Origin of the sequence: Phenylobacterium sp., assembly GCF_037189685.1 — a bacterium.
In the GTDB taxonomy this organism is placed as follows: domain Bacteria; phylum Pseudomonadota; class Alphaproteobacteria; order Caulobacterales; family Caulobacteraceae; genus Phenylobacterium.
Genome location: NZ_JBBCIT010000007.1, coordinates 55,076 through 108,483, shown reverse-complemented (window position 1 = coordinate 108,483; position 53,408 = coordinate 55,076). Strand labels below are relative to the sequence as shown.

Below are 53,408 nucleotides of genomic sequence, written 5' to 3'. Positions count from 1 at the left end.
CTTCGGGCTGGGCGTGCAGGAGGCGGGCGACGCGCCCCGCTGGCATCACGACGGGGGAACCGAGCCCACGGGCGAGGACATGGGCCAGCCGGGCGTGCTCAACCTGGAGACCGGCGCGCCCGAGGCGACGAAGGCCGGGCTGGCGAAACTGGGCTGGGTGTTGAAGCCCGCCCCGGGCGTCTACGGCGGCTACCAGGCCATCCAGCGCTGGCCCGGCCGCTGGGCGGCCGCCACCGAGATGCGCAAGGACGGGGTGGCCCTCGCCTATTGATGCGACATCCGGTCGCAGCAAGGCGTCTGCGGGACGCCGCTTTACCGTTCCTCAAAGCCGGACGCCGTGCGATGGCGCTGGACAACGCCCGCCGCTTCGTCGGGCGCGGAGGAAAGCTCGAGCATAGCCGCGTCAGGCGGCTGGCGAGGAAACGGGACGGGCATGGCGCAGAACGGCGCAGGGACGATGGCGACGGCGGGCGCGCGCGCGCCTGCGCCGCGCCGCCCCCGCCTCTTCCGATCGGCCCAGCCACGCCGCTCGCCGCTCCTCGCGCCAGCCCTGGTGGTGGCCTATGTCGTCCTGGCCGTCGTGGCGTTCGCGTTCACCGAAAGCGAGGGCAGCGGCGGGCTGGCCGTGCTGTGGCTCTGCAACGGCCTGTTGTGCGCGGCCATCCTGCTGCTGCCGCAACGCCAGGCGATCGCCATGTGCGCGGCCGCCTGGATCGCCGACTTCGGCTTCGGCCTCGTGCTCGGCGCCAATTCTGCGGCCGCCTGCGCGGTGATCGCGACGGCCGACGTGTTCGAGGCCCTGCTGGCCGCCTTCCTCGTCCGGCGAGTCGGCGGGGCGGCGCTGGACATCACGCGCGTCAAGCGGCTGCGGGCGATCGTCCTGCTGGGCTTCCTGCCGGCGACGCTGATCGCGGGCACGCTGGCGACCGCCGTCCTCTCCGCCGCCCTGGGCGCCGCGCCGCTGCCGCTGTGGTTCGCCTATGCCGGCGGCGACCTCCTGGGCATGTCGGTCGCCGTGCCCGCCGTGCTCCTGATCGCCCGGCATACGCGCTATCCCGGGCCAGCCCGGACCCGTCTGGTCGAGCGCGCCGCATGGTTCGCCGGTCTGGCGCTGGTCACGGTGGCGGTCTTCTCACCCGTCGCCACCCACCCCTTCCTGTTCCTCATCTTCGCCGTCGTCCTGATGGCGACGTTCCGCCTGTCGCCGCCCCATGTGGCCGGCGCCCTGGTCATGGTCTCGTTCCTGGCGGCGTTCCTGACCATCGGGGGCGGCGGGCCGATCGCGGCGGCCTATGGCGACGTCGGGACCCGCGTGCTGGTCCTCCAGATCTACCTGGCGACCCTGGCGCTCTCCAGCCTGGCGGCCGTGGCGCTGCTCAGCGAACGCGACCGGACCGGCGCACGGCTCAACCGGGTGCTGAGGGTGGTGCGGGCGGCCCGCCGGCGCGCCGACGCGGCCGCCGAGGCGAAGTCGCGGTTCCTGGCCACCATGAGCCACGAGATGCGCACGCCGCTCAACGGCGTCATCGGCCATGCGCAGCTCCTGGCCGGCCGCGGCGACCTGACGGCCGACGCCCGCACGCACGTGGCGGCGATCCAGACCAGCGGCGAGGCCCTGGCCGGCCTCGTCGACGACGTGCTCGACTTCTCGCAGATGGAGCGCGAGGGCCTGGAACTGGTCGAAGCGCCGCTGAACGTCCGCGACCTGATGCTGGACGCCGTCGACCTGACGCGACCGCTGGCGGCCGGAAAGCCGCTGACGCTGGACGTGGACGTGGAGGCGGGGTGCGGCGCAGGGCATGTGGGCGACGCACGCCGGCTGGGCCAGATCGTCCGCCACCTGGTCGGCAACGCGGTGAAGTTCACTCCTGACGGCGCGGTGGTCGTCGCCGGCGAGATCGTCAGCCACGACGACGACTATGACGTGATCCGCATCACGGTGCGCGACACGGGCATCGGCATCGACCCCGCTCTCGCCGCCAGTCTGTTCGACCCGTTCTGGCAGGCCGACAGCGGCGCGACCCGCCGCTTCGGCGGCGCCGGCCTGGGCCTGTCGATCAGCCAGGCGCTGGCGGACCTGATGGGCGGCCGGATCGGCGTACGCAGCCAGCTCGGCAAGGGTTCGGAGTTCTGGTTGGAGATCCCCTTGCCGCGAAGCGCCGCCGACGCATCCGGACCCGCCGTGGCGGCCGGGTCCCCCGCTGCGCCCGAGCCCTGGATGCCACCGGAGACCGGGACCGAACGGGCCGGCGGCGCCCCTGCGGGGTCGCTGCGCGTCCTGATCGTCGACGACCATCCGGTGAACCGACAGGTGGCCAGCGCCTTCCTCACAGCCTTCGGCTGCGACGTCGCCGAATGCGAGGACGGCGCCGCGGCGGTGGCCGTGGCCGGCCGCGAGGACTTCGACCTGATCTTCATGGACGTCCACATGCCGGTGATGGACGGGCTGGAGGCCAGCCGCCGCATCCGCGCGCTGGACGGCGCGCGCGCCGACGCGCCCATCGTCGCCATGACCGCCGCGATCAGCGACGACGATATCGCCGCCTGCCTCGAGGCCGGGATGAACGAACATATCGGCAAGCCCATCCGCGGCGACCGCCTGGCCGAGGTGCTGTCGGCCTACGCCGCCTGAGCCGCGCGTTTGACGGCGTCCGCAACCCGCGCATGATCGGCCGCGGAGGACCCGCGCCATGACACGCGAAGAGATGACCGCCATCGTGCTCGCCTTTCCCGGCGCCGAGGAGGGGACCAGCTATGGCCGTCCCTCGTTCAAGGTGAACGGCAAGTTCTTCACCCGCCTGCGCCACGAGGACGACTCCCTCGTCCTGATGGATATTCCGTTCGACGAACGCGAAATGCTGATCGAGGCCGAGCCGGAGACGTTCCATTTCACGGCGCACTACAAGGACTATCCCAGCGTGCTCGCGCGCATGGCGACGCTGGACCCGGGGTCGTTCCGCGCCTTCCTGGAGCGTCGCTTCCGCAAGATCGCGAAGAGGGCCGCGGTGAAGGCCTGGGAAGCCGAACGGCAGGGCGGCTGACCCGCCGGACAGCGACCTAGAACTCGTCCTCGATCGCCGCGCGGAAATTCTCGAACACCTCGGCCATGCGCTGTTCGGACGGCGGATCGACCGGGTCGTTCTCCTCCGACGCGATCGTGCTCGCGGTCAGCCGACCCACCACCGCGCCGCCCCGGACGAGCACCAGTTCCCCGCCATCGGCCAGGCCTTCGAGCAGGGCCGCGATCTTGGGGGGCAGGTCGTCGAGGTCCAGGCGGGCCATGCCCCATCCTAGACCCGTTCGGCGGGCGCGGGTAAACGGCCGCATGGCCTATCGCTCGCTGCGCGAATTCATCTCGAAGCTGGAAGCCGCCGGCGAGCTGGTCCGGGTCACCGAACCCGTCTCGACCCATCTGGAGATGACCGAGATCCAACGGCGGCTGCTGCGCGACGGCGGCCCGGCCGTGCTGTTCGAGAACGTCGTCATGGCCGACGGCGAGCGATCGTCCATGCCCTGCCTGGTCAACCTGTTCGGCACGGTGAAGCGGGTGGCCATGGGCGTCACCCTGGAGAACCGCGAGCGCACCTCCGCCGCCGAACTGCGCGAAGTGGGCGAGCTCCTGGCCTTCCTGCGCCAGCCCGAGCCGCCCCGGGGGCTGAAGGACGCGGTCGACATGCTGCCCCTGGCGAAGACGGTGCTGGGCATGCGGCCGCAGGTGCGCAAGCGCGGGCCGGTGCAGGAGGTGGTGCTGACGGGCGACCGGATCGACCTGACGAAGCTGCCGATCCAGGGCTGCTGGCCCGGCGAGCCCGCGCCCCTGATCACCTGGCCGCTGGTGGTCACAAAGGGGCCGTCGGACTCGCGCGAGGACGACTACAACCTGGGCATCTACCGGATGCAGGTGCTGGGCCGCGACCGCACCATCATGCGCTGGCTGGCCCACCGCGGCGGCGCCCAGCACCACCGGCGCTGGAAGGGCGAGGGCCGGCGCGAGCCGCTGCCCGCCTGCGCCGTCATCGGCGCCGACCCCGGTACGATCCTGGCGGCCGTGACGCCCGTCCCCGACACATTGTCCGAGTACCAGTTCGCCGGCCTGCTGCGCGGCGCCAAGCTGGACCTCGTGCCGGCCAGGACCGTGCCCCTGATGGTTCCGGCCCAGGCCGAGATCGTGCTGGAAGGCCACGTCCTGCTGGACGAGTACGCCGACGAAGGCCCCTATGGCGACCACACCGGCTACTACAACTCGGTCGAGCGCTTCCCGGTCTTCCAGGTCAGCGCCGTCACCATGCGCAGGGACCCGATCTACCTCACCACCTTCACCGGCCGGCCGCCGGACGAGCCCTCGGTGCTGGGCGAGGCGCTGAACGAGGTGTTCATCCCGCTGATCCGCCAGCAGTTCCCGGAGATCGTCGACTTCTGGTTGCCGCCCGAGGGCTGCAGCTACCGGATCGCCGTGGTCTCGATGAAGAAGGCCTACCCGGGCCACGCCAAGCGCGTGATGATGGGCGTCTGGAGCTACCTGCGGCAGTTCATGTACACGAAGTGGGTGATCGTCGTGGACGACGACATCGACGCCCGCGACTGGAAGGACGTCATGTGGGCCGTATCGACCCGCATGGACCCCGCCCGCGACATCACCGTCGTGGAGAACACGCCGATCGACTACCTGGACTTCGCCTCGCCCGAGAGCGGCCTGGGCTCGAAGATCGGCCTCGACGCCACCGACAAGTGGCCGCCCGAGACCCATCGCGAGTGGGGCCGGAAGCTGGGCATGGACCCGGACGTCGTGGAGACGGTGACCGCGAAATGGGCCAGCCTGGGCCTGCCCGGAAGCGGCCGGCCGGTCGAATAGGAGAGCCTGATGGACCCGACGACCTCGGCGCACGCCGCCGCCCTGTGGGCCGGCCTCCACATCGTCCTGCTCCTGGTGCTGTCGGTGCTGGTGACGCGCCAGCGGCGCAAGCACCGGGTGGAGATCGGCGACGGCGGCGTCCCGGCGTTGCAGCAGGCCATCCGCGCGTTCGGGAACGCGACCGAGTATGTGCCGGCGGCGCTGGCAGGCCTGGGCCTGCTGGCGCTGGTGGGCGCGCCGCCGCTCCTGATCCACCCCATCGGCCTGATCCTGTTCGCCGGACGGGTGGCGCACGCCGTGGGCCTGTCCCGTTCGACCGGGGCGTCCCTGCCCCGCGCGGGCGGTGTCCTGGCCACATGGATCAGCCTCGTCGCGATCGCCGCCGCGCTCCTGTTCTACGCCATCCCCTGACTCTTCCACGCCCGAGTCAGGCTGGCGGGGGACAGGCAGGAGGGGGCCAAGCAGGAGGGAGTCAGGCTGGCGGGTTGTGGCGCGGCCCGGGGTCGGCCATATCCCGCCGATGGACGAAAACCTTCTGAACGACGTCGTGGCCGCCGCCCTCAAGGGCGGCGCGGACGCGGCCGAAGCCGTGGGCGCGGAACGGCGCAGCCTGTCGATCACCGTGCGCGACGGGGACCTCGAAGAGGTCGAGCGCGAGGAATCGCGCGATCTCGGCCTGCGCGTGTTCGTGGGCCGGCGGCAGGCCACGGTGTCGGGATCGGACATCTCGCCGGGCGCCCGGGCCCGGCTGGTGGAGCGGGCGATCGCGATGGCGAAGCTGGCCCCCGAGGATCCCTATGCGGGCCTGGCGGAGCCCGAGAAGCTCGCCCGCGGCCCCTTGCCCGACCTCGACCTCTACGACCCGACCGAGCCGACCGCCGAGGCGCTGGAAGCGCGCGCCCGCGCGGCCGAGGCGGCGGCGCGGGCCGCGCCCGGAGTCACCAATACCGACGGCGCCACGGGCGGCTGGTCGTCCAGCCGGTGGGTCATGGTCACCAGCGCCGGCTTCGAAGGCGTCCACCGCGCCTCGGGCTTCTCGATCGGGGCCTCGGCCATCGCCGGCGACGAGAGCGGCATGGAGACCGGCTACGACGGCCGTTCGACCCGATGGGAGGCCGACCTGCCGGCGCCCGAGCGGCTCGGCGCCGAAGCCGGCCGCCGGGCGGCGGGACGCCTGGGCGCCCGGAAGATCGCCTCCACCACCGCGCCGGTGATCTTCGAGAACCGGCTGGCCAGTTCGCTGATCAGTCCCCTGATCGGAGCCATCTCGGGCCCCGCCATCGCCCGCGGCGCCTCGTTCCTGAAGGACAGGCTGGGCGAACGGATCTTCGCGCCGGGCGTCGTCATCGAGGACGACCCGCACCGCCTCCGGGGCCTGGGCTCCAGCCCCTTCGACGACGAGGGCGTGGCCAATACGAAACGCCGCCTGATCGACGACGGAATGCTGACCACCTGGCTGCTCAACTGTCCCAGCGCGCGCCAGCTCGGCCTCGAGACCACGGGCCACGCCTCGCGCGGACTGGCGGGCCCGCCCGGCGTCTCGACCTCGAACCTCACCTTCCTGCCCGGCGACAGGAGCCCGTCCGAACTGATGCAGGACGCGGGCGCCGGCCTGCTGGTCACCTCCATGTTCGGGCCGTCCCTGAACGCCCACACGGGCGACTGGTCGGTGGGCTGCTCGGGCTTCTGGTTCGAGGGCGGGGAGATCGCCTATCCGGTCAACGAGATCACCGTGGCGGGCAACCTGATCGAGATCTTCGGCCGCATCGCGCCAGGCTCGGACCTCGAATTCCGCGGCGCCGCCAACGCGCCCTCGCTGCTGGTCGACGCGATGGCCATCGCGGGCCGATGACGCATCCCGGCACGGACGCCGACCTGGCGCTCATCCTCGACGCCGCGCATGAAGCCGGAGCGCTGGCCCGCGACATCCGCCGCCGCGGGCTGGACGTGGACTACAAGCCCGAGGACCGCTCCCCGGTGACCAACGCCGACCTGGCGGCCGATCGCCTGCTGACCGAGCGCCTGCGCGCGGCGCGCCCCGCCTACGGCTGGCTCTCCGAGGAGACGGCCGACGACCGCGACCGCCTGGACCGCCGCCGCATCTTCGTGGTCGACCCCATCGACGGGACGCGCGCCTTCCTGAACGGCCGGCCCTGGTGGTCGGTGGCGATCGCCGTGGTGGAGGACGGGCTGCCCACGGCCGCCGTGGTCTTCGCTCCCGAGACCGGCGAGACCTATGCGGCTGCGGCCGGAGGCGGCGCGACCCGCAACGGCGAGGCGATCCGCCCCAGCCCGGCGCTCGACCTTGCCGATTGCCGCATGGCCGGGGATTCGATGGTCTTCTCCCACTGGTCCTGGCCCACGCCCTGGCCCGCCATGCGCGTGGAGCAGCGCAGCTCGACCGCCTATCGCATGTGCCTGGTGGCGGCGGGCGACTTCGACGCCGCCGTGGCGCCCCTGCGCAAGTCGGACTGGGACGTGGCGGCGGGCGACCTGATCGCGCGCGAGGCCGGCTGCTTCGTGGGAGACCACACGGGCGCGGGGTTCCGCTACAATCGCGCACGGCCGTCGCAGGCGAGCCTGATCTGCGCCACGCCCGCGCTGGCCCCATTGATCCTGGATCGCGTCCGGCATATTGGCGCGTCGAATTGATGGACGGCGCAACAAAATCCCCGAAAGGCGGCCATGCCTGACAAACAACTCCTCCACCTCGTGATCGGCGGCGAACTGAAATCGCTGGACGGCGCGCCCGAGTTCCGCGACCTGACCAAGGTCGATCTCGTCGGCGCCTTCCCGACCTACCAGGCCGCCCGCCAGGCCTGGCTGGCCAAGGCCCAGCAGACGGTCGACAACGCCCTCATGCGCTACTTCATCATCCACGCGCACAAGCTGCTCGACCCGCACGCCGACGACGATCACGAGCCCTGAGGACGCGCGCCCGGCGACCGGCCGGGAGTCCGCGCGAGGCCGGCGGCGTCAAACGGCCGTTTGCACGGGCGCGGCGCGCTTGGCACAATCGGGCTTTCGCACGATCCATTTTCGAAAGTCCGTGATTTGACCCTGTCTCCCCCGGCGGCCTCCATCGCCGCCAACGCGACCGCCGCCGACCCGCTCGGCTCCGTCGACGCCCTGATCGAGGGCCTGGGCTCGGTGGGCTACATCGCGTCCCGCCGCATCGCCACCGCGCTGTTCATGGCCGTGAAACTGCAGAAGCCGATCCTGGTGGAGGGCTCGGCCGGCGTCGGAAAGACCGAGCTGGCGCTCTCCACCGCCACGCTGCTGGGCCTGCCGCTGATCCGGATGCAATGCTACGAGGGGCTGGACGAGTCCAAGGCGCTGTACGAGTGGAAGTACGGCAAGCAGCTCCTCTACACCCAGATCCTGAAGGATCGCATGGGCGAGCAGCTCGCCGACGCGCCCGACATGGAGGCGGCCATGGACCGCCTGCACGGGATGGGCGACCTGTTCTTCTCCGAGCCGTTCCTGGAGCCGCGCCCGCTGATGAAGGCGCTGCGCGAGGACGACGGCTGCGTCCTGCTGATCGACGAGGTCGACAAGTCGGACGAGGCGTTCGAGGCGTTCCTGCTCGAGGTGCTGTCGGCCTACCAGGTCTCGGTGCCGGAGCTGGGCGTTCTGAAGGCGAAGACGCCGCCCCTGGTGTTCCTGACCTCGAACAACGTCCGCGACCTGGGCGATGCGCTGAAGCGCCGCTGCCTGCACCTGCACATCCCGCTGCCCGAGGCGGCGCTGGAAGAGCGGATCGTCGCCAGCCGCGTGCCCGGCATCGAGGCGAAGCTGACCCGCGAACTGGTCGGCTTCGTCCAGTCGCTGCGGACGATGGACCTGCGCAAGTCGCCGTCGATCTCGGAGACTGTGGACTGGGCCCGCGCGCTCGTCCTGCTCCACGCCGACAGCCTCCAGCCCGACCTGGTGCGCGAGACGCTGAACGTCATCCTGAAGTTCGAGCAGGACATCGCGGCCATCGAGCCGCAGGTGGTCGAGCTGCTGCACCGGCGGTGAGCGCGGCGTGATGCAGCATACGCTGGAACAGTTCTTCCGGGCGCTGCGGGCTTCGGACGTGCGGGTGTCGCCGGCCGAGGCGATCGACGCCAGCCGGGCGGCGGCGGTCGTGGGCTACGCGGACCGGACCCTGTTCCGCGACGCGCTCTGCGCCACCCTGGCCAAGTCGTCCGACGAGGTGGCGCGGTTCGACGCGATCTTCGACACCTTCTTCGCGCGCGACCCCGCCCGGCCGCCGGCGTCCCCGAGGGAGGACGCAGGCGAAGAGGAGAACACCGGGCCGTCCGAAGCCGACATGGCCGCGGCGGAAGGCTCGCCGCTGGCCCAGGCCGTGCTCCAGGGCGACGCCGCCGCCGTCCAGCAGTCGATGGAGGCCGCCGCCGCCCGGGCCGGCGTCGCCGACATCCGCCTCTCCACCCAGCGCTCGCGCCTGACGCGCCGGCTGCTGGAGGAGATGGGCCTGGAGGAGATCGAGCGGATCATCGCCAACGCCCGGCGGATGCCCGACGGCGACGGCGAGGGCCTGGCCGACCGGCTGGAGGCCGCCCGGCGCGGCCTGTTCGAGCAGGCCCAGGCCTATGTCGCCCGCCAGCACGACCTCTACGCCGCCGGCTCGGCCCGCGAACTGCGCGAGGAGCGCCTGGCGCGGAAGCAGCTCAACGCCGATGGCGGGGTCGATCCCGTCGACTACGAACTGATGGCCGCCCTGGTGAAGAAGATGGCCAAGCGGCTGGCCGCCAAGTATTCGCGGCGCCGCCACGTGGCGCACAAGGGCCACCTCGACGTGCGCAAGACCCTGCGCCGCAGCCTGGCCTACGGCGGCGTGCCCTTCGACATCCAGTTCAAGGTCAAGAAGGTCGACAAGCCCTCGATCGTGGCGATCTGCGACGTCTCGAAGTCGGTGGCCGCGGCCGCCCAGTTCCTGCTGACCTTCCTCTATTCGCTGAACGAGGTGGTGGACCGGCTGGAGGCCTTCGCCTTCTCGGGCCGGCTGATCAGCGTGAACGACATCCTGGACGAGCACGGCGTCGAGCAGGCGATCTTCAAGGTGCTGCAGGAGATCGGCTTCCAGCAGACCGACTACGGCCGTGCGTTGCAGGACTTCTCGGAACAGCACCTCGACAAGCTGGACCGGCGCACCACCGTCATCATCCTGGGCGACGGCCGCTCGAACTTCGCCGACCCGCGGCTCGACCTGATGAAGGAGATCCACGACCGCTCGCGCGCGGTGATCTGGCTCAACCCCGAGCCCGAGAGCTATTGGGCCCAGGGCGACAGCGTCATGCACCGCTATGCCCGCTTCTGCCACGTGGCCAAGCAGTGCGGCACCATCGAGCAGCTCGAACGCATCATCGAGGACGTGCTACGCAGCTACGTGCCGCACTGAAGTCCCGCGGACGCTTCGGGGCTATGGCCCGAACGCGGCGATGCGCGCGTCGAGGCGGTCACGGACGGCGGGCCATTCAGGCTCGAGGATCGAGAAGATCACCGTGTCGCGGATACGGCCGGTCCAGGTCTGGCGATCCTGCCGCAGGATGCCCTCCTGGACCGCGCCCAGCTTGAGCACCGCGGCGCGGCTGCGGGCGTTCAGGGCGTCGACGCGGTAGACCACGCGGCGGGCCCCGGCCGCGAAGGCGTGGCCCATCATCAGCCGCTTGGCCGAGGGGTTGACCGGGCCGCCCCGCCGGTCGGGCCGGTAGTAGGTGCCGCCCACCTCCGCCACCGCGTTGGCGGGGTCGATGGCGTAGAAGGTGGTGATCCCCGCGACATCGCCGCCGACGATGACCGCGTAGGGCTGGGTGTGGCCGGCGGCGGCGTCGGCCATCAGCTTGTCCCAGCTGGGCGCGAAGTGCTCGCCGGCCCACGAGAAGGGATAGAGCTCGGTCCAGATCGTCGTGTCGGCGTTGACCGCCGCCTCCAGGCCCTCGCGGTGCGTCTCGACCATCGGCTCGAGGCGCACATGGGCGTTTTCGAGCGGGGCGGAATTGAGCTTCATCGACCTCGACCCTCCGGCAGGACCCCGCCTGTAGGCGGCATCCGGTCCGGTTGAAACGTCCGGTTCTGGGGGACTGAGCATACCAATTCCCGTCGCGCGACGTTTTTTCCGCCAAGGTGAAAAAAGTTGGCGCCGGCCCCTTGCGGCGGCGCTTGGCCGACATACCTGAAGGCGTGCCCATTCCTGGGCGTTTCCTCCCTAATGACTTCCCGGCCGGGTCCCTGCGACCCGGCCTTTTTTTCATGTGTCGCGGGTTTCGGGCGCCAGGGGTTTCGGGCGCCAGGGGTTTCAGGCCCCGCCGGCGAAGAGCTGCGCGGCGCGGATCAGGTAACCCACCCCGATCGCGGTCACGATCCAGCGGGTCCAGCGCTTGAAGTTCACGTCGTTCATCCGGTCCAGGATCAGGCCGCCGACGAACGTGCCCGCCATCGACAGCGGGAGGGCCAGCGCGAAGAGCCAGGGCGGCGGCATCCCCCCGATCGTGGCGCCCGTCAGCAGGGGCGAGCCGTAGACCACCACCTTGGACAGATGGGCGAACACCTGGGTCGCAGCCTTGGTGGCCACGATGGCGTGACGGTTGAGCTCAGTGCGGACGAAAAAGATGTCGAGCAGCGGACCGGCGACGCCCGCGGTCAGGTTGAGGCCCGTGACCGAGAGGCCCGACAGGAAGGCCTGGGGCGGCCGCGCCGCGTCCAGCCGGATCCAACCCTGCGGAAGCCAGGTCAGGAAGGGCACCAGTCCCATCAGCAGGAAGAGCACCGGCTTCGAGGGAACGACCGACAGGGCCGCCACGACCAGGCCGGCGACCAGCGACGCCAGGGCGTACCAGCCGACGATGCTCCAGCGGACATGCCGGCGATGCAGGAAGGCCCGCCAGCCGTTGGCCACGAACTGGAGCAGGCCGTGGGTGACGAAGGCCGCCTGGACCGGCAGCACCAGGGCCAGCGCCCCCATCAGGACGAGGCCGCCCGCCATCCCGATGACGCCCGAGAGCAGGGCGGTCAGGAACGCCATGACGAGCAGGAATGCAGCCATGAGCCATGTCATGGAAATCCTCCGGAGTTGCGGCCAGCCCCGTGAAGCGGGCACAGGCCGCCTCCGGTCGCTGACCGGCTGCGCGTCGCGCGCGGGACCGGTCGGGCGCTGCAAGCCGCATCGGGCGAGCGCCGTCTGAAGCGCCCCCATACCCGGCTTCGGCCGGGCGGTCGGGCGAGATGGCGAATGTCCTATCCATCAGGATCGCCGCTCGCCTACTCCGAAAGGCGGGCCGCAGCCAAGGTTGATCCGGATGATCAACCTTTCCGCACAAACGAAAGGGCCTCCGCCGCGGCGGAGGCCCCTGAAGTTCATTCCAATGTCTGTTCTGTCTGGTTCTAGTTCCGGAACACCGACGCCAGCGACGGGTCGGCCGGCATCTCGCGGTACTGCTGCAGCTCGTTGCGGCCGACGACCATATGGTGGACTTCGTCCGGGCCGTCCGCGATCCGCAGGGTGCGGGTGTTGGCGTACATGCGGGCCAGCGGGGTGTGCTGCGACACGCCCAGCGCGCCGTGCATCTGGATCGCCTGGTCGATGATGTCGCAGACCCGCTCGGGGACCATCGCCTTCACCATGTGGATCCAGATCCGGGCCTCGCGGTTGCCCAGGACGTCCATGGCCTTGGCGGCCTTGAGCACCATCAGGCGCATGGCTTCGATCTCGATCCGCGCGCGGCTGACCTTCTCGATGTTGCCGCCGAGCTGGATGATCGGCTTGCCGAACGCCACGCGGGTCAGGCCGCGGGTGACCATCAGGTCCAGCGCCTTTTCGGCCGAGCCGATGGCGCGCATGCAGTGGAGGATGCGGCCCGGGCCCAGGCGAAGCTGGCTGATCTCGAAGCCGCGGCCCTCGCCCAGCAGCATGTTCGAGGCCGGCACGCGGGCGTTGTTGAAGCGGATGTGCATGTGGCCGTGCGGCGCGTCGGGATCGCCGAACACCTGCTGGCCCTGGACGATCTCGACGCCCTCGGTCGGCAGCGGCACCAGGATCTGCGACTGCTGGAGGTGGGGCGGGGCGTTCTCCTCGCCGGTCTTGACCATGCAGATCATCACCTTGCAGCGCGGGCTGCCGGCGCCCGAGATGTAGTGCTTCTCGCCGTTGATGATGTACTCGTCGCCGACGCGGACGGCGCGGGTGTCGATGTTCTTGGCGTCCGAGCTGGCGGTGTTCAGCTCGGTCATGCAGTAGGCCGAGCGGATCTTGCCTTCCAGAAGCGGCTCCAGCCACTGCTTCTTCTGCTCGGGGGTGCCGACGCGCTCCAGCACTTCCATGTTGCCGGTGTCGGGGGCGGCGCAGTTCATGATCTCGGAGGCCAGGCGCACCTTGCCCAGTTCGACGGCGATGTAGGCGTAGTCGAGGTTCGACAGGCCCTCGCCGGTCTCGGCGTTCGGCAGGAAGAAGTTCCACAGGCCCGCGGCCTTGGCCTTGTCCTTGGCGGCTTCCAGAACCTCGAGCTGGCCGGGCGCGTACTGCCACGGGTCGGGGCGGCCTTCGCCCAGGCGGTGCCATTCTTCCGAGGCCGGCTCGGCCACCTCTTTGATGAAGGCCTTCACGGCGTTGTAGAGCGGCAGCGCCTTGTCTGACATCCGCAGGTCGTTCAGCTCGTCCTGCGGGCTGAGGCCGAAGCTCGAACGGGCCTCGGTGGCCCGGTCTGCGGTCGTGGTCATGCTGGTGGCTCCCTGCAAATGGCTCTTGCGGGGAGTTTTGGCGCACTTTCCGGCAATTTCAAACAACTGTTTTATGAACTGCGGCTCCGGTCCGGCGAAGCTGTCGCACGCCGGACCGGATGCAACGGGTCAGGCCGCCGCGAGCGCGGCGTGGCGCGCCCGGCGCAGGACCAGATACTGGAGGTGGGCCACGACCGCCGCCGCCGCCGCCTGGCCCACGATCAGCGCGACGCCGAGGGTCGTCGGCTGCACCCAGCCCAGGACGATCACCCCCACGCTCTCGGCGGCCCACAGCAGGTTGAAGGCCACGAGGCCCCAGACGGCCTTTCCCGGCAGGACGGGGCGGGCGGCCATGACGCCCAGCAAGGCCGCATAGCCCAGCAGGAACAGGCCGACCGGCTGCATGAAGGCCGGAGAAAGGCCCAGCGGACCGGCCAGGGCCGGCGCCGCGAAGGCCAAGCCCGCCCCGCCCGCGCCGCAGGCGGCGGCGTCGGCGGCGATCACGGCGCGGAGGAAGGTGGAACGGACGGCGGTCATGAGGCGGCTCCCTGAAGAGGTCGATCCGGATGGGTCGATGGCTTCAGGGTCGCGCGACCCGCGCGGCGGGTCGATTACCTCGGGGGTAGGGTCAATAGTGCATCCGGCACTGGGCGATCTCGAGGTGCTGGTCGGCGCCCTTGCTCGCCACGCGATAGACGAGGCGATCCTCCTGAGTGATCCGGCGCGACCACCAGCCCCTGAAATCCCCCTTCAGCAGCTCGGGCTTGCCGATGCCCCGAAACGGCGTGCGCGTACATTCGCGGATCAGGCTGTTCAGCCGCACCAGGGTGCTGGGGTCGGTCGCCTGCCAGTGGAGATAGTCCTCCCAGGCCCGGTCGGCGAAGATGATCCTCACGGATCGAGGAGCTCGCGCGCCTCGCCGCCGCCCGCGTCGAGCTGCCGGATGGCTTCCAGGAGGCGTGAGGCGTTGGTCCGGGAGGACAGGAGGTGGAGCGTCTCCTCCATAGCCGTCCAGTCGGCCAGGGAAACCATCACCACCGCTTCGCCACGCTTCCGCGCGACGACGACAGGCGTCCGGTCCGCCACGACGCGGTCCATGACATCCTTCAGGTTCGCTCGGGTGTCGGAGTAGTTGAGAACGTCCATGTCAGGCCTCCAGCAGCCAATATGGACATGTACGGATAATTGTACAATGGGGAAATGACCGCTCACGCCGGCGCGTGGCAGACGGCCTCGATGTTGTGGCCGTCGGGATACAGCACGAAGGCGCCGTAGTAGTCGGGGTGGTAGTGGGGCCGCACGCCCGGCGCGCCGTTGTCGCGCCCGCCGGCCGCCAGCGCCGCCACGTGAAAGGCCTCGACCATCGCGCGATCCGGCGTCGCGAAAGCGACATGAGCGTATCCCCCGCAGTCGCCGGCGCCGATCCAGAAGAAGGGCCGTCCCGCGCCGTAGCCGGCGAAGGTTTCCCCGTCGCCGAAGAGGCGGGTCAGGCCCAGAGGCCCGAGGGCGGCGTCATAGAAGGCCTCGGCCCGGCCATAGTCCGCGACCCTGAGGGTCACATGGTCGAGGCCGGCCGCGGTCATCCCCGCCCCTACTTGACCGGCGCGTGCTCGGCGTGGGGACAGACCGAGGCGATCAGGGCGGCGTTGTCCGCGCCCTCGGCCTTCTTGGGCGTGTCCGAGCGCCAGGTGTCCTTGACGTCCAGGGCCTGGTTCGGCCGGTAGTTGGCCAGGGAGATGATGTTCTTCTTCGCGCAGTCCAGGGCGATGACGCTGCCCACGCTGTCGGCCTTGCCGGGCGCGGAGGGACCCAGGGTTCCCTTGGAAAGCGCCTGCATGATCACGAGGCGGCCGGTCTGGCGATCCTTGTAGGTGTAGTCGCTGTCGTAGGAGATGTCGGCCCCGTTCTCCATCGTATGGAACTTGGTCCAGGTCTCGGCGGCGGCCGATCCGGCCAGAACGGACCCGGCCAGGACGGACAGGGTGGTGGCAAGCGCGATCGCGCGGCGCATGGGCAGGCTCTCTAGTGGGCGTTTCCTCAAGTCGTGCGCGAGCCTAGCGGCGGTTTCAGGGCGCCTCCAGCCATTTCGGCGACGGCGCATCGCCTTCGGCGAGGAACCACGAAAAACACGAAAGGACACGAAAGGGCGGGCCACCTTCGAGCGGAGGCTCTGTCATGGAGCCGCAGAAAACGCGGAAGGGCGCAGAATCGCAGCATCATTTTCCGCGCTTTTCCGCGTCTTCCGCGGTGCTTCAAAGCAGGAAGGCGCCGCTTCGCGGCCTTTCAGGACCGGCCCCCTTTTCGTGTCCTTTCGTGTCTTTCGGTGGTTCGAAAGGACGCGCTTCGCGCCAGCCCTGGGGTGTCAGGCGGCCCTGGTCTTGGCCTTGGCGAAGGCGCGTTCGGCTTCGCCGATGTAGTCGCGGGTGATGGGGACGGCGTCCACGCGCTTGGCGAGCTGGATCTGGAAGATGAACTGCCGCCGCGCCCGGAAGCTCTGCTCGGCGATACCCAGGTAGAATTCCCACATCCGGCAGAAGCGCTCGTCGTACAGCTCGACGATCTCGGGCCGCACCTTGCGGAAGCGCTCGCGCCAGTGGCGGATCGTCTCGGCGTAGTGCAGGCGCAGGATCTCGACATCGGTGACGATCAGCCCGGCCCGCTCGATGGCCGGCAGCACCTCGGAGAGCGCCGGCGAATAGCCGCCGGGGAAGATATACTTGTCGATCCAGGCGTTGGTGACACCCGTCTCCGGCCGGCCGATGGAGTGGACCAGGCCCACGCCGTCGTCCTTCATCAGCCGCGCCACGCCGTCGAAATATTCCTGGTAGTTCGGCCGCCCGACGGCCTCGAACATGGCCACCGACAGGACGCGGTCGTAGGTCCCCTTCAGGTCGCGGTAGTCCGTCAGCGAGAAGCGCGCCTTGTGCGCCAGGCCCTTCGCCTCGGCGCGGGCCTGGGCGATCTTGAGCTGCTCGATGGAGAGCGTGATGGCGTCCACCTCGGCGCCGGCCTCCTCGACCAGTTGCAGGGCCATGCCGCCCCAGCCGCAGCCGATCTCCACCACGCTCATCCCGGGCTCGACGCACAGCTTGGCGGCGATGTGGCGCTTCTTGGCGACCTGGGCCTCCTCCAGCGTCATGTCGGGCCGCTCGAAATAGGCGCAAGAGTACTGCATGTCCTCGTCCAGGAAGCGCCGGTAGAGGTCGTAGGAGAGGTCGTAGTGGTGCGCCACGTTGCGGTGGGCCGCGGCGCGGTCGTTGGCCTCGCGCAGCGTGCGCTTCAGCCAGCGCCGCGCCCGGGCGACGACGCCCCGCTTCCTGGGCTTGTTCTTGGCGTTCGCGCCGATGAGGTCGATGAAGTCGTCGATGTCCCCCGTTTCCAGCACGAGGCCGCCGTCCATATAGGCCTCGCCGACGCCAAGGCCCGGATTGGCCGCGATCCGCGCCGCCCAGCCGGTGGTGGTCACCCGCGCCACGAGCGGCGGACCGGAACCATCGCCGAGCCGGAGTTCGCCGCCGCCAGGCAGCTTGATCGTCAGGTCGCCCTCGCGGACGAGGTTCCGGAGAACGTCTTGCAGCCCCACGCCTACCCTCCTTTGTCAGGCGCCAGAGACTAGGTTGATGCGCGCATTTGCCAACCCGGCCTTGACTCCAAAACGCGCTGTTCCTAACTCGCGTGCCGACGTTGGCACTCATGAAGCCGGACTGCTAACAGCGTTCCTCACGGCGCCACGTCACCGCAAATTCGACCGTCTCGAACGGAAAAGAGAGAGAACCAAAATGGCGTTTCGTCCCCTGGGAGATCGCGTCCTCGTCAAGCGCGTCGAGGAAGAAGAGAAGACCAAGGGCGGGATCATCATCCCCGACACCGCGAAGGAAAAGCCGCAGGAAGGCGAAGTGATCGCCGTCGGCCCCGGCAACCGTGACGACGACGGCGACTACATCGCCCTCGACGTGAAGGCCGGCGACCGCATCCTGTTCGGCAAGTGGTCCGGCACCGAGGTCAAGCTCGACGGCCAGGACCTGCTGATCATGAAGGAAAGCGACATCCTGGGCGTCGTCTCCTAAGCGACCCGGATCCCGCGTCCCCCCGAAATTCTAGGAAAGAGAACCAGCCATGGCTGCCAAAGACGTCTACTTCTCCTCCGACGCGCGCGACCGCATGCTGCGCGGCGTCAACACCCTCGCCAACGCGGTGAAGGTGACCCTGGGCCCCAAGGGCCGCAACGTGGTCATTGAAAAGTCCTTCGGCGCCCCGCGCTCGACCAAGGACGGCGTGTCGGTCGCCAAGGAAATCGAACGGGCCGACAAGTTCGAGAACCTCGGCGCCCAGCTCATCCGCGAAGTCGCCTCCAAGACCAACGACAAGGCCGGTGACGGCACCACCACCGCCACGGTCCTGGCCCAGGCCATCGTGGTCGAAGGCCTGAAGTCGGTCGCGGCCGGCATGAACCCGATGGACCTGAAGCGCGGCGTCGACAAGGCGGTCGCCAAGGTCATCGAGGAGATCAAGACCAACGCCAAGAAGGTCTCGGACAACAGCGAGATCGCCCAGGTCGGCACCATCTCGGCCAACGGCGACGTGGAAGTCGGCGAGATGATCGCCAAGGCGATGGAAAAGGTCGGCAACGAGGGTGTCATCACCGTCGAGGAGGCCAAGACCGCCGAGACCGAACTCGACGTCGTCGAGGGGATGCAGTTCGACCGCGGCTACCTGTCGCCGTACTTCATCACCAACCCCGACAAGATGCAGGCCGAGCTGGAAGAGCCGCTGATCCTGCTCTTCGAGAAGAAGCTCTCCACCCTGCAGCCGCTGCTGCCGGTGCTGGAAGCCGTGGTCCAGTCGGGCCGTCCGCTGCTGATCATCGCGGAAGACGTGGAAGGCGAGGCGCTGGCGACCCTGGTGGTCAACAAGCTGCGCGGCGGCCTGCGCGTCGCGGCGGTGAAGGCCCCGGGCTTCGGCGACCGCCGCAAGGCCATGCTCGAGGACATCGCGATCCTGACCGGCGGCCAGCTGATCTCGGAAGACCTGGGCATCAAGCTCGAGAACGTCGCCCTCGACATGCTGGGCAAGGCCAAGAAGGTCACGATCGACAAGGACAACACCACGATCGTCGACGGCACGGGCGACAAGGCCGACATCGAAGGCCGCATCTCCCAGATCAAGAAGCAGATCGAGGACACCACCTCGGACTACGACCGTGAGAAGCTCCAGGAGCGCCTCGCGAAGCTGGCCGGCGGCGTCGCGGTGATCCGCGTCGGCGGCGCCACCGAAGTCGAGGTGAAGGAAAAGAAGGACCGCGTCGACGACGCCCTGAACGCCACCCGCGCCGCGGTGGAAGAAGGCATCGTCCCCGGCGGCGGCGTCGCCCTGCTGAAGGCCTCGAAGGTGCTCGACGGCTTCAAGGGCGACAACGACGACCAGGAAGCCGGCGTGGCCATCGTCCGCCGCGCCCTGCAGGCCCCGATCCGTCAGATCGCCGAGAACGCCGGCGTGGAAGGCTCGATCGTGGTGGGCAAGGTGCTCGAGAACGGCGCCGCCACCTTCGGCTTCAACGCCCAGACCGAAGAGTACGTCGACCTGGTGAAGGCCGGCGTCATCGACCCGGCGAAGGTCGTCCGCACCGCGCTGCAGGACGCCGCCTCGGTGGCCGGCCTGCTGATCACCACGGAAGCCGCGATCGTCGAAGCCCCCAAGAAGGGTGGCGCCGGCGGGCCTCCGGGCGGCATGCCCGGCGGCATGGGCGACATGGACTTCTAAGTCCGACGCCCGACGCAGCATCAAAGGACGAGGGCGGGGCCGCAAGGCTCCGCCCTTTTTCTTGCCGGCTCCGCCGCTCCGGCAGCCGCCTGGCCCCGTTGGATCCCCGGCGACACATACCGCCGCCGCTCAGGCCCCGATGGCGTCGGCGATCGCCAGGACGCGGGCCGTTTTCGGATGCAGCCGCTCGACCATCTGGCCCTCGACGCGCAACACGGCATGGCGGCCGGAGCCGGACGGCGTCCGGCTGTCGCCTCCCCATCGGATCTGAGCTTCCGAGAGCTAGCGCTCGTCGGCCACCGCAGTCCTCAGCCCGCCTTGCGCCTGCGGACGCGAGCGCGCCAGGCCGCCGCGGTGCCGATCACGATGCAGAGGATGATCGCCATGAAGTTGGCGTTGTTGATCATGGCGTGCAGCAGGTCCGGCTTGCGGTCCATCACCAGATAGTAGGAGCGCAGCGCGAACTGGGCCGCGTAGATCAGCATGGCGGCGCCCAGCCACATGCGGCCGAACATCAGCGTCATGGCCAGGAAACCCACGGCGGTCGCGCCGTCGAGGACGAGGCCGAAGATGTAGCTGGAGCCGGACGGAAGGAGGTTGCCCCCGATCAGGGTCAACGCCGAGTTGAGCAGGATGATGCCCGCGCCGAGGCGTTCGGGCCGCCCGCCCTTCCACAGGCCGAACGCACAGCCGGCCACCACAAGGGCCAGCAACATCTGAACGAGAGGTGAGGTCGGCATGATTAAGCGCCCCTATTGCGAAATAGAGGCGCCTAACCAGTTAATCTATTGCAATGATCGGCCGTTTACCGGCCGATCAGGCCGTCTCCGGGCTCAGCCGACGTCCCGCATGGCGGGCGCTTCGGTGGCCGCGGAGATCGCGGGCTTGTCTTCCAGGCCCATCTTCGTGCGGATGCCGAGGCGAAGCTTCGCATCGTTCAGCTCGGTGTGCACGGCGACCATGGCCGTACGCGCTTCGCTGAGGGCCTTCATGGCCTCCATCATCTTCACCTGCACGTCGTCGGCGAACACCAGCGAGGTGCTGACGTCCTTCCGAGCCTTGAGCATTTCGCCCATCAGTTCCGCCGCCTCGACCAGAGCGCCGTCAACGGCGGCTTCGGTTTCGAACAGCTTCTTGGCCACACGCTTGGCCACGAACACCTTATCCATTGTGGATACACCCCTTGAGTTACCCGACACCCGTTAAGGTAAAGATACGGTTATCGCACACGCAACAGATTCATGAGTTGTTAACCATATTTTCTTCCGCCAGCAGTTGTATCGTGGCGCCGAAAGCACAGTTTTTTCTGTGTGCCGCTCGCGTGGAATGATCCTTCAGAAGCGAAGCGTTAGGACTATGCGCCTTAAACCGGCGCCATGGGTGATGCAGGGCAAATCGCCGAGGACGAGGCGCCGACCGGCTCCGCGCCGACGGCGACGTTCCATGCCCGGGTGGCCGGCGTAGGCCTCATCACCACGGTCGTCGTCCTGCTGGCCGCCTGCCTCACCTTCATGCTGCAGCAATGGGCGGTCGCGCGCACCCAGTCGCACCGCTTCCACGAAGACCTGGCCGCCATCGCCGCCGAAATGGCGACGCCCAGCGTGGCCACGCCCGGCCGTATCGAGCTGTCCCGCTCCATCGACGCCCTGAAGACCAGCCGCGATGTCCTGGCGGCGCGGGTGACCGATACCTCGGGCAAGGTGCTGGCCGATTTCCAGGTCCGGGACGCCGGCGACGCCGAGACCGAGACCATCGTGCGCCCGGTGACGGTCGAGGGCCGTGCCGTGGCCCAGTTCAGCATGACCTTCGAGCAGCCGTCCCTGGCGCCGCTGCTCCCGCAGTTCATCGCGCTGACCTTCGTCCTGCTGTTCGGCGGCGTGGGCGTGGCCCTCTTCCTGGCCCGCAGCCTGGCGCACCGGGTGATCCGGCCGGTCCAGATCCTGTCCCAGGCCATGGGCGAGGTGGCGGCGACCGGCAGCTTCCGGCCCGTCGAGGTGACCGCCTCGGACGAACTGTTCAAGAGCCTGACCGAGAGCTTCAACCATCTGCTGGCCAAGCTGGCCGAGCGCGAGGACGACCTGCGCCGCGCCATGCGCGAGCTCGAGCTCGCGCGCGACGCCGCCAACGCCGCCAATGTGCTCAAGACACAGTTCCTCGCCAACATGAGCCACGAGATCCGCACGCCGTTGAACGGGGTCCTGGCGATGGCCGAGGTGATGGCCCTGGGCCAGCTCGACCAGGTGCAGCGTGACCGCCTGGACGTGATCCGCCGCTCGGGCGGATTGCTGCTGGCGGTGCTCAACGACGTCCTCGACCTGTCGAAGATCGAAGCCGGCAAGCTCACGCTGTTCGAGGAGGACTTCGACGTGGAGTCCGCGATCGGCCAGGCGCGCGACAACTTCGAGATCATGGCCCGCTCGAAGGGACTGGGCTTCTCGGTCGAGGTCGCGGAAGAGGCCAGGGGCTGGTGGCGCGGCGACGCCGACCGCCTGCGCCAGATCGTCGGCAACCTGCTGTCCAACGGCGTCAAGTTCACCCCCCAGGGCTCGGTCGGGGCGCGGGTCGACCTCTCGCCGTCGGGCGCGCTGCGGATCGTGGTCAGCGACACGGGCGTCGGCATCGCGCCCGAGAAGCTGCCGACCCTGTTCGAGAAGTTCACCCAGGCCGACAACTCCGCCACGCGGCGGTTCGGGGGCACCGGACTGGGCCTCGCCATCTGCCGCGAGCTGACCCAGATGATGGGCGGCGCCATCAATGTGGAGAGCCAGGAGGGCGTGGGCTCGACCTTCACCGTGGAGTTGCCGCTCACGCGCGGCAGGCCGACCTCGGTTCCTGCGGCCGAGACGCCCCAGGCCACCGACGATGGCGACCTGCGCCTCCTGGCGGCTGAGGACAACGCCACCAACCAGCAGGTGCTCGCCGCCGTCCTGGGCTCGCTGGGGATCGACGTCCATATCGTGCCGAACGGCAAGGAAGCGGTCGACGCCTGGCGGACCGGCGCCTACGACCTGATCCTGATGGATATCCAGATGCCGGTGATGGACGGGATCACCGCCGCGGCCACCATCCGCGACACCGAGAAGGCCATCGGTCGCCGACGCACGCCGATCGTCGCCCTGACCGCCAACGCCCTGACCCACCAGGTCGAGGAATATCTCGCGGTCGGCATGGACGCCCACGTGGCCAAGCCGATCGAGATCGCCAAGCTGTACGACGCCATTTCCAGCGTCCTGAACGCCGCGGCCACGGATGGCGTTTCGCCCGCGGCCCAGGCGACGTCCGCGGCTTGATCCAGCGCCCCTCGAGCGCCGCGACGCTTCCCTGACAGGCGCTTCAGCAAGCTGAACCTCACCCAACGGCCGGCTCAGACACCGGTCAGGCGCGGCGTGGTGTCTTCCAGTCCATCGACGGCCGATCCCAATCCCTGGGGGCCGACACGGACCTGGAGGACCGGACATGAAGACCCTGATCGCCACACTGGCCGCAACCGCCGCCGTGACGGCCGCCGTCCCGGCGATGGCCCAGCCCTATGGCCACGGCCCCGCGCGCTACGAAGCCCAGCGCTGGGATTCGCAGGCGAACGTGAACCAGCGCCAGCGCGAACTCGAACGCATCATCGAGGCGGCCGCACGTCGCGGCGACCTGACCCGGCGCGAGGCGAACGAACTGCGCAACGACATGCGCTCCATCGCCCGGCTGGAGGCCAGCTACCGCTCGGGCGGCCTGAACGCCCGCGAGCGGGCCGAACTCAACCGCCGCCTCGACTGGGCCGAGCGGCGCCTGGTGAGCCGCCTGGACAACACGGCCCATCGCTACGGCTACGGCTACGGCCACCGCCGCTAGTCGCGAACCCCGCCGTCGGCGCCCCCGGAGTTCCGCTCCGGGGGCGTCTTCGCGTCAGAGCCGCAGGCGGCTCTCGATCACGGTGACGGCGTTTCCCGCCAGCATCACCCGCGCACCACGATGGGCGCAGACGAGATCGCCCCCGCGTCCGGGAAAAGCCTGATGGAATCTCAACGTCGGCCGCCCGAGTTTCGCGGCGAACAGGGGCGCCAGGATGCAGTGCAGGGAGCCCGTCGTGGGGTCTTCGGGAATGCCCGATCCGGGTGCGAAGAAGCGGTCGACCACATCGTAGGGCGCGCCGGCGTCCGCAAGCGCGGCCACGCCGATATTGCCCCGCCCGCCCGTGGCCTCGCCCGCGATGCGATTCAGGGCGGCGAGATCGGGCTCGAGCGCGCGCACTGCGGCCTCGTCGGGCAAAACCGCCACAAGGTAGCTCGACGCCCACACCTCGACGGGATCGACGCCCAACGCCTCCGCCAATCCCTCGGGAACCGCCGTGCGCACGGGCGGCTGGGCGGGAAAGTCCATCTCGTAGCCGACCTCGGCGCGGACAACCGTCAGCGCGCCCGAGTGCGTGTCGAAGGTCAGCGTCCCCGCCGGGGCGCCCAGTTCGGCGAAGAGGACGTGGGCCGCGGCCAGCGTGGCGTGCCCGCAGAGCGGGACCTCCAGCGCGGGCGTGAACCACCGCAGGCCGAAGCGCGCCCGATCGGGCGTCCGCAGCAGGCAGGCGGTCTCGGCCTGGTTGTTCTCGGCCGCCAGCGCCTGCATCCAGGCCGCGTCGGGCCAGGCCTCGAACGGCTCGACGACACAGGCCGGGTTGCCGCGAAACGGCGCGGCGGCGAAGGCGTCCACGGTCCACTGGCGCATGGTGTGTCCCCTGTTGCGGAAGCGGTCCTTGCGGCCTGGCCCGCCGCACGGCAATGGCCACTTCCCCACCCGCGGACCTTCGGAGCGCGCCTTGGCCCCCAAGATCACGCCCCACGAGATCGCCGACGACGGCGTCCTGATCGGCGACGTCTACCGGCGGTAGCGCGACCTAGGCGTCCCTCACCTCTATCTCAGGCCAGCGCGCCTTGGCCGAAGCCGCGATGCGGGGGAAATTCCTCGTGCCCCGTCCGGGCGTCGGCCTCAACACCCGGGCGAACAGGTCCTCCAGGCCGAACGGCGCCGCCACCGTCATCGTATCGTCGGGCTCCAGCCGCACGCCCACGGCGAACATGGGGCTCACGAAGCGGGTCAGGGCCTCGGCGGAACAGGTGAGCGGCGTATAGGGCTCGCCGAACTTGCCCTCGAACCAGACGTGGACGCGGGCCTGGTTGCGCACCTCCACGAGGTCGCGCAGCGGCGGCTCGAACGCGGCGGCCACCCGCCGGATCACCACGTCCTCGGCCTCGTACGAGATGTCGGAGGCGTCGAAGTAGCCGACGTCGTAGTCCTTGATCCCGTAGTCCAGGTCGCGGTCGCCGAGGTGGTTCAGCACGCGCTGGTAGATCGCGCCCGAGAAGATCAGGCCGTCGGGCAGGTCCAGGTCGCGGATCGTCCGCATCACCGTCATCAGCGGCGCCGAACGCCGCAGGACCGCCTCCAGTTCGCCGGCGTGCTTCACGCGCGCCCCCGCAGCGTCCAGGCGTGGTCCAGCGGGCCGTGGCCGGCGCCCAGGCCGGGCGCATGCAGCATGGCGTTGTGGACGTAGTCCCAGGCCCGGGCGACCGCCGCCGTCAGGTCCAGGCCCTGGGCGAGCCCCGCGGCGCAGGCCGAGGCCAGGGTGCAGCCCGTGCCGTGGGTGTGACGGCTGTCGATCCGTTCGCCCTCGAAGGCGGTTTCGCCGGCCGGCGTCATCAGGACGTCCACCACCCGGTCGCCGGGGACGTGGCCGCCCTTCATCAGCACCGCCCTCGCCCCGCCGGCCAGCAGAGCTTCGCCCGCCCGCCGGAGGTCGTCGGTGGTCGCGACCGCCAACCCCGTCAACGCCTCGGCCTCGGGCGCGTTGGGGGTGAGCAGGGCCGCCCGCGGGATCAGGCGTTCGCGCACCGCGGCCACCGCCTCGGCCGCCAGCAGCGACGCCCCGCCCTTGGCCACCATGACCGGGTCGATCACGGCCGGGACCCCCGCCTCGTCCAGCAGCCCGGCGACCAGGGCCACCGTGGCCGCATCGCCCAGCATCCCGGTCTTGATGGCGTCGGCGCCGATGTCGGAGAGCACGGCCCGCGCCTGGGCCGCCACCACGTCAAGCGGGATCGGATGCACGCCGGTGACCCCGAGCGTGTTCTGCACCGTGACCGCGGTGATCGCGGTGGCCGCATAGCCGCCGAGCGCGGTCACGGTCTTGATGTCGGCCTGGATGCCCGCCCCGCCGCCGGAATCCGACCCTGCGATGACGAGCACGCGGCCCAGGGCCGAAGGCGACGGGGAGGACATGCCCCGCCGATAGCGTGTTTCCCGGCGCGCATCACATCGCTTGACAGTTATATTTCTGATACTGAATATGAAATCATGAGCCCGTTCGAAGCCCTGGCCGAACCCAACCGCCGCCGGATCCTGGACGTCCTGAGGGACGGCGAGCGGCCGGCCGGCGACCTCGTGGACGCGCTCTCGATCAGCCAGCCCGGCGTCTCCAAGCACCTGAAACTGCTGCGCGAAGCGGGACTGGTCCGGACGCGCGCCGAAGGCCGGCGGCGGCTCTACAGCCTGGAGCCGGGCGGCCTCTCCGAGCTGGACGCCTGGCTCGCGCCCTACCGCCGCTTCTGGGCCGGTCGGCTGGCGGCCCTCGAAGACCATCTGGAGCGAGAGCAATGAACGTCGATCCCGAACTGGGCGAGGTCAGCCGCCAGGGCGAGACCGTCACCCTGGTCTTCCGCCGCCGCTTCGCCCGGCCGATCGAGAGGGTGTGGGCGGCGCTGACCGTGCCCGAGCGCCTCTCGGACTGGTTCGCCGAGGCCAAGGCCGACCGGCTGGAGGTGGGTGGGACCATCCAGCTCCACTTCACCGGCGCCGACTATCGCAGCCTGGCCCGGATCGAGATCCTGGACCCACCGCGGACCATCGCCTGGACATGGTCCGAACTGGACGGGAGCAAGGCGTCGCGCGTGCGCTTCGACCTGGAGCCCGACGGCGACGGCTGCCGCCTCACCCTCACCCATTCCGAGTTGCCCGCCGACGAGTCGGCCGGCGTGCTGTCGGGCTGGCATGCGCACCTGGAGGCGGTGGAGGACGCCTGCGACGGCGTCTTCACACCGTGGGACACCCTGATCGCGCGCGAGAAGCGGATCGCCCCGCTCTACGCCCCACCTGCCTGACGGAGCAGCCTCAGGACCCGAGCAGGCGGCGTTCGAGCAGCGCCTGCATGTCGCGTCGGCTGTCGGCGACAACCATCACGGCGACCGTCGCCTCGTGAATGCGATAGATAAGCCGGTACCGCCTCAGGCGAAGCTGCCGGTAGTCCGTCACGCCCAACGGAGCCAGCTCACTGGGAACCGCGCCGCGCGCCGGGCGATCCTCCAGCGTCGCAACGCAGGCCAGGAACTCGTCAAGGAGCGTGGAGGCCGCCCTTTCGGACCCGTGCGCCCTCACATATTCGACGATGTCGGCAAGGTCCTGTTCGGCGGCGGCCGTCATCACGACCTCGAACTTGCCGTTCATCCCTCCGGCGTCAGCCGCTGGCGCAGCGTCTCGACGACGGTCCGCGCCGGCTTCGTCTGGCCGGCCCCCACCTGTGCAGCGCCCAGGGCGAGCACCTTGAGGAGGGCCAGGGTCTGCTGCTGCTGCTCGAAGCTGGCCACGTCCTGCAACACCGCCCTGGCTTCGCCGTTCTGGGTGATGACCAGCGGCTGGCGATCCTCGGCGAGCTGCGCCAGGATCTGGGCGGCGTTCGCCTTCAGATAGCTGATCGGCTTGACCTGGGTGGAGTATCGCATGGTTCGCGCCTGACTGAATTCAGTCTGAATTTAGTCCGAACGCTCGATTGTGCAATGGAGCTTACGCCCCACCTGCCTGACGGATCGCGGCCCAGACCTTCAGCGCCTGGGACGTCTCGGCCACGTCGTGGACGCGCACCGCAGCGACGCCGGCCTCCGCGCCGGCGAGGGCCGCGGCGATGGAGCCGCCCAGGCGGGCGTCGGGCGCGGCGCCGCCGTCGAGGGCGCCGATGAAGCTCTTGCGGCTGGCGCCCAGCAACACAGGGAATCCCAGCGCCACGATGCGGGCCAGCCCCCCCAGGACGGGCAGGTTGTGGCGGATCATGTGCTTGCCGAAGCCCACGCCCGGGTCCAGCCAGATGCGCCCGCGCGCCACGCCCGCCGCGAGGGCCGCCTCGGCCCGGTCGGCCAGGAACGCAGCCACCTCGCCGACCACGTCGTCGTAGCGGGGCTCGGCCTGCATGGTCCGCGGCTCGCCCTGCATGTGCATCAGCACCACCTCGCAGTCCATTTCCGCAGCCGCGTCGAGGCTGGCCGGGTCATGACGCAGGGCGGTGACATCGTTCCAGATCGACGCCCCCGCGGCGACGGCGGCGCGGGCCACCTCGGGCTTCATGGTGTCCACCGAGATCGCCACGTCGCTCTCGGCCAGGATCGCCCGGACCAGCGGGACCAGCCGTTCGATCTCCACCTCGGCCGGCACGGGCTCGGCCCCCGGTCGCGTGGACTCCGCGCCCAGGTCCAGGATGTGGGCGCCTTCGGCGATCAGCCGGCGGGCGTGGGCCAGGGCGGCGCCGGGGTCGAGAAAACGGCCGCCGTCCGAGAAGCTGTCGGGCGTCGCGTTGACGATCCCCATCACGCGGGGCGGTGGTCGGTCGGGTCGGAAACTCATCAGGCCTCGCCCAGGTCATACCGTCGGACGCGTCGTCTCGGGAAGCGAGTCAGATCAGGCGCAGGAAACAGGCGGCGTAGGGTGACAGGCCCACGGATTCGCCGCGCAGCTCGGCCTCGCCGGTCCGCAGGGGATAGAGGTCGGCGCTCGCCAGCGTCGGGTGCGAGAACACCTGCGGTTCGGCGCTGAAGTTGAAGAGGCAGATGACCGCCTCGTCGTCCTGCTCGCGCACGAACGCCAGGACCGGCGCGTCCAGTTCGGCGAAGGCGATGTCGCCCCGGCGCAGCGCGGGCGAGGCCTTGCGGAAGGCGATCATCTCGCGGGCGAAGGCCAGCATGGAATCCGGATCGCCGGCCTGCTCCTCGACCGAGAGGCCCCTGTGCTCGGCTGCGAGGGGAAGCCAGGGCTCGCCCTCGCTGAACCCCATGTTGGGGCCGGCGGTCCAGGGCATGGGCGTACGGCAGCCGTCGCGCCCGCCGTCGTAGGGCCAGTAGAGGTCGCCCACGGGGTCGCGGAGCTGGTCGCGGCGCAGGCTGGCCTGCGGCAGGCCCAGTTCCTCGCCCTGGTAGATCAGGGTCGTGCCCTTGAGCGCCACCAGCAGGGCGAACAGCATCCGGGCCAGTTCGGGCGGCGCGTCAGGCCCGCCGAAACGGCTGGCCGTGCGCGGCACGTCGTGGTTCGAGAAGCTGATCGTGGGCCAGTGCTCGGGGAAGCGCGCCAGGGTCTCGTAGTGTTCGGTCACGAACTCCGGGCGGAGCTTGCGCGCCAGCAGCATCACGAAGGTGTAGCCCGAGTGGAGCCCCTCGGCCGGCGTACAGTAGGCACCGCAGCGTTCCTCTTCTTCCGAGAACTCGCCGAACACGAAGCGGGCGCCGCCGTTGACGCCGTCATGGGCCTCCACCCGCCGCCGGATCGCGTCGAGCATCCCGACGTTCTCGGCGAGGTTGGAGTCGTGGAGGTGGCGCTGGAGGTTGCCGGCATGGCTCCAGTTCAGGCCGGTGCGCTGCTCCGACGGAACAGGCGGATTGGGCGTCAGCGCCGGGTCGTGGAGATAGGTGCCGGCCACGTCCAGCCGGAAGCCGTCCACGCCCTTGAACAGCCAGTAGTCCAGGACCGACAGCGCGGCCTCGCGGGCGTCGGGGTTGCGCCAGTTCAGCTTGGGCTGCTGACGGAGGAACTTGTGATGGTAGTGCCGCCGCCGCTTGGGCTGGTAGGCCCAGGCCGGGCCGCCGAAGACGCTGAGCCAGTTGTTGGGGGCCGTCCCGTCAGGCTGCGGGTCGGCCCAGACGTACCAGTCGGCCTTGGGTCCGTCCGCGCCGCCCGTCAGGCTCTCCACGAACCAGGGATGGACGTCGGAGGTGTGGCTGAGCACCTCGTCCAGAACCACCTTCAGGCCGCGCGCATGGGCCTCGTCCAGAAGAACCTGGAAATCCTCGAGCGTGCCGTAGTCGGCCTGGACACCTTGGAAGTCGGCGATGTCGTAGCCCCAGTCACGGTTCGGCGAGGGATGGATCGGCGACAGCCACAGGCCGTCCACCCCCAGGCTCTGGATGTAGTCGAGCTTGGCCAGCACACCCGGCAGGTCGCCATGACCATCACCGTCGGAGTCGAAGAAGCTGCGGACATAGACGTGGTAGAGGACCGCACCCTTCCACCACGGATCAGCGTCGGGCATCCTTCTCCTCCCCCATCGGGGGAGGGGACCGCGGAACGCGGCGGAGGGGTCCGCCCCACCGCCGGGCCGCCGGCTAGCCCCCTCCGCCACGCTTCGCGTGGTTCCCCTCCCCCGCGGGAGGGCAGAAATCCCTATTCTATAATAGGATAAGAAAAGTCATTCCAAAGCGCGTTGCGCAGGACCTGTGCAGGTTCAGCGGTCGTTACCACTCAGCTACCTCATTCCATCTCGCGTCTCATCCGCAGGACCAGTTGATTCCGTGTATGACGGGCGCCTAGGTGTTTGATTTTGCGCACCTGAGTAGGTTCTGTGCGCGAACTTGGATTTACAGAAAGGCTTACAAAATCAAACGTGTAAGCTCACACGTCCTCCCCTTGCGGGAGAAGGTGGCCCGCGAAGCGGGTCGGATGAAGCGTCGCATGCGCCCCACGGCGGCGCAGGCGTGCAGCGCCTCGCGATTCGAAGATGACACGCTTGCGGCGCGTACGGGTCCGCCGGGCGCGGCGCGCACCTTCTGCAACCAGCCATCAACTGGCACCCTCTCCGGCGGCAGGAGAAGGGTCGCGGCGGCGCTTCTGGCGCTGTTGCTCCTTGTCCCCGCCCTGGCGTTCGCGGCGCCGAAGTTCCCGCCCCTGACGGGGCGCGTGGTGGACGACGCGAACCTGCTGTCGCCCGCCGCCGAGGCGAAGTTGACCGACGAGCTGGCCGCCCTGGAAAGCCAGACCGGGCATCAGGTGGTGGTCGCCACCGTCCCCGACCTCCAGGGCTACGAGATCGAGGAGTACGGCTACCAGCTCCTGCGCACCTGGGGCGTCGGCCGCGAGAAGGAGGACGACGGCGTCATCCTGCTGGTGGCGCCCACCGAGCGGAAGGTGCGGATCGAGGTTGGCTACGGGCTCGAACCCGTGCTCACGGACGCGCTCTCCAGCGTGATCATCCGACGGGATATCCTGCCCGCCTTCAAGACCGGCGACTTCGAGGCGGGGATCGTCGGCGGCGCCGGCGCCATCGTTCGCCAGGTCGGCCTGCCCCCGGAGGAGGCGCAGGCGGCGGCCGCCCGGGCCGCCGCGGAACGGCAGGCTGCGACCGACGAGGGCGGCGGCGGCCTGGTCGTGGCGCTCTTCGTCATCTTCGTGGTGTTCTGGCTGCTCAGCGGGGTGATGCGCGCGTTCGGCGGGCGCAAGCGGTTCGGCGGCCACGGCCTGTGGTGGCTGCTGCCCCTGATCCTGTCGAACTCAAGCCATCGCGGCGGGCGCGGAAGCGGATGGGGCGGTGGCGGCGGCGGATGGAGCGGCGGCGGGGGCTTCTCCGGCGGCGGCGGCTCGGGCGGAGGCGGCGGCGCCTCCGGAAGCTGGTGAACGGGAAGCCCGCAGCATGGCCGTGAAGCCCCTCAGTTCAGAAGAGCTCGCCGCGATCGAGGCCGCCGTGCGCGCCGCCGAAGCCGGCACCACCGGCGAGATCTACTGCGTCGTCGCCGAGGAGAGCGCCGACTATCACGCCACCCCCCTGGCCTGGGCGGCGGGCGTGGCGCTGCTCGCGCCCGCCATCCTGCTGCTGGCCGGCGTCCAGGTGACGGCGCCCGATATCTCGGCCTTCGGCGGCTGGACCGCCGCGCAGGTGGAGGACGTGGGCGAAGCCACGGCGCGGGCCGCGCTGGTCGGGACGCTGGCGCTGCAGGCCGCGCTCTTCTTCGCGACCCTGTTCGTCGTGGCCATACCCCCGATCCGGCGCGCGCTGACGCCCCACGGGATGAAACGCGACCGCGTGCGCCAGCGCGCGGAGGAACAGTTCCTGTCCAAGAACCTCCACGCCACGCGCGAGCGCACCGGCGTGCTGATCTATGTGTCCCTGGCCGAGCACATGGCCGAGCTGATCGCGGACGAGGGCATCGACGCCCAGGTCGATCCGGGCGTATGGGACCGCGCCATGACGGCCCTCACCGACGGCCTGAAGCAGGGTCAGCCGGGGGCGGGCTTCGCCGCCGCCGTGGGCCTGTGCGGCGAGGTGCTGGCCGAACGGTTCCCGGCCCGGCCCGGCGACAATCCCAACGAACTGTCGGACGCCGTCGTGGTCCTGCCCAGCCCGTGAGGCCGCCGCGCGGGCGCGAAGGTTACGGGCCTGTCATCATTCCCACGCTTTGCCCCGCCCGAAACCGGCGTTAGCATTTACGGGATAAGCGGGAGACCACGCGCCATGGCCTATACCCTCGACGTGAACGGGAAGGCGCTGCGCGCCGACGTGGACGGAGACACGCCGCTGCTCTGGGTGTTGCGCGACACCCTCGGGCTGGTGGGGACGAAGTACGGCTGCGGCGTCGCCGCCTGCGGCGCGTGTACGGTGCACATCGACGGGCAGGCGATGCGCGCCTGCCAGATTCCGGTCGAGGCCGTCGGGAAGGCGAAGGTCTCCACGATCGAAGGCATGGCGACCCACCGCATCGGGAAGAAGGTCCAGGCGGCCTGGACCGAGCTGGATGTCGCCCAGTGCGGCTACTGCCAGGCGGGCCAGATCATGTCGGCGACCGCGCTGCTGGCCCAGACGCCGAAGCCCACGGACGCCCAGATCGACGAGGCGATGGACGGCAACATCTGCCGCTGCGCCACCTACGTCCGCATCCGCGCGGCCATCAAGCGCGCCTCCGGCCAGAAGGAAGCCTGAGCCATGACCTATCATGACAAGCGCCTTCCCCAATCCGGCCAGCAGGCCGGCGCCAGCCGACGCGACGTGCTGGTCTCGGTCAGCGCCGCCGGCCTGACGCTGGGCTTCGTCGTCACCGGCAAGGCCGACGCACAGACGGGAATCCAGGACGACGCCGTCCGCCCGCTGAACGCCTATGTGACCGTGGCGCCGGACGGCAAGGTCACCATCCTCGCCAAGGCGCCCGACGTGGGCCAGGGCGTGAAGACCATGCTGCCCATGCTGATCGCCGAGGAGCTGGACGTGGCCTGGGAGGACGTCCGCGTCGAGATGGCCCCCAACGATCCCAAGACCTACGGCCGCCAGTTCGCCGGGGGCTCGATGGCCACCCCGATGCACTGGGACGAGCACCGGAGGGTCGGCGCGGTGGCCCGCGCCATGCTGATCCAGGCGGCGGCCACGGCATGGAACTGCGGACCGGGCGACTGCGCCACCGAACCGGGCGCGGTGATCCACAAGCCCACCGGCAAGAAGCGCACCTACGGCTCGCTGGCGCTGGCCTGCGCCACGGTCACGCCGCCCGATCCCAAGACCCTGACGCTGAAGGAGCCGAAGGATTACCGGATCGTGGGCCGGCCTCTGGCCCAGTACGACACGGCGAAGATCGTGACCGGCCAGCCCCTGTTCGGCATCGACCAGCGCCGGCCGGGCATGCTGTTCGCCACCTACGTCAAGGCGCCGGTCTTCGGCGCCAAGGTGGCCAGCGCCGACCTGGAGGCGGCCAAGGCGGTCAAGGGCGTGAAGGCCGCCTTCATCGTCGAGGGTCACCCCGACGCCTTCGCCCCCGGCCCCGGCAACATCGGCCAGGGCCTCATGCCGGGCGTGGCGGTCGTGGCGGAAACCTGGTGGGCGGCGAAGAAGGGCCGCGACAGGCTCAATGTGACATGGTCGGACCATCCGACGTCGCAGCAGTCATCCAAGGGCTATGCGGATCAGGCCGCGGCGCTGAACGCCGGCAAGCCGCAGCGCAACCTCCGCAATGACGGGGACGTCGACGCCGCCCTCAAGAACGCGGCGAAGACGATCGAGGCGGCCTACGCCTATCCGTTCCTCAGCCACGCCAACCTCGAGCCGCAGAACTGCACGGCCGAGTTCAGGGACGGCAAGCTGGAGGTCTGGGCGCCGACCCAGAACCCCGAGCCGGGCCGCCAGCTCTGCGCCAAGACGCTGGGCCTGGCGCCCGAGGACATCACCGTCCACATGGTGCGCGGCGGCGGTGGCTTCGGCCGGCGCCTCGCCAACGACTACATGGTCGAGGCCGCGTGGATCTCGCGTGAAGTCGGGGCTCCGGTTCAGGTGCTCTGGACCCGCGAAGACGACATGCAGCACGATCACTACCGCCCGGCGGGATTCCACTACCTGAAGGGCGGACTGGACGCACAGGGGAACCTGATCGCGCTCGCCGACCACTTCGTGACCTTCTCCAACAAGGACGCCATCGCGCCCAGCGCCGGGATGTCGGCGGCGGAGTTCCCGTCCCGGTTCGTGCCCAACCTGCGCTTCGACGTCAGCATGATCCCGCTGGGCGTCCCCACCGGGCCGCTGCGGGCGCCGGGATCGAACGCCCTGGCCTTCGTCTTCCAGTCCTTCATCGACGAGATGGCGCACGCCGCCGGCGCCGATCCGCTGGAGTTCCAGATCCGGCTTCTGGGCGACCAGGAGGTGGTGGGCCAGGCTCCGGCCGCCTATGGCGCCGGCCGCATGGCCGGCGTCCTGCGCGCGGTGCGCGACATGTCGCCCTGGGCCAGCCGCGGCAAGCTGCCCAAGGGCGAGGGACTGGGCGTCGGCTGCTACTACAGCCACCTGGGCTACTTCGCCGAGGTCTGCCATGTCGCCGTCTCGGCGGAGGGCCAGGTGAAGGTGAAGAAGGTCTGGGTGGCCGCCGACGTGGGCCGCCAGATCATCAATCCCCACGGCGCGCTGAACCAGGTCCAGGGCTCGGTGCTGGACGGCCTGTCCGAAGCCTTGCACCAGCAGATCACCGTGGCGAACGGCGCGGTCGAGCAGACCAATTTCACCGACTATCCGATCATGCGGATTTCCGCGGCGTGTCCGGTCGAGGTCAAGTTCCTGAAGACCGACTTCAACCCGACCGGCCTGGGCGAACCTGCCCTGCCGCCCGCGATCCCGGCGCTGACCAACGCCATCTTCGCGGCCACCGGCAAGCGCATCCGCAGCTTGCCGATCACGCCGGACATGCTGAAGGCCTGAGGGGCGGCGAAGCCTCTACGTACAGGGGAGCGCGACCGCCGGCGGCCCACTCCTCGGCTGTCATCCCGGTTTCGCGGCACGCGAGGACCGGGACCCAGGAACGAACGAAGCATCGACTTCTCCGGGAAGGCCCAGCCTCGATGTCGTGCGCATCCTGCATCATCGATGCACGGCCCTGGGGCGCTGGGTCCCGGTCTTCGGCTTCGCCGAAACCGGGATGACACGCCGCGTTTGACGACACGCGTGATTCATAGGCGATCGCCCGCCCTCGTCCCAGGCGACCGCCGCCGGCTCGCTGAATATTTCAACTTTTTGGTGCATACGGCCCCGAAATATTGCAGCGTTTCCCGAACGCTGATTCAGGCTTTCGGGGACGGTGGGACATGTCGATGCGCAACCGGGTCGTGGCCGCCGCGGCGGCGTTGGCGTGCTTTCCCGCCGCGGCAAGCTCCGCTGTAATCTCGGGTGAGTTCAATGGCATAACCTGGACAGCCGCCAACATCGTCGTGGGCCTGGACTCGTCGGCCACGGCGCTGGGCGGCGGCAGCCCGATCTACAATCCCATACGGCCGCAGCACAACGGCGTCGTCTCGATCATCTCGACCTATGCGGGCGTCGGCTCGTTCATCTGCACGGGCTCCCTGCTCTCGGACCGGCGATCCGTCGTCACGGCGGGCCACTGCGTGACCGATGGCGACGACCTGCGCAGGCCCGACCAGACCACGGTCTTCTTCTATGGCGGAGACAACGCCGACGCGGTGCTGCACGCCAACGCCGATGCGACGGCCGTGGCCGTGACGGACTATTTCGTCAATCCGGACTATACGGGCGAAGTCATCGACCAGAACGACATCGCCGTGCTGCGCCTGGCCGAGGTCGCCCCGGACTACGCCACCGCCTACGGCATCCACGACGGCGGCGACCTGACGGGTCAGGGCTTCAACGTCGCAGGGGTGGGCCGACGCTCCGACACCGGCGGCGAGGTCGGGCACAACCTGGGCTCCGGCATCCTGCGCCAGGGCGACAACGAGTACGCCTTCCGCCTCGGCGACGACGACTTCGGCGGTTTCTGGGACGGCTTCTTCGGGACCGCCGATATCGCCTATTCCTACCTGTCCGACTTCGACAGCGGACGGGCGGCGAACGACACCTCCTGCCGCATCGCCGCCGTCTTCGGGCTCGGCGGCGCCAAGTACTGCGGCCTGGGCGTGGGCCGCCTCGAGGTCGGCACGGCGCCCGGCGACTCCGGCGGACCGCAGTTCATCAACGGCCGCATCGCGTCCATCAGTTCGTATGGGCTCAGCTTCGGCACGACCTTCGGCGACGTCGACGACGTCCTGAACAGCACCTTCGGTGAATTCAACGGCCTGGTGCCGCTGTTCCTCCACGCCGACTTCATCCGGAGCGCCATGGTGCCCGAGCCTTCGGCCTGGGCGCTCATGATCACCGGCTTCGGCCTTGCCGGCGCCGGCCTGCGCCGACGCCGCGGGAGCGCGGGGGCTATCCCCTGAAGCGCCGGTTCAGCTTGCGCATGCCGCCGATCCAGCGGCCGTAGTCGTCGGTCTTGTTGCGCATGTACTGGAGCACCTCGGGGTGCGGCAGGATCAGGAACGTCTCGTCGCCGATGGCGCGGACCACGGCGTCGGCCACCGTCTCGGGCTCCATCATGCCATCGATCGACGCGACGCCGTCCGGATTGTCGGCGGTCATGGCCGTGCGCACCGCCTGAGGACACAGGACAGAGACCTTGATGCCTTCGTCGCCGTGCGTGATGGCCAGCCACTCGGCCAGACCGACCGCGGCATGCTTGGTCACCGCATACGGCGCAGAACCGATCTGCGACAGCAGCCCGGCCGCCGAGGCCGTGTTGACCAGATAGCCGCCGCCCCGCGCCGCCATCCGCGGCACGAGATGACGCGCCGCCCAGACGTGGGCCATGACATTGATGTCCCAGATCCGCTGCCAGTCGGCGTTCGCCGCCTCGGCGCCGCCGCCCACGCCGATGCCGGCGTTGGAGCAGAAGAGGTCGATGGGACCGACCTCGGCCTCGGTGGTTTCGATCAGGGCCTGGATGTCGGCTTCGTTCGAAACGTCGGTGCGGATGGCGCGGCCACCGCACATCCTCGCCGTCTCCTCCGCGCCGGGCAGGTCGCGGTCGGCGCAGACCACGGCCTTCGCGCCCGCCTGCGCGAACTTCACCGCCATGGCCCGGCCGATGCCGCTCGCCGCGCCAGTGACCACGACCACCTTGTCCTTCAGTTCCATGAACGTCCTTCCTTGATCTGCCGGACGCCGGCGTAAGCCATAGCGCGCCAGCCTGCTAGAGGCCGATCCGCGCGGAAGGGGGCAGGCCGGATCAATCCAGCGGCCGGACCCAGATGTTGCGGAAGCTCACGGGCCCGCCGCCGGCGTGGGCCTGGAGCTTGATGGGCGAGCGGCCGTGGGGGGTATATTGCGGCGCGCCGATGAACCGCGTGGGACCTTTCAGTTCCGTGTTGTTCTGCACGAGCACCCCGTTGTGGAAGGCCGTGACACGGGCGGGCGCCTCCAGGCGGCCGTCGGCGGCGAAGCGCGGCGCCGTCCAGACCACGTCATAGACCTGCCAACGGCCGGGCGGCCGGCCCGCATTCACCAGCGGCGGCGCCTGCTTGTAGACGCTGGCGGCCTGGCCATTGACGTAGGTGGGGTTCTCGAAGGGATCGAGGATCTGCAACTCGTACCCGGCGTCGCCCGGCCCGGTGGAGGCCAGGAACAGGCCGCTGTTGCCGCGGAGCTGGCCCCTCCCCGTCACGCCCTCGGGCACGCGCCACTCGATGTGAAGCTGATAGCTGCCGAAGCGGCGTCTGGTCTCGATGTTCCCCGCGGACAGGCGGACCTCGAGCGCCCCGTCCACGATCGCCCAGCCCGCAGGGCCCTGGTCGCGGACGCTCACCCATTCGTCCAGTCCCGCGCCGTCGAACAGGACGACCGCGTCCGAGGGCGGTGCGCCGGACGCCTCTCCCGGCGTGACGATCACCGGGACGGGCGCATGGACCTCGGTGTCCTCCGGACGGGTCTGGGCGGACGCCCACGTGGAGCCCAAGGCCGCCAGGGCCGCGACCGGAGCCAGGACGGTCCAGCGCCGGCGCATCCTATTCCCCCGCCATCTTCTGGATCTCGGCCCACTCGTCCGGCGAGATCGGCGACACCGAGAGCCGGCTCTGGCGCAGCATCGCCATACCGGCCAGCGCCGGATTGGCCTTCATCTCCGCCAGGGTGATCTCGCGCCTCAACGGCCGCACGGGCTTCAGCTCCACGGCCACGAACCGGCCGGCGGGATCGCTGGCGTCGGGAAAGGCCTCCCTGACCACCTCGGCCACGCCGACCACGGCCTTGCCCTCCTGGGAATGGTAGTAGAGCACGGGGTCGCCCACCTTCATGGCCCTCAGGTGCAGGGCGGCGGCGTTGTTGCGGACTCCGTCCCAGATGGTCCTGCCGTCCCGCTGGAGGTCGGCGAAGGCGTAGGCGTCGGGCTCGGACTTCACGAGCCAATGGGATGCGGCCACGGGTGGTCTCCGACTCTGGTCGGCCGCACGATGGCGGCGGGCCGGGCCGCGCGTCAACGGCGCGGGAAGATCATACGGTGCAGGACGGTGCGTAGAGATCGCGCACCTCACGCAGGCCCGACAGGATCTTCAGGCGCTCACGCTTGTCGGGTTTGCGGCTGACCATGAAGCGCCAGGCGCGGACATGCACCAGGATCGCCTCGCGATCGTAGGCGCCGGCGACCAGGAAATCGTCGATCAGGCCCTTCAGGCTCGCCACCACCTCGCCGGCCCCGTCGCGGCCGACGTCCGGATAGCTTTCGGCCACGGTGCGGAGCACATCCAGATCGGTCCGGTCGAGCGTGCGGCCCAGGGCGGACGCCAGACCCTCGGCCAGGGCCAGGACATCGGCGTCGCCGGCGCGGCGATGAACCGGCTTCGGTGTCTCGTTCTGGTCGCGCACGGCGAACTGCCCGTCGAACTTCCGGTCCGGAACGCGACCGTAGGCGACCGTATAGGCAGGGCCCCTTAACGAGGGCCTACGCGCGGCGTGGCGGGTTCAGAGCGCGGCCAGCACCGCATCGCCCATCTGGACCGTGGTCAGGGCGCCGCCCAGGTCGCGGGTGCGCGCGCCGCCGGCGAGGGCCGCCTCGACCGCGGCGAACAGGCGGTCGGCGTCGGCCGTGCGGTCGAGAGACCAGCGCAGGGCCATCTCGAACGACAGGATCGCCGCCAGCGGGTTCGCCACGCCCTGGCCCGCGATGTCGGGGGCCGAGCCGTGGATGGGTTCGTAGAGGCCCGGGGTCCCCGCCACGCCCAGCGCCGCCGAGGGCAACATGCCCAGCGAGCCCGTGAGCTGGGCCGCCGCGTCCGACAGGATGTCGCCGAACAGGTTGTCGGTCAGCAGGACGTCGAACTGCTTGGGCGCCTTGACGATCTGCATCGCGGCGTTGTCGGCCAGGATGTGCTCGAGCTGGACGTCGGCGTACTCGCGCCGGTGCAGGTCGGTGACGACCTCGCGCCAAAGGAGGCCGCTGTCCATCACGTTGGACTTCTCGGCGCTCGCCACCTTGTTGCGCCGGCCACGGGCAAGTTCGAAGGCCACCCGGGCGACCCGCTCGATCTCGGCAGTGGTGTAGACCTGGGTGTCCACGGCGCGCTTGCCGCCGCCCGGCAGGTCCTCGATGAACCGCGGCTCGCCGAAGTAGATGCCGCCCGTCAGCTCGCGGACGATCATGATGTCCAGGCCTTCGACCAGCTCCCGCTTGAGGCTGGAGGCGTCGGCCAGCGGGCCGAAGCACAGGGCCGGGCGCAGGTTGGCGAACACCTGCATGCCGGCGCGCAGGTTCAGGAGCCCGGCTTCGGGCCGCTTGTCGCGAGGCGCGCCGGCCCACTTGGGACCGCCCACCGCCCCCATCAGGACGGCGCGCGCGGCCTTGGCGGCGCCCAGGGCCTCGTCGGTCAGGGGAACGCCGTGGGCGTCGTAGCTGGAGCCTCCGAACAGCCGCTCGTCCAATTTCAGGTCGGGGGTCAAAGCCTGCGCCACGCGGCGCACCTGCGCGGTCACCTCGGGCCCGATCCCGTCACCAGGCAGGAGGAGCAGGTCGGTCATGGATATCCCCGGAAAGCTAGAGCGGCCGTTCGGCGGCGACGTCGTACAGGCTGGGGTTCCGATCCGGAACCCCCAACCGGCGTCCGTGACGGCGCCGCGGCGTCACGCGCCCTCGAGCCAGGGCTGGCTCAGCGCGCGTTTCATCTCGTAGGTGTCGATCGCCGGAGCCGCCTCCAGCGTCTCGCCGATGGCGTCCAGCCCCTTCAGCATCTTGGCCTTGCGCTTGGGGTCGATCTCGAAGCGGAAGACGGCGCCGGACGGCGAGGTGACGGTCTGGGTCTCCAGGTCCACCGAGACCACGTGGTTGCCGCCGCGGGCCTCGTCCATGAGCTGCCGCACCTCGTCCGCCTGCAGGACCACCGGCAACAGGCCGTTCTGGAAGCAGTTGTTGTAGAAGATGTCGGCGAAGCTGGTGCTGATCACGCAGCGGATGCCGAAGTCCATCAGCGCCCACGGCGCGTGCTCCCGGCTCGATCCGCAACCGAAGTTGTCGCCGGCCACCAGCACGCCCGCGCCCTTGTAGGCGGGCTGGTTCAGCACGAAATCGGGAATCTCCCGGCCCTGCTCGTCGAAGCGGTATTCGTAGAACAGCCCCTTCGCCAGCCCCGCGCGCTCCACCGTCTTCAGGAACTGCTTGGGGATGATCTGGTCGGTGTCGATGTTGGCCAGCGGCAGGGGCGCGGCGGCGGCGTCGAGGCGCGTGAAGGCTTCCATCAGGCGGTTTCCAATCTGGGCTCTGCGCTGAGCATGATCATGGGCACGCCGCCCAGCGTCATCCCCTCGGGCGCGTTGCGGACGGTGAAGACGTGGGTGCCCGGCTTGCGGCCGACCCGGACCTCCGAGACGTCGAAGCCGGCGGCGGAGATGCGGGCCTGAGCGGCGCGCGGATCGGCCACCCGCCAGGCGAGGCCGCCCGAGCGGTCCTTCGTATCGGGGTTGGCGTCGGCCCCGATCCTGGCGGCCATCTCCACCACGGCGTCGCCGCAGCGGAAGAAGAGCTGGCGGGCGTTCCACTTCGGGTTCTCGCGGTCGAGCCGCAGGTCGAGGCCCAGCTTGGCGCCATAGACCGCCAGGGCACGGTCGACATTCTCCGTCAGCACCACAACGTGGTCCAGACGGGTCACGGCCGCATCCGCCGTCTCGCGCGAAAGGGGAAGGTCGCAGGCTTCGGTCAGCAGCAACGGCAACCCGCCGGTGGTCTTCGGGTCGAGGTTCGAGCTGGTCCAGGTCCGCGTCCGTCCGTCGGCGGCGGTCATGGTCAGCGGCGCGGGCGGCGAGGCGGCCACCCCGCGCCGATTCAGGAGTTTCGCCGCCGCCCCGATGTCGGGCGTGCGGAAGGCGTAGGCCAGAACACCCTCTCCACGAGTCTCCAGACGTTTGCGCAGGCCGTCGGCGAAGACGCCCTCTCCATCCGGCGAGATGAGGTCGAGCGCGGTGTTCTCGAGCTGGAACCAGGCCTGGCGCACGCCGCCGCCCGAACCGATCCAGTCGGCCTCCAGGCCCAGGAGGCGGCTGTAGCCGCGGGCCGCAGCGTCCAGGTCGCGGACGACGACGGCGATGTGGTCCAGGCCCGTGATCATGTCACGCCCATAGCACGGCGAGTCCGTCGTAGCGCGCGACGGTGGTCGATCATCAGGCGGTCGAAAGGATCGCGATGGTGCAGCGGAAGGTCACGCAGTTGCGCCGCGTGCGCGAGCGTCAGCGGCAAGGGCTCAATCTCAAGGTCCACGAGAAGGTCCTCGAAACTCGCCACAGGGTCTTCGCCCGCCCATGGGAGTTGCAACCTGCCGACCCCGGCCTTGATGCAGAGCTCGGCAATTCCGACGATGCTTACGAACAGCGGACCGCCGCTCTCCTCCAGGACGCCGACCACCCTGGCCGAGAGACGCGTTTTCGCCTCGTAGAGGTTGATCTGCTTCATCGGCTCAAGATGGTCGCCTTGACCAAGTTGGTCAGTCTACAGGAAATCCCGCACGTCGACGATGTGGCCGGCCACCGCGGCGGCGGCGGCCATGGCGGGGCTCATCAGGTGGGTGCGGCCACCCCGGCCCTGGCGCCCTTCGAAGTTGCGGTTCGAGGTCGAGGCGCAACGCTGGCCGGGCGTCAGGCGGTCGGGGTTCATGCCCAGGCACATGGAGCAGCCCGGTTCACGCCACTCGAAGCCGGCCGCCTTGAAAACCTCGTCCAGGCCCTCTTCCTCGGCCTGGGCGCGGACCAGGCCCGAGCCCGGCACCACCATCGCGCGAACACCGTCAGCGACCCTTCGCCCCTCCACGACCTTGGCCGCCGCGCGCATGTCCTCGATGCGGCTGTTGGTGCATGAGCCGATGAACACCACGTCCACCTTGGCCTCGGTGATCGGCTGGCCGGCCGCGAGGCCCATGTAGTCCAGCGCCCGGGCGGCCGAGGCGCGCTTGTCCGGCGTGGCGAAGCTGTCGGGCGCGGGCACGACGCCCGTCACGGGGATCACGTCCTCGGGGCTGGTGCCCCAGGTGACGCTGGGCGCGATCCGCGCGGCGTCCAGAACGATCTCGCGGTCGAAGACGGCGTCATCGTCGCTGAACAGCGTCTTCCAGTAGCCGACCGCCATTTCCCAGGCGCCGCCCTTGGGCGCCGAGGGCCGCCCCTTGAGGTATTCGAAGGTCGTCTCGTCGGGCGCCACCAGACCGGCCCGCGCGCCGCCCTCGATGGTCAGGTTGCAGAGCGTCATGCGGCCTTCCATCGACAGGCCGCGCACCGCCGATCCGGCGTATTCGATGACGTAGCCCGTGCCGCCGGCGGTGCCGATCTCGCCGATGACCGCGAGGGCGAAATCCTTGGCGCCGACGCCCGGCCCCGGCTCGCCCTCGATGCGGACACGGAAGTTCTTCGCCTTCTTCTGGCGTAGGGTCTGGGTGGCCAGCACGTGCTCCACCTCGGACGTGCCGATCCCGTGCGCCAGCGCGCCGAACGCGCCGTGGGTCGAGGTGTGGGAGTCGCCGCACACGATGGTCATGCCGGGCTGGGTGCGGCCCTGTTCCGGCCCCACGACGTGGACGATGCCGTTCCGCACGTCGCCCATGGGAAAGTACTCGATGCCGTACTCGGCGACGTTCTTGCCCAGGGTCTGGAGCTGGAGCCGGGCCTCCTCGTCGGTCACGGCGTCGACGCCCTGACCCTGACCCTCGGTCGGCACGTTGTGGTCGGCCACGGCCAGGGTGCGGTCGGCGCGGCGCACGCCCCGGCGGTTGGCGCGCAGACCGGCGAAGGCCTGGGGCGTCGTCACCTCGTGGATCAGGTGCAGGTCGATGTAGAGGATCGCCTCGCCGTCCTGTTCGTCGACGACGTGCGCGTCCCAGATCTTGTCGTAGAGCGTCTTGCCGGGCATGGCGCGCATGTAGGTCGCCGATCGCGCGCACGTCTAGTGCTGCGGCGCCGCAGTCCGGGTGCGAACGCAGCAAAAATTTTCTCAGGCGGCGTCAATCAGGCTTGCCGGAAGCGACCCCTGGCCGGCCAGGGCCGTCCGTAGCGCCTCGACCAGCAGGGTGCGGGGCTCCTCGCCCAGGCTGGCGCGGAGGCGCGCGTTGTCCAGCAGGACGGTCTCGCGCCAGAGATACCTGACCTCCTGCAGCTCGCGCAGGGTCTCGTTGAACGGCGCGACCGCGGCCAGGGCGAGCCAGGGCATGCGCTTCACCGCGAGCCGACGCCCCGCGGCCGCCTCCAGGCCCGCGACCAGTTCGTGACCGGTGACCGCGTGCCCTTCCATGTGGAACATCGCCTGATCCGCCAGGGGAGTCCTCAGGAGCCGGACGAAGGTCTCGGCCACGTCGGGCAGGAACGCCCAGGCGTGGCGGATCGCCAGCGGACCCGGATAGCGGACGGCGGTGACGGGTCGTCCGGCGCGCACCACGCCCTGTGAGAGCCAGTTGTTCCCGGGCCGGGGGCCGAAGAAGTCGCCGGCGCGCACGATCAGGAACCGGACGCCGGCCTCGCACAGCGCCGCCTCCATCCGCACCCGGATCGCCCCCTTGCGTGTCAGCGGCGTCTGCGGCGCGTCTTCCCCGATCCGGGGGAAGGCGTCCGGACCATAGTTGTAGACCGTGCCGGGGAACAGGAGCCGGGCGCCGCTCGCCCGCGCGGCGGCGAGGCTGGAGTCCAGCATCGGCATCTGGAGGCCGGCCCAGTTCCGATAGGCGGGCGGATTGACGGCGTGGACAATGATCTCCGCCCCGTCGGCGGCGGCCGTGACGGCGCAGGCGTCCAGCGCGTCGGCCTTCACCCATTCCAGCCCCGCCGGGGTATTCGCCGAGCGGGCCCGCTCGGGGTCGCGGTGGGCCGCGCGCACGCGCCAGCCATCCGCGAGCAGCCGTTCGGCCAGTGCGCCGCCGATTCCGCCGGTCGCACCGATCACCAGGGCCAGAGGATCGCTTCGGCGACCCGTCGGGGCGCCAATCGTGGGTCGGCTCATGGGGGCCTCCTTCTTCGCCCCCAGAAGGCACGGGCCAGGGCCGGACAGAATTGCGCAATCCGGCAGAACAGCTATTCGATGCCGCATGCCCGGAATCCCCGACTGGGACCTGCTCCAGAGCCTCCACGCCGTCCTCCAGGCCGGCAGCTTCTCGGCCGCCGCGCGCCTGCGCCGGCTGACCCAGCCCACGCTCGGCCGTCACATCGACCAGCTCGAACGCCAGCTCGGCGCGCCCCTGTTCCTGCGCAGCCCACGGGGCCTCCAGCCGACGGACCTGGCGCTTGCGTTCCAGCCCCACCTGGACGACATGGCGGCCGCCGCCGCGGCGGCGGGGCGCGACATCGCCGGCATCGTCAGCGGCGAAGGGGGCGTGGTCCGCGTCACGGTCAGCGAGATCGTGGGCATCGAGGTGATCCCTTCGATGATGGCGCGGTTCCGGCAGGCGCACCCAGGCGTCACCGTCGAACTCACGCTCAACAACAAGAACGACGACCTGAGCCGACGCGACGCCGACATCGCCGTGCGCATGTCGCGGCCTACGCAGAACAGCCTGGTCGCGCGCAAGGTGGGGGCCCTCCGCCTGGGCTTCCATGCCACGCCCGACTATCTCGCCCGTCACGGCCTCCCGACGGATTTGGACGAGCTGACCCGGCACACCCTCATCGGCTTCGACCGCGACCTGCCGGAGATCGCCAAGGATCTGTCGATCGGCCGGCCCGTCACGCGCGATCTCTTCACCTATCGCACCGACAACGACGTGGCCCAGCTCGCCGCGATCAAGGCGGGGGTGGGCATCGGAGTCTGCCAGAACCAGATCGGCCGCCGCGAGGGGTTGGTGGCCGTGCTCGCCGATCAGTTCCGGTTCGACCTCGACATCTGGATCTGCATGCACGAGACGCTGCGCGGCGCCCCGCGCATGCGCCTGATGTTCGACCACCTGGTGAGGGAGTTCGGCGCGTACGTGGCGGACGGAGAATAGGCGCGGGCAGACGCCCCGGACGCTTACCAGGTCTCGCGGAAAGGGCGCACCTCCGAGAGAAACGACCAGGCCGTCCTCGGCTGGTGGGCCAGGTGGAACACCTCGCCCGCGATATCGGCCGGCCGGATGAAGAAGTCGTCCGGAGCGTCCTTGTAGCGCGCCCGCGTCCAGGCCAGGTCGATCACCGCGTCGATGACCAGATAGGCGACGTGCACACCCTTCGGTCCCAGGTCACGCGCGATGGACTCGGCCAGGATCCGCTGGGCGGCCTTGGTGGGCGCGAAGCCGGCGAAGTTGGCCCGACCGCGCAGCGCCGAGGTGTTGCCGGTGACGATCAGGGCGCCCTCGCCCGCCGCGATCATGGCCGGCGTCGTGAGGCGCGCCAGGTGAAGCAGAGCCATGACGTTCACCTGGAAGTTCCGCTCCAGCACGGCCGGATCGATGTCCGCGAAGGCGCCGAAGGCGCCGCCGACGGCGTTGTGGACCACCACCTTCGGCGGGCCGATGCGTTCGACGACGGCCTGAAGGGCGGCCGGATCGCTCACGTCGCACGGGGCGGCGACACTTTCGGGGATTTCGGCCGCGAGGGCGTCCAGCCGGCCGGCGTCGCGCGCCAGCATGGCGACCCGATAGCCGCCGTCCGCGAAGCGCCGGGCGATGGCCGCGCCGGTTCCGGGGCCGACGCCGGTGACGAGGGCGAGCGGCTTCACGCGGCGGTCTCCACGGTCAGGCGCTCGCGGACGAAGTCGAGCCGGTCGTTGCCGAAGTACATGTCGTCGCCGACGAAGATGGTGGGGGCGCCGAAGACGCCGCGCTCGGCGGCCTCGCGGGTGTTGGCCTCCAGCTCCGCGATGACTTCGGGACTGTCGATCAGCGACTCCAGCGCCGCGGCGTCCAGGCCGGCGGCGTCCAGAACCGCCAGAATTTCGGGAACGCTCCCGAGAGGGTCGCCGGCGCCCCAGAAGGTGTGGAACAGGGCCGCGGCCGCCTCACGCGCCTTTCCGATCCGCCCGGCCGCCATGACGGCGCGCGCGCAGGCCTGGCCGTCGTTGGCCCGCGCCCGCGCCGGGTTAAGGGGCACGCCATAGCGCCGGGCCCAGCGGACGAGGTCGGCGCGGGCATAGCGGCCCTTGGCCGCGGACTGCAGCGTGGTGGGCTGGTTGCCGACGGCCTCCATCACCTTCAGCACCGCCATCGGGCGCAGGCTCACCTCGACGCCAAGGCCTGCAAGCTGACTATGGGCGAGGTAGCTGTAGGGACTGCCGAAATCGAAGAAGAACTCGAGACGGGACATGATGATGGGCTCCCCCGGTTGAGGGCCTCATCAGGCGCCGGAGCTCGAAATCGGGCAAACCAGAAAAGCGCACGATCGGTCACAAATTTTCTGCAACCCCGTGCGGGGCGTGGCGGGAAACGAAAACGGCGGCTGGATCGCTCCAGCCGCCGTTCGCATTTCGTCGCCCTCGGGGCCTCAGCCCTCGGTCGTCTCGGGCGCGGGTTCCTTGGTCGTCGCCGTCATCTGGCGCTCGGCGATCCGGGCCGACTTCCCGCGGCGGTCGCGCAGGTAGTACAGCTTGGCCCGGCGCACGACGCCGCGACGCTTGACCTCGATGCTCTCGATGTTCGGCGACAGGATCGGGAACACGCGCTCCACGCCCTCGCCGAACGAAATCTTGCGGACGGTGAAGTTCTCGTCGACGCCTTCACCCGCGCGGGCGATGCAGACGCCCTCATAGGCCTGGACGCGCTCACGCTCGCCTTCCTTGATCTTCACGTTCACGCGCACGGTGTCGCCGGGGCGGAACTCGGGGATCTTGCGGACGGCCAGGAGGCGGTCGGCCTCTTCCTTGCGCAGTTGTTCGATCACGTTCATCGGTCTCATCCTTACTGGGCTTACCCGCCTTCCTTGGTCGGGGCGCCCTTTGCCTGTTGATTGGCGGAACGCTGCGCCCAGAGGTCCGGCCGCCGCTCCCGCGTCGTCTCTTCCCGCTGTTCCTGGCGCCACCCGCGGATGCGCGCGTGGTTCCCGGACAGCAGCACTTCGGGGATCTCCAGCCCTTCGAACGCCCGCGGTCGCGTGTACTGCGGATGTTCGAGAAGCCCGTCCTCGAAGCTTTCCTCACTCAGACTCTCGGCCTGCCCCAACACACCCGGAACCAGCCGTACGCACGCCTCGATCACGACCATCGCCGCCGCCTCGCCACCGGCCAGGACCGCGTCTCCGACCGAGACCTCCTCGAACCCGCGGGCGTCGAGCACCCGCTGGTCCACCCCCTCGAACCGCCCGCAGAGGACGATCAGCCCAGGCGCCTGAGCCCATTCCCGAACACGCGCCTGGGTGAGGGGACGACCCCGGGCGCTCATGTACAAAAGCGGCCGACCGCGCCGCTCCACGCTGTCCAGCGCAGAGGCGATCACGTCCGCCCGCATCACCTGACCCGGACCGCCACCCGCAGGGGTGTCGTCGAGGAAGCCGCGCTTATCTGTGGAAAAGGGCCGGATGTCCACCGTTTCCAGGGACCAGAGTGCGGCATCCCGCCACGCCGTTCCGACAAGCGAAACGCCCAGCGGGCCGGGGAACGCCTCCGGAAACATGGTCAGGACGGTGCAGTCGAAGGACATGGCCCCCAAAGCCGTCGCCGGCCCCCTCACGTCAAGGGGCGCCTCAAGAGGGGCGGACCAAGGAAACCCGCAGGTAGTAGGTGAACGGACCGTCCAGCGGCTCGCCGCCGGCCACGCAGCTCAGGCCGGGCCGGGCCACGCAAGGGGTCTGGTCGTAGCGGACGCCCACGCGCACGCCGTAGGCGCGATACCAGACGAAATCCACCACGCCCGGGTCTTCCGGGCGGTAGCGGAAGCGCAGCCCCCGACTCTCGCCGCTGATCCAGCCGCCGGGATTGGCCACGCCGACCAGCCGGCCCGCGCCGGCGTCGGCGACGATGGCCTCGTAGGCGGGGCGGCGGGCCTCGAAGTTCAGGCGCACACCCGCGTCGAGAAGCGGCTGGAAGCCCGGCACGAAGGCGCCCAGGAAGCTCATCAGCACCGTCGGCGCGATCCAGCCCGTCTCGGGGTCGCTCAACAGGGCCCAGAAGCTCCAGACCGCCAGCACCGGCGGCGGCACGACGAAGATCGCGGCCAGGATCACCGGCCCCGCGGCGCCGGGCGAAGTTTCCAGGATGGCCGGCGCGGCGAGAGTCGCTCCCACGATCCCGGCCATCCACGCCGCCAGCGCGGCGGCCAGCGGCGTGCGCCAGATCGGCCTCGGGTGATCCGCGGTCTCCCCCATGCGCTTAGATGGGGCGACGTTTTGCGCCGATGCAACACCTTGCCGGTCCCGGGCGCGGGGCGTAAGGGCGCCGCCATGACCGAAATTCCCGCCGCAAGCGACGCTCCCGAACACGCCGCGCAGGACGAGACCCTGGTGGAGACCCTGCAACTCGAGCGGATCGAGGAGAACCTCTTCCGGGGGACCTCTCCCGACACCGCGCCCGGCCGCATCTTCGGGGGGCAGGTGATCGCCCAGTCGCTGCTCGCGGCCTACGAGACCATCCAGGCCCGGGTCTGCCACTCTCTCCACTGCTACTTCATCCGGCCCGGGGACCCGACGGTGCCGATCGTGTTCGAGGTCGACCGGTCGCGCGACGGCGGCAGCTTCACCACGCGGCGCGTGGTGGCGGTCCAGCACGGCAAGCAGATCTTCAACCTCGCCGCCTCGTTCAAGGACCCGGAGGAAGGCTTCAGCCACCAGGCCGAAATGCCGGCCGGCCCGCACTGGTCCGAACTCCAGGACCAGATCGAGGTGATGAAGGAATTGCTGAAGAACGCACCGGAGGAGGCCAAGCGCTGGCTTTCCCGCCCGATGCCGATCGAGATGCGGTCCAAGGACGCCCGCACCTACTGGAAGACCGGTCCCAAGGAACCCGTCTCGCAGAACTGGTTCCGTTGCCGCACGCCCATCGGGGGCGAAGCTCACATGCATCAGGTGATCCTGGCCTACGCGTCGGACATGAACCTGCTGTCCACCGCCATGCGGCCCTACGGGGTCCACTGGAACACGCCGGGGTTCCAGTCGGCCAGCCTGGACCACGCCATGTGGTTTCACCGGCCCACCGACTTCAACCAGTGGCACCTCTACGTCCACGACAGCCCCTCGGCGTCGGACGGCCGCGGCCTGATCCGGGGCGCGATCTACGCCGAGGACGGGACGCTGGTGGCGAGCGTGGCGCAGGAAGGCCTGATGCGGATGCGCCCGCCGAAGTAGATCGGCCCTCTGCGGCGCGGGATTGCAGCGTCTCTCCCGGGGGCGTATGCCCTCCGCCTTCGCAGTTGCAGCATGGCGGTCGCCTCATGGACACCGGGACCCTCGCCCAGACGCTCGAGCTGGAACGCCTGGAGGTGAACCTCTTCCGGGGAACCACGCCCGACAAGGAACAGCGCCAGCGCATCTACGGCGGACAGGTGATCGCCCAGTCGCTGCTGGCCGCCTACGAGACGGTCGAGGATCGCATCTGCCACTCGCTGCACTGCTACTTCATCCGGCCCGGCGACCCGACCATCCCGATCATCTTCGAGGTCGACCGCTCGCGCGACGGCGGCAGCTTCACCACGCGGCGGGTGATCGCCGTCCAGAAGGGCCAGCAGATATTCAACCTGGCCGCCTCTTTCCAGACCGAGGAAGCGGGTTTCGAGCACCAAGCCGACATGCCCGAGGCGCCGGCCTGGGACGCCGTGGAGGACGATGCGGTCGTCCGCCGCCGCCTGGCCGAGAGCACCCCCGACGAGGACGACGACTGGATCGACCGCGTCCAGCCCATCGAGATGCGCTCGGTCGGCGGCCGCCACGACAGTGTGAAGCCCGAGCCGCGCGAGCCCGACCAGCAGGTCTGGTTCCGCGCCCGCCACCCGATCGGCCCGGACCCCCACATGCATCAGGTGATCCTGGCCTACGCGTCCGACATGAGCCTGCTGGGCACGGCGATCCGGCCGCACGGCGTGAGCTGGCGCACGCCGGGCTTCCAGTCGGCCAGCCTGGATCACGCCATGTGGTTCCACCGGCCGACCGACTTCAACCAGTGGCACCTTTACGTCCAGGAGAGCCCCTCGGCCTCGGGCGGCCGGGGCTTTAACCTGGGCTACATCTACCGCGCCTCGGACGGCGCTCTGGTCGCGAGCTGCGCCCAGGAAGGGCTCATGCGGATGCGCAAAAAGTCCCTCCCTTGATGGGGAGGGATTACTCCGTCTCTTCCGGCCGGACGGCGATCACCACGCCGTCGGCGATCCGCACCTCGGGCACGGCCTCGCGCGTGAAGGGCAGGTACCAGCTCGCGCCGGCCTCGGGCTGGACCTCCAGGAGATCGCCGGCGCCGAAGTCCTGCACCGAGCGGATGCGGCCGAGCGGCTCGCCATCGGGCGACCGGACCGCCAGGCCCACGAGGTCGGCGATGTAGAACTCGTCCTCGTCCGGCTCGGGCAGCGCCGCTCGGGGGACATACAGCCTGAGGCCGCGCAACGCCTCGGCCTCCTCGCGCGTCTCCACCTCGCGGGCGCGCGCCACGACGCCGCCCTTGGCCGCGCGCCCCGAGACCAGCGTGAGGGCGGGCGAGCCATCCGCACGCTTCAGGTCCCGGTAGTCCATCAGGGCGAGGGCGTCGGCCGTATAGGCCGTGATCCGCACCTCGCCGCGGACGCCGAAGGCGCCCGCGACCCGCCCGACCTCGATCAGGCCGACCGTGATCGGGCCCTGGTCCACGTCGCCTCAGGCCTGCTGTTCGCCTTCGGGCGCGGCTTCGGCGGCCGGAGCCTCCTCGGCGGCGGCTTCAACGGCAGGCGCTTCGGCGGCAGGCGCTTCGACGGCGGGGGCCTCTTCAGCGGCGGCTTCGGCCGGAGCGGCGTCTTCGGCGGCGGGCTCTTCAGCCGGCGCCGCGGCGGCGGCCGCCGCCGCTTCCGCCGCTTCCGCCGCAGCGGCTTCCTGGGCGGCCTTGCGGTCGGCCTCGCGCTGGGCGCGCTCTTCCACGCGCTCCTTGGCCTTCTGGCCCGGCTCGCCCTTCTTCGGGTTGCTGCCGGCTTCCCACTTCACGACGCCGACCTTGCCCAGCTCGCGGGCGACGCGGTCGGTGGGCTGGGCGCCCTTCCTGATCCACTCCTGGATGCGCTCGACCTTCAGCACGACGCGGTTCGGGTCGTCCTTCTTGAGCAGCGGGTTGTACGAGCCGACCTTCTCGATGAAGCGGCCGTCGCGGGGCGAGTGGCTGTCGGCGACGACGATCGAGTAGTAGGGGCGCTTCTTGGCGCCGCCACGGGCGAGACGGATCTTCAGCATTTTCGTAAGTCCTTGGTCTGGATTCTATTTCTTAAAGGGGTTGAAACCGGGCGGCAGGCCGCCGCCCAATCCGGGCAGCTTCGGCATCCCGCCGGGCATGGACTTCAGCTTGGCGGCCATCTCTTCGATCTGTTCGGGCGTGGGCTGTTGTCCGCCGCCGGCCATCTGGCCCAGCTTGGCCATGTCGAGCCCGCCGGCGCCCAGCATCTTGGCCATCTGGCCGAAGCCCTTGCCGCCGTTCCGGCTCATCGCCTTGAAGGCGTCGGCCATCTGGCGATGCTGTTTCAGCAGGCGGTTCACCTCGGCCACGTCCACGCCGGCGCCGGCCGCGATGCGGCGCTTGCGCGAAGCCTGCAGGATGTCGGGCTTCTTCCGCTCGGCCTTCGTCATGGACGAGATGATCGCCACCTGGCGGTCGAAGCTCTTGTCGGAGAGGCCGCTGTCGGCGATCTGCCGCTTCATCTTCTGGACGCCGGGCAACAGGCCCATCAGGCCCTCCATGCCGCCCATACGCTTCATCTGGCCGAGCTGGTCGGCCATCATCTCCAGGTCGAACTGGCCCTTGGCCAGCTTGCGGGCCGTGGCCTCGGCCTTGGCCATGTCCAGTTCCTGGGCGGCCTTCTCGACCAGGGCGACCACGTCGCCCCGCCCCAGGATTCGGCCGGCCACCCGCTGGGCGTCGAAGGCGTCCAGGCCGTCGATCTTTTCCGACACGCCCAGGAACTTGATGGGCAGGCCGGTGACCTGGCGCATCGACAGCGCCGCGCCGCCGCGGCCGTCGCCGTCGGCCCGCGTCAGCACCAGGCCGGTCAGGGGCAGGCGCTCGTGGAAGGCCTTGGCCGTGCGCACGGCGTCCTGGCCGGTCAGCGCGTCGGCCACCAGCAGGGTCTCGGACGGCGTCCCGATCTTCGCGATCTCGGCCGCCTCGGCCATCATCGCCTCGTCGATGGTGGTGCGGCCGGCGGTGTCGAGGATCAGGACGTCGAAGCCCTGGAGCTTCGCCGCCTGCATGGCGCGCCGGGCGATGTCGGGCGCCGACTGGCCGGCGACGATGGGCAGGAAGTTCGCGCCCGCCTGCTCGGCCAGCATGCCGAGCTGCTCCATGGCCGCGGGGCGGCGGGTGTCCAGCGAGGCCAGCAGGACCTTCTTGCGGTCCTTGACCAGCTTCAGCGCCAGCTTGCCGGCCGTGGTGGTCTTGCCCGAGCCCTGGAGGCCGGCCATCAGGATCACCGTGGGCGGGTTGAGCGAGAGGTTCAGCGCCTCGGGCTCACCGTCTCCGCCCAGCATCTCGACCAGGCCGTCATAGGTGATCTTCACCACCTGGTCGGCGGGCTTCACCGCCCGGATCACCGCCTCGCCGGTGGCGCGTTCCTTGGCCTTGGCGATGAACTCGCGCACGACGGGCAGGGCGACATCGGCCTCGAGCAGGGCCACGCGCACCTCGCGCAGCGCCTCGTCGATGTCCTTCTCGGACAGCACGCCGCGACCGGAAAGCCGGTCGAAGACTCCTGTCAGCCGATCTGTCAGCGCGTCGAACAAGTCGAACTCCTAAGGTCCAAACGCGATCGACCCCCGTGCACGATTGCGTGGACGGGGGGCCTCGCCGCTCTCGTCCCATATGGTGATGGGGGTCGTAGCGGTAGAGGGCGCTGACCGAGGTTGGCGCCGGAAGGGCGCGCTTATGCGCTCACAGGGGCGTCAGGTCAAGGAAGGGCGCCTATGTGCCGAAGATCATCCCGGCCAGGGCGATGACCCAGAACACCAGACCAATGCTCCAAACCTGAACAAGACGCCGATGATAGCGCCGTCCCTCTTCCGTCAGGGCGGCGGTGTCCAGGATCAGAGGGTTGAGCATCACGCGGAGCGCCGAGAGTTGGCGACCACGTCGATGGTCGAGGATCTTCATCGTGAGCCAGAAGGTGATCGTCGCGGAGAGGAGGAAAAGGACCAATGCGGCGTGGA

General features: G+C 69.9%; 63 protein-coding genes (2 of these 63 running past the window's edge). 25 read left to right on the top strand and 38 right to left on the bottom strand.

Annotated elements, in window-relative coordinates; all coding sequences use genetic code 11:
• The 3 genes from WG212_RS04065 to WG212_RS04055 form a co-directional block, all read left to right on the top strand.
• A protein-coding gene (locus tag WG212_RS04065; protein WP_337185788.1) for a gamma-glutamyltransferase family protein crosses the window boundary here: on the top strand, positions 1–271 show its 3' end. The gene continues 1,490 nt to the left of window position 1, outside the view; only the last 271 of its 1,761 coding nucleotides appear in the window; its start codon lies off the left edge, out of view; the stop codon is at positions 269–271.
• 162 nt (positions 272–433) lie between these two features.
• Positions 434–2,632 carry a response regulator gene (locus WG212_RS04060; RefSeq protein ID WP_337185787.1) on the top strand — a complete coding sequence of 733 codons (2,199 nt, stop codon included), beginning with the start codon at positions 434–436 and terminating at the stop codon, positions 2,630–2,632.
• 58 nt (positions 2,633–2,690) lie between these two features.
• Positions 2,691–3,041 (top strand): MmcQ/YjbR family DNA-binding protein, encoded by a 351-nt coding sequence (locus WG212_RS04055; RefSeq protein ID WP_337185786.1) that lies wholly within the window; start codon positions 2,691–2,693, stop codon positions 3,039–3,041.
• Between the two features lie 16 nt (positions 3,042–3,057).
• On the opposite strand, the gene WG212_RS04050 is transcribed toward WG212_RS04055, so the two are convergent.
• Positions 3,058–3,282 (bottom strand): hypothetical protein, encoded by a 225-nt coding sequence (locus WG212_RS04050; RefSeq protein WP_337185785.1) that lies wholly within the window; start codon positions 3,280–3,282, stop codon positions 3,058–3,060.
• A 43-nt stretch (positions 3,283–3,325) separates the two neighbouring features.
• Here WG212_RS04050 and WG212_RS04045 point away from each other — a divergent pair, with 43 nt between their 5' ends.
• From WG212_RS04045 to WG212_RS04015, 7 genes are all read left to right on the top strand, one after another.
• On the top strand, positions 3,326–4,852 hold the full coding sequence (locus WG212_RS04045) for a UbiD family decarboxylase (RefSeq protein WP_337185784.1): 1,527 nt from the start codon (positions 3,326–3,328) through the stop codon (positions 4,850–4,852).
• Between the two features lie 9 nt (positions 4,853–4,861).
• Positions 4,862–5,263, top strand: a complete 402-nt coding sequence (locus WG212_RS04040) for an MAPEG family protein (RefSeq protein ID WP_337185783.1) — start codon at positions 4,862–4,864, stop codon at positions 5,261–5,263.
• Positions 5,264–5,372: 109 nt separating this feature from the next.
• Positions 5,373–6,704, top strand: a complete 1,332-nt coding sequence (locus WG212_RS04035; RefSeq protein ID WP_337185782.1) for a TldD/PmbA family protein — start codon at positions 5,373–5,375, stop codon at positions 6,702–6,704.
• On the top strand, positions 6,701–7,504 hold the full coding sequence (locus WG212_RS04030; protein ID WP_337185781.1) for a 3'(2'),5'-bisphosphate nucleotidase CysQ: 804 nt from the start codon (positions 6,701–6,703) through the stop codon (positions 7,502–7,504). The genes WG212_RS04035 and WG212_RS04030 overlap by 4 nt, the downstream gene beginning before the upstream one ends.
• 33 nt (positions 7,505–7,537) lie before the next feature.
• A complete protein-coding gene (locus WG212_RS04025) occupies positions 7,538–7,780 on the top strand; it encodes a DUF4170 domain-containing protein (RefSeq protein WP_337185780.1) in 243 nt (80 codons plus the stop codon).
• A 126-nt stretch (positions 7,781–7,906) separates the two neighbouring features.
• On the top strand, positions 7,907–8,872 hold the full coding sequence (locus tag WG212_RS04020; protein ID WP_337185779.1) for a MoxR family ATPase: 966 nt from the start codon (positions 7,907–7,909) through the stop codon (positions 8,870–8,872).
• A 10-nt stretch (positions 8,873–8,882) separates the two neighbouring features.
• Positions 8,883–10,259: a VWA domain-containing protein gene (locus WG212_RS04015; protein WP_337186055.1), complete on the top strand. Its 1,377-nt coding sequence runs from the start codon at positions 8,883–8,885 to the stop codon at positions 10,257–10,259.
• Between the two features lie 21 nt (positions 10,260–10,280).
• Here the strand turns inward: WG212_RS04015 and WG212_RS04010 are convergent, their stop codons facing one another.
• From WG212_RS04010 to WG212_RS03970, 9 genes are all read right to left on the bottom strand, one after another.
• On the bottom strand, positions 10,281–10,868 hold the full coding sequence (locus WG212_RS04010; RefSeq protein WP_337185778.1) for a GNAT family protein: 588 nt from the start codon (positions 10,866–10,868) through the stop codon (positions 10,281–10,283).
• Between the two features lie 288 nt (positions 10,869–11,156).
• On the bottom strand, positions 11,157–11,903 hold the full coding sequence (locus WG212_RS04005) for a sulfite exporter TauE/SafE family protein (RefSeq protein WP_337185777.1): 747 nt from the start codon (positions 11,901–11,903) through the stop codon (positions 11,157–11,159).
• Between the two features lie 338 nt (positions 11,904–12,241).
• Positions 12,242–13,573, bottom strand: coding sequence for an acyl-CoA dehydrogenase family protein (locus tag WG212_RS04000; protein ID WP_337185776.1), 1,332 nt, complete (start codon positions 13,571–13,573; stop codon positions 12,242–12,244).
• A 129-nt stretch (positions 13,574–13,702) separates the two neighbouring features.
• The gene (locus WG212_RS03995; RefSeq protein ID WP_337185775.1) at positions 13,703–14,110 is read right to left on the bottom strand and encodes a hypothetical protein; all 408 of its coding nucleotides are present in this window, start codon (positions 14,108–14,110) and stop codon (positions 13,703–13,705) included.
• 91 nt (positions 14,111–14,201) lie between these two features.
• Positions 14,202–14,468: a Txe/YoeB family addiction module toxin gene (locus WG212_RS03990; RefSeq protein WP_337185774.1), complete on the bottom strand. Its 267-nt coding sequence runs from the start codon at positions 14,466–14,468 to the stop codon at positions 14,202–14,204.
• Positions 14,465–14,719: a type II toxin-antitoxin system prevent-host-death family antitoxin gene (locus WG212_RS03985; protein ID WP_337185773.1), complete on the bottom strand. Its 255-nt coding sequence runs from the start codon at positions 14,717–14,719 to the stop codon at positions 14,465–14,467. The genes WG212_RS03990 and WG212_RS03985 overlap by 4 nt, the downstream gene beginning before the upstream one ends.
• Before the next feature lie 62 nt (positions 14,720–14,781).
• Positions 14,782–15,156, bottom strand: coding sequence for a VOC family protein (locus WG212_RS03980; protein WP_337185772.1), 375 nt, complete (start codon positions 15,154–15,156; stop codon positions 14,782–14,784).
• A gap of 8 nt (positions 15,157–15,164) precedes the next feature.
• Entirely contained in the window at positions 15,165–15,584 is a 420-nt protein-coding gene (locus WG212_RS03975) for a hypothetical protein (RefSeq protein WP_337185771.1), read from the bottom strand.
• 351 nt (positions 15,585–15,935) lie between these two features.
• The gene (locus tag WG212_RS03970; RefSeq protein WP_337185770.1) at positions 15,936–17,156 is read right to left on the bottom strand and encodes a cyclopropane-fatty-acyl-phospholipid synthase family protein; all 1,221 of its coding nucleotides are present in this window, start codon (positions 17,154–17,156) and stop codon (positions 15,936–15,938) included.
• Between the two features lie 196 nt (positions 17,157–17,352).
• Here WG212_RS03970 and groES point away from each other — a divergent pair, with 196 nt between their 5' ends.
• Entirely contained in the window at positions 17,353–17,640 is a 288-nt protein-coding gene (gene groES, locus WG212_RS03965; RefSeq protein WP_293375500.1) for a co-chaperone GroES, read from the top strand.
• Positions 17,641–17,689: 49 nt separating this feature from the next.
• Positions 17,690–19,333 (top strand): chaperonin GroEL, encoded by a 1,644-nt coding sequence (groL, locus tag WG212_RS03960; protein ID WP_337185769.1) that lies wholly within the window; start codon positions 17,690–17,692, stop codon positions 19,331–19,333.
• Positions 19,334–19,641: 308 nt separating this feature from the next.
• Here groL and WG212_RS03955 read toward each other — a convergent pair whose 3' ends face one another.
• Both WG212_RS03955 and WG212_RS03950 read right to left on the bottom strand, forming a co-directional pair.
• Positions 19,642–20,073, bottom strand: coding sequence for a hypothetical protein (locus tag WG212_RS03955; RefSeq protein WP_337185768.1), 432 nt, complete (start codon positions 20,071–20,073; stop codon positions 19,642–19,644).
• Between the two features lie 93 nt (positions 20,074–20,166).
• Entirely contained in the window at positions 20,167–20,502 is a 336-nt protein-coding gene (locus WG212_RS03950; RefSeq protein WP_337185767.1) for a hypothetical protein, read from the bottom strand.
• A 207-nt stretch (positions 20,503–20,709) separates the two neighbouring features.
• Between WG212_RS03950 and WG212_RS03945 the strand changes: the two genes are divergently transcribed.
• Positions 20,710–22,623: an ATP-binding protein gene (locus WG212_RS03945; protein ID WP_337185766.1), complete on the top strand. Its 1,914-nt coding sequence runs from the start codon at positions 20,710–20,712 to the stop codon at positions 22,621–22,623.
• A 166-nt stretch (positions 22,624–22,789) separates the two neighbouring features.
• Positions 22,790–23,176, top strand: coding sequence for a hypothetical protein (locus WG212_RS03940; protein ID WP_337185765.1), 387 nt, complete (start codon positions 22,790–22,792; stop codon positions 23,174–23,176).
• A gap of 54 nt (positions 23,177–23,230) precedes the next feature.
• Here WG212_RS03940 and WG212_RS03935 read toward each other — a convergent pair whose 3' ends face one another.
• On the bottom strand, positions 23,231–24,043 hold the full coding sequence (locus WG212_RS03935; RefSeq protein WP_337185764.1) for a PhzF family phenazine biosynthesis protein: 813 nt from the start codon (positions 24,041–24,043) through the stop codon (positions 23,231–23,233).
• Positions 24,044–24,071: 28 nt separating this feature from the next.
• On the opposite strand from WG212_RS03935, the gene WG212_RS03930 reads away from it, so the two are divergent.
• Entirely contained in the window at positions 24,072–24,206 is a 135-nt protein-coding gene (locus WG212_RS03930) for a hypothetical protein (protein ID WP_337185763.1), read from the top strand.
• A 6-nt stretch (positions 24,207–24,212) separates the two neighbouring features.
• Here the strand turns inward: WG212_RS03930 and WG212_RS03925 are convergent, their stop codons facing one another.
• Both WG212_RS03925 and thiD read right to left on the bottom strand, forming a co-directional pair.
• Positions 24,213–24,731, bottom strand: a complete 519-nt coding sequence (locus WG212_RS03925; protein WP_337186054.1) for a nucleotidyltransferase family protein — start codon at positions 24,729–24,731, stop codon at positions 24,213–24,215.
• 47 nt (positions 24,732–24,778) lie between these two features.
• The gene (thiD, locus tag WG212_RS03920; RefSeq protein ID WP_337185762.1) at positions 24,779–25,594 is read right to left on the bottom strand and encodes a bifunctional hydroxymethylpyrimidine kinase/phosphomethylpyrimidine kinase; all 816 of its coding nucleotides are present in this window, start codon (positions 25,592–25,594) and stop codon (positions 24,779–24,781) included.
• A 75-nt stretch (positions 25,595–25,669) separates the two neighbouring features.
• Between thiD and WG212_RS03915 the strand changes: the two genes are divergently transcribed.
• Both WG212_RS03915 and WG212_RS03910 read left to right on the top strand, forming a co-directional pair.
• Entirely contained in the window at positions 25,670–25,972 is a 303-nt protein-coding gene (locus WG212_RS03915; protein ID WP_337185761.1) for a metalloregulator ArsR/SmtB family transcription factor, read from the top strand.
• Entirely contained in the window at positions 25,969–26,472 is a 504-nt protein-coding gene (locus WG212_RS03910) for an SRPBCC family protein (RefSeq protein WP_337185760.1), read from the top strand. Before WG212_RS03915 ends, WG212_RS03910 begins: the two co-directional genes overlap by 4 nt.
• Before the next feature lie 10 nt (positions 26,473–26,482).
• On the opposite strand, the gene WG212_RS03905 is transcribed toward WG212_RS03910, so the two are convergent.
• From WG212_RS03905 to WG212_RS03890, 4 genes are all read right to left on the bottom strand, one after another.
• Complete coding sequence (locus tag WG212_RS03905) at positions 26,483–26,815, bottom strand: type II toxin-antitoxin system RelE/ParE family toxin (RefSeq protein WP_337185759.1); 333 nt, start codon at positions 26,813–26,815, stop codon at positions 26,483–26,485.
• Complete coding sequence (locus WG212_RS03900) at positions 26,812–27,090, bottom strand: type II toxin-antitoxin system Phd/YefM family antitoxin (RefSeq protein WP_337185758.1); 279 nt, start codon at positions 27,088–27,090, stop codon at positions 26,812–26,814. Before WG212_RS03900 ends, WG212_RS03905 begins: the two co-directional genes overlap by 4 nt.
• A 61-nt stretch (positions 27,091–27,151) precedes the next feature.
• Positions 27,152–27,982, bottom strand: a complete 831-nt coding sequence (folP, locus tag WG212_RS03895) for a dihydropteroate synthase (protein ID WP_337185757.1) — start codon at positions 27,980–27,982, stop codon at positions 27,152–27,154.
• A 49-nt stretch (positions 27,983–28,031) separates the two neighbouring features.
• Positions 28,032–29,657 carry an alpha-glucosidase family protein gene (locus WG212_RS03890; protein ID WP_337185756.1) on the bottom strand — a complete coding sequence of 542 codons (1,626 nt, stop codon included), beginning with the start codon at positions 29,655–29,657 and terminating at the stop codon, positions 28,032–28,034.
• Positions 29,658–30,064: 407 nt separating this feature from the next.
• Here WG212_RS03890 and WG212_RS03885 point away from each other — a divergent pair, with 407 nt between their 5' ends.
• The 5 genes from WG212_RS03885 (at position 30,065) to WG212_RS03865 (ending at position 36,076) form a co-directional block, all read left to right on the top strand.
• Entirely contained in the window at positions 30,065–31,015 is a 951-nt protein-coding gene (locus tag WG212_RS03885) for a TPM domain-containing protein (RefSeq protein WP_337185755.1), read from the top strand.
• 16 nt (positions 31,016–31,031) lie between these two features.
• Entirely contained in the window at positions 31,032–31,745 is a 714-nt protein-coding gene (locus WG212_RS03880; protein WP_337185754.1) for a TPM domain-containing protein, read from the top strand.
• Positions 31,746–31,850: 105 nt separating this feature from the next.
• The gene (locus WG212_RS03875) at positions 31,851–32,315 is read left to right on the top strand and encodes a (2Fe-2S)-binding protein (RefSeq protein ID WP_337185753.1); all 465 of its coding nucleotides are present in this window, start codon (positions 31,851–31,853) and stop codon (positions 32,313–32,315) included.
• A gap of 3 nt (positions 32,316–32,318) precedes the next feature.
• Positions 32,319–34,565, top strand: a complete 2,247-nt coding sequence (locus WG212_RS03870) for a xanthine dehydrogenase family protein molybdopterin-binding subunit (RefSeq protein WP_337185752.1) — start codon at positions 32,319–32,321, stop codon at positions 34,563–34,565.
• Between the two features lie 383 nt (positions 34,566–34,948).
• A complete protein-coding gene (locus WG212_RS03865; RefSeq protein ID WP_337185751.1) occupies positions 34,949–36,076 on the top strand; it encodes a trypsin-like serine protease in 1,128 nt (375 codons plus the stop codon).
• Here the strand turns inward: WG212_RS03865 and WG212_RS03860 are convergent.
• The 10 genes from WG212_RS03860 to WG212_RS03815 form a co-directional block, all read right to left on the bottom strand.
• On the bottom strand, positions 36,066–36,830 hold the full coding sequence (locus WG212_RS03860) for an SDR family oxidoreductase (protein WP_337185750.1): 765 nt from the start codon (positions 36,828–36,830) through the stop codon (positions 36,066–36,068). The two genes, WG212_RS03865 and WG212_RS03860, sit on opposite strands and share 11 nt — an antisense overlap.
• A 91-nt stretch (positions 36,831–36,921) precedes the next feature.
• Positions 36,922–37,695 carry a DUF1080 domain-containing protein gene (locus tag WG212_RS03855; RefSeq protein ID WP_337185749.1) on the bottom strand — a complete coding sequence of 258 codons (774 nt, stop codon included), beginning with the start codon at positions 37,693–37,695 and terminating at the stop codon, positions 36,922–36,924.
• Between the two features lies 1 nt (position 37,696).
• Positions 37,697–38,110, bottom strand: a complete 414-nt coding sequence (locus tag WG212_RS03850) for an EVE domain-containing protein (protein ID WP_337185748.1) — start codon at positions 38,108–38,110, stop codon at positions 37,697–37,699.
• 70 nt (positions 38,111–38,180) lie between these two features.
• Positions 38,181–38,552 (bottom strand): hypothetical protein, encoded by a 372-nt coding sequence (locus WG212_RS03845; protein ID WP_337185747.1) that lies wholly within the window; start codon positions 38,550–38,552, stop codon positions 38,181–38,183.
• Between the two features lie 96 nt (positions 38,553–38,648).
• The gene (leuB, locus tag WG212_RS03840; RefSeq protein ID WP_337185746.1) at positions 38,649–39,701 is read right to left on the bottom strand and encodes a 3-isopropylmalate dehydrogenase; all 1,053 of its coding nucleotides are present in this window, start codon (positions 39,699–39,701) and stop codon (positions 38,649–38,651) included.
• 102 nt (positions 39,702–39,803) lie between these two features.
• Positions 39,804–40,415 carry a 3-isopropylmalate dehydratase small subunit gene (gene leuD / locus WG212_RS03835; RefSeq protein ID WP_337185745.1) on the bottom strand — a complete coding sequence of 204 codons (612 nt, stop codon included), beginning with the start codon at positions 40,413–40,415 and terminating at the stop codon, positions 39,804–39,806.
• Positions 40,415–41,281: a VOC family protein gene (locus WG212_RS03830; RefSeq protein ID WP_337185744.1), complete on the bottom strand. Its 867-nt coding sequence runs from the start codon at positions 41,279–41,281 to the stop codon at positions 40,415–40,417. The genes leuD and WG212_RS03830 overlap by 1 nt, the downstream gene beginning before the upstream one ends.
• Positions 41,278–41,622: a type II toxin-antitoxin system VapC family toxin gene (locus WG212_RS03825; RefSeq protein ID WP_337185743.1), complete on the bottom strand. Its 345-nt coding sequence runs from the start codon at positions 41,620–41,622 to the stop codon at positions 41,278–41,280. Before WG212_RS03825 ends, WG212_RS03830 begins: the two co-directional genes overlap by 4 nt.
• Before the next feature lie 36 nt (positions 41,623–41,658).
• Positions 41,659–43,068, bottom strand: coding sequence for a 3-isopropylmalate dehydratase large subunit (leuC, locus tag WG212_RS03820; protein ID WP_337186053.1), 1,410 nt, complete (start codon positions 43,066–43,068; stop codon positions 41,659–41,661).
• An 81-nt stretch (positions 43,069–43,149) separates the two neighbouring features.
• Complete coding sequence (locus WG212_RS03815; RefSeq protein ID WP_337185742.1) at positions 43,150–44,148, bottom strand: NAD-dependent epimerase/dehydratase family protein; 999 nt, start codon at positions 44,146–44,148, stop codon at positions 43,150–43,152.
• Between the two features lie 85 nt (positions 44,149–44,233).
• On the opposite strand from WG212_RS03815, the gene WG212_RS03810 reads away from it, so the two are divergent.
• Positions 44,234–45,127 carry a LysR family transcriptional regulator gene (locus WG212_RS03810; RefSeq protein WP_337185741.1) on the top strand — a complete coding sequence of 298 codons (894 nt, stop codon included), beginning with the start codon at positions 44,234–44,236 and terminating at the stop codon, positions 45,125–45,127.
• Between the two features lie 23 nt (positions 45,128–45,150).
• Here the strand turns inward: WG212_RS03810 and WG212_RS03805 are convergent, their stop codons facing one another.
• From WG212_RS03805 to WG212_RS03785, 5 genes are all read right to left on the bottom strand, one after another.
• The gene (locus tag WG212_RS03805) at positions 45,151–45,837 is read right to left on the bottom strand and encodes an SDR family NAD(P)-dependent oxidoreductase (RefSeq protein ID WP_337185740.1); all 687 of its coding nucleotides are present in this window, start codon (positions 45,835–45,837) and stop codon (positions 45,151–45,153) included.
• On the bottom strand, positions 45,834–46,421 hold the full coding sequence (locus tag WG212_RS03800; RefSeq protein WP_337185739.1) for a 2-hydroxychromene-2-carboxylate isomerase: 588 nt from the start codon (positions 46,419–46,421) through the stop codon (positions 45,834–45,836). Before WG212_RS03800 ends, WG212_RS03805 begins: the two co-directional genes overlap by 4 nt.
• 177 nt (positions 46,422–46,598) lie before the next feature.
• Positions 46,599–47,000, bottom strand: coding sequence for a 50S ribosomal protein L19 (gene rplS / locus WG212_RS03795; RefSeq protein ID WP_337185738.1), 402 nt, complete (start codon positions 46,998–47,000; stop codon positions 46,599–46,601).
• A 20-nt stretch (positions 47,001–47,020) separates the two neighbouring features.
• Positions 47,021–47,749 carry a tRNA (guanosine(37)-N1)-methyltransferase TrmD gene (trmD, locus tag WG212_RS03790; RefSeq protein ID WP_337185737.1) on the bottom strand — a complete coding sequence of 243 codons (729 nt, stop codon included), beginning with the start codon at positions 47,747–47,749 and terminating at the stop codon, positions 47,021–47,023.
• A 43-nt stretch (positions 47,750–47,792) separates the two neighbouring features.
• Positions 47,793–48,413, bottom strand: a complete 621-nt coding sequence (locus WG212_RS03785; RefSeq protein ID WP_337185736.1) for a hypothetical protein — start codon at positions 48,411–48,413, stop codon at positions 47,793–47,795.
• 75 nt (positions 48,414–48,488) lie between these two features.
• On the opposite strand from WG212_RS03785, the gene WG212_RS03780 reads away from it, so the two are divergent.
• Both WG212_RS03780 and WG212_RS03775 read left to right on the top strand, forming a co-directional pair.
• Entirely contained in the window at positions 48,489–49,388 is a 900-nt protein-coding gene (locus WG212_RS03780; protein WP_337185735.1) for an acyl-CoA thioesterase II, read from the top strand.
• 86 nt (positions 49,389–49,474) lie between these two features.
• Positions 49,475–50,347: an acyl-CoA thioesterase II gene (locus tag WG212_RS03775; RefSeq protein ID WP_337185734.1), complete on the top strand. Its 873-nt coding sequence runs from the start codon at positions 49,475–49,477 to the stop codon at positions 50,345–50,347.
• A gap of 10 nt (positions 50,348–50,357) precedes the next feature.
• Here WG212_RS03775 and rimM read toward each other — a convergent pair whose 3' ends face one another.
• From rimM to WG212_RS03755, 4 genes are all read right to left on the bottom strand, one after another.
• Complete coding sequence (gene rimM, locus WG212_RS03770) at positions 50,358–50,876, bottom strand: ribosome maturation factor RimM (RefSeq protein ID WP_337185733.1); 519 nt, start codon at positions 50,874–50,876, stop codon at positions 50,358–50,360.
• 6 nt (positions 50,877–50,882) lie between these two features.
• Positions 50,883–51,446 carry a 30S ribosomal protein S16 gene (gene rpsP / locus WG212_RS03765; RefSeq protein WP_337185732.1) on the bottom strand — a complete coding sequence of 188 codons (564 nt, stop codon included), beginning with the start codon at positions 51,444–51,446 and terminating at the stop codon, positions 50,883–50,885.
• Between the two features lie 24 nt (positions 51,447–51,470).
• Positions 51,471–52,985 carry a signal recognition particle protein gene (ffh, locus tag WG212_RS03760; RefSeq protein ID WP_337185731.1) on the bottom strand — a complete coding sequence of 505 codons (1,515 nt, stop codon included), beginning with the start codon at positions 52,983–52,985 and terminating at the stop codon, positions 51,471–51,473.
• A gap of 178 nt (positions 52,986–53,163) precedes the next feature.
• A protein-coding gene (locus tag WG212_RS03755) for a hypothetical protein (protein ID WP_337185730.1) crosses the window boundary here: on the bottom strand, positions 53,164–53,408 show its 3' portion. Its footprint extends 28 nt past the window's final position; only the last 245 of its 273 coding nucleotides appear in the window; its start codon lies beyond the right edge, outside the window; it ends in the stop codon at positions 53,164–53,166.

Excerpts from the sequence above, each read along its gene's own strand:
- thiD (WP_337185762.1), bottom strand. The coding sequence starts at position 25,594 with ATGTCCTCCCCGTCGCCTTCGGCCCTGGGCCGCGTGCTCGTCATCGCA.
- WG212_RS03860 (WP_337185750.1), bottom strand. The coding sequence starts at position 36,830 with ATGGAACTGAAGGACAAGGTGGTCGTGGTCACTGGCGCGGCGAGCGGC.
- WG212_RS04015 (WP_337186055.1), top strand. The coding sequence starts at position 8,883 with ATGCAGCATACGCTGGAACAGTTCTTCCGGGCGCTGCGGGCTTCGGAC.
- WG212_RS03880 (WP_337185754.1), top strand. The coding sequence starts at position 31,032 with ATGGCCGTGAAGCCCCTCAGTTCAGAAGAGCTCGCCGCGATCGAGGCC.
- WG212_RS03915 (WP_337185761.1), top strand. The coding sequence starts at position 25,670 with ATGAGCCCGTTCGAAGCCCTGGCCGAACCCAACCGCCGCCGGATCCTG.
- WG212_RS03775 (WP_337185734.1), top strand. The coding sequence starts at position 49,475 with ATGGACACCGGGACCCTCGCCCAGACGCTCGAGCTGGAACGCCTGGAG.
- WG212_RS03870 (WP_337185752.1), top strand. The coding sequence starts at position 32,319 with ATGACCTATCATGACAAGCGCCTTCCCCAATCCGGCCAGCAGGCCGGC.
- WG212_RS03940 (WP_337185765.1), top strand. The coding sequence starts at position 22,790 with ATGAAGACCCTGATCGCCACACTGGCCGCAACCGCCGCCGTGACGGCC.
- WG212_RS03830 (WP_337185744.1), bottom strand. The coding sequence starts at position 41,281 with ATGATCACGGGCCTGGACCACATCGCCGTCGTCGTCCGCGACCTGGAC.
- WG212_RS04030 (WP_337185781.1), top strand. The coding sequence starts at position 6,701 with ATGACGCATCCCGGCACGGACGCCGACCTGGCGCTCATCCTCGACGCC.
- leuC (WP_337186053.1), bottom strand. The coding sequence starts at position 43,068 with ATGCCCGGCAAGACGCTCTACGACAAGATCTGGGACGCGCACGTCGTC.
- WG212_RS03950 (WP_337185767.1), bottom strand. The coding sequence starts at position 20,502 with ATGGATAAGGTGTTCGTGGCCAAGCGTGTGGCCAAGAAGCTGTTCGAA.
- WG212_RS04000 (WP_337185776.1), bottom strand. The coding sequence starts at position 13,573 with ATGACCACGACCGCAGACCGGGCCACCGAGGCCCGTTCGAGCTTCGGC.
- WG212_RS03875 (WP_337185753.1), top strand. The coding sequence starts at position 31,851 with ATGGCCTATACCCTCGACGTGAACGGGAAGGCGCTGCGCGCCGACGTG.
- WG212_RS03800 (WP_337185739.1), bottom strand. The coding sequence starts at position 46,421 with ATGTCCCGTCTCGAGTTCTTCTTCGATTTCGGCAGTCCCTACAGCTAC.
- WG212_RS04035 (WP_337185782.1), top strand. The coding sequence starts at position 5,373 with ATGGACGAAAACCTTCTGAACGACGTCGTGGCCGCCGCCCTCAAGGGC.
- groES (WP_293375500.1), top strand. The coding sequence starts at position 17,353 with ATGGCGTTTCGTCCCCTGGGAGATCGCGTCCTCGTCAAGCGCGTCGAG.
- WG212_RS03785 (WP_337185736.1), bottom strand. The coding sequence starts at position 48,413 with ATGGGGGAGACCGCGGATCACCCGAGGCCGATCTGGCGCACGCCGCTG.
- WG212_RS03955 (WP_337185768.1), bottom strand. The coding sequence starts at position 20,073 with ATGCCGACCTCACCTCTCGTTCAGATGTTGCTGGCCCTTGTGGTGGCC.
- WG212_RS03885 (WP_337185755.1), top strand. The coding sequence starts at position 30,065 with ATGAAGCGTCGCATGCGCCCCACGGCGGCGCAGGCGTGCAGCGCCTCG.
- WG212_RS03995 (WP_337185775.1), bottom strand. The coding sequence starts at position 14,110 with ATGACCGCCGTCCGTTCCACCTTCCTCCGCGCCGTGATCGCCGCCGAC.
- leuB (WP_337185746.1), bottom strand. The coding sequence starts at position 39,701 with ATGACCGACCTGCTCCTCCTGCCTGGTGACGGGATCGGGCCCGAGGTG.
- WG212_RS03905 (WP_337185759.1), bottom strand. The coding sequence starts at position 26,815 with ATGAACGGCAAGTTCGAGGTCGTGATGACGGCCGCCGCCGAACAGGAC.
- groL (WP_337185769.1), top strand. The coding sequence starts at position 17,690 with ATGGCTGCCAAAGACGTCTACTTCTCCTCCGACGCGCGCGACCGCATG.
- rpsP (WP_337185732.1), bottom strand. The coding sequence starts at position 51,446 with ATGCTGAAGATCCGTCTCGCCCGTGGCGGCGCCAAGAAGCGCCCCTAC.
- WG212_RS03855 (WP_337185749.1), bottom strand. The coding sequence starts at position 37,695 with ATGCGCCGGCGCTGGACCGTCCTGGCTCCGGTCGCGGCCCTGGCGGCC.
- folP (WP_337185757.1), bottom strand. The coding sequence starts at position 27,982 with ATGAGTTTCCGACCCGACCGACCACCGCCCCGCGTGATGGGGATCGTC.
- trmD (WP_337185737.1), bottom strand. The coding sequence starts at position 47,749 with ATGTCCTTCGACTGCACCGTCCTGACCATGTTTCCGGAGGCGTTCCCC.
- WG212_RS03890 (WP_337185756.1), bottom strand. The coding sequence starts at position 29,657 with ATGCCCGACGCTGATCCGTGGTGGAAGGGTGCGGTCCTCTACCACGTC.
- WG212_RS04040 (WP_337185783.1), top strand. The coding sequence starts at position 4,862 with ATGGACCCGACGACCTCGGCGCACGCCGCCGCCCTGTGGGCCGGCCTC.
- WG212_RS04060 (WP_337185787.1), top strand. The coding sequence starts at position 434 with ATGGCGCAGAACGGCGCAGGGACGATGGCGACGGCGGGCGCGCGCGCG.
- WG212_RS03810 (WP_337185741.1), top strand. The coding sequence starts at position 44,234 with ATGCCCGGAATCCCCGACTGGGACCTGCTCCAGAGCCTCCACGCCGTC.
- WG212_RS04025 (WP_337185780.1), top strand. The coding sequence starts at position 7,538 with ATGCCTGACAAACAACTCCTCCACCTCGTGATCGGCGGCGAACTGAAA.
- WG212_RS03935 (WP_337185764.1), bottom strand. The coding sequence starts at position 24,043 with ATGCGCCAGTGGACCGTGGACGCCTTCGCCGCCGCGCCGTTTCGCGGC.
- WG212_RS04055 (WP_337185786.1), top strand. The coding sequence starts at position 2,691 with ATGACACGCGAAGAGATGACCGCCATCGTGCTCGCCTTTCCCGGCGCC.
- WG212_RS03945 (WP_337185766.1), top strand. The coding sequence starts at position 20,710 with ATGGGTGATGCAGGGCAAATCGCCGAGGACGAGGCGCCGACCGGCTCC.
- WG212_RS03980 (WP_337185772.1), bottom strand. The coding sequence starts at position 15,156 with ATGACCGCGGCCGGCCTCGACCATGTGACCCTCAGGGTCGCGGACTAT.
- WG212_RS03825 (WP_337185743.1), bottom strand. The coding sequence starts at position 41,622 with ATGAAGCAGATCAACCTCTACGAGGCGAAAACGCGTCTCTCGGCCAGG.
- WG212_RS03975 (WP_337185771.1), bottom strand. The coding sequence starts at position 15,584 with ATGCGCCGCGCGATCGCGCTTGCCACCACCCTGTCCGTCCTGGCCGGG.
- WG212_RS03780 (WP_337185735.1), top strand. The coding sequence starts at position 48,489 with ATGACCGAAATTCCCGCCGCAAGCGACGCTCCCGAACACGCCGCGCAG.
- WG212_RS04005 (WP_337185777.1), bottom strand. The coding sequence starts at position 11,903 with ATGGCTGCATTCCTGCTCGTCATGGCGTTCCTGACCGCCCTGCTCTCG.
- WG212_RS03865 (WP_337185751.1), top strand. The coding sequence starts at position 34,949 with ATGTCGATGCGCAACCGGGTCGTGGCCGCCGCGGCGGCGTTGGCGTGC.
- WG212_RS03910 (WP_337185760.1), top strand. The coding sequence starts at position 25,969 with ATGAACGTCGATCCCGAACTGGGCGAGGTCAGCCGCCAGGGCGAGACC.
- WG212_RS04050 (WP_337185785.1), bottom strand. The coding sequence starts at position 3,282 with ATGGCCCGCCTGGACCTCGACGACCTGCCCCCCAAGATCGCGGCCCTG.
- rplS (WP_337185738.1), bottom strand. The coding sequence starts at position 47,000 with ATGAACGTGATCGAACAACTGCGCAAGGAAGAGGCCGACCGCCTCCTG.
- WG212_RS03815 (WP_337185742.1), bottom strand. The coding sequence starts at position 44,148 with ATGAGCCGACCCACGATTGGCGCCCCGACGGGTCGCCGAAGCGATCCT.
- WG212_RS03925 (WP_337186054.1), bottom strand. The coding sequence starts at position 24,731 with ATGACGGTGATGCGGACGATCCGCGACCTGGACCTGCCCGACGGCCTG.
- leuD (WP_337185745.1), bottom strand. The coding sequence starts at position 40,415 with ATGGAAGCCTTCACGCGCCTCGACGCCGCCGCCGCGCCCCTGCCGCTG.
- WG212_RS04010 (WP_337185778.1), bottom strand. The coding sequence starts at position 10,868 with ATGAAGCTCAATTCCGCCCCGCTCGAAAACGCCCATGTGCGCCTCGAG.
- WG212_RS03900 (WP_337185758.1), bottom strand. The coding sequence starts at position 27,090 with ATGCGATACTCCACCCAGGTCAAGCCGATCAGCTATCTGAAGGCGAAC.
- WG212_RS03985 (WP_337185773.1), bottom strand. The coding sequence starts at position 14,719 with ATGGACGTTCTCAACTACTCCGACACCCGAGCGAACCTGAAGGATGTC.
- WG212_RS04045 (WP_337185784.1), top strand. The coding sequence starts at position 3,326 with ATGGCCTATCGCTCGCTGCGCGAATTCATCTCGAAGCTGGAAGCCGCC.